This is a genomic window from Streptomyces sp. NPDC018964, from assembly GCF_044390325.1.
GTDB lineage: Bacteria > Actinomycetota > Actinomycetes > Streptomycetales > Streptomycetaceae > Streptomyces.
In genome coordinates, this window is sequence record NZ_JBIRYZ010000001.1 from 510492 (window position 1) to 564749 (window position 54258).

Genomic DNA, 54258 nt, shown 5'->3' on the forward strand with positions numbered 1-54258 from the left:
CGGGTTCGAGGTGGAGGGCGCCGGTGAGGTGACGCTGCCCGAGCACCGCGCGGGCGGCGGCTGCGGCTCCCACGAGGGCGGCGGAGGGTGCGGTCCGGCGGTCTCGCAGTCCCGCGGGGGCGCGGACGGGGAGCCACGTCCCGATCTGGTCGCCGTCCGCCGCCGGGGAGCCGGAACGGACCTCGCGCCCAATGCCTGAGCGGTCCGTCGCCGAACTGCTGGAGCTGGACCGGCGGCACGTCTGGCACCCGTACGGGCCCATGCCGGGCCGTCAGGAACCGCTCGTCGTGGAGTCGGCGAGCGGGGTGCGGCTGAGACTCGCCGACGGCTCGGGCGAACTGGTCGACGGGATGTCGTCCTGGTGGTCGGCGATCCACGGCTACAACCACCCGGTGCTCAACGAGGCCGCGCGCGGGCAGCTGGAGCGGATGAGCCACGTGATGTTCGGCGGGCTCACCCACGAGCCCGCCGTGCGGCTGGCGAAGCTCCTTGTCGACATGTCTCCGGAGGGTCTGGAGCACGTGTTCCTCGCCGACTCCGGATCGGTGTCGGTCGAGGTCGCGGTCAAGATGTGCCTGCAGTACTGGCGCTCGCTGGGCCGGCCGGAGAAGCGGCGGCTGCTGACCTGGCGGGGCGGCTACCACGGCGACACCTGGCAGCCGATGTCGGTGTGCGACCCCGAGGGCGGGATGCACGAGCTGTGGTCCGGGGTACTGCCGCGCCAGGTGTTCGCCGAGGCCCCGCCCGCGGAGTACGAGGAGCCCTACGCCCGCCATCTGCGGGAGACGGTCGAGCGGCACGCCGGCGAGCTGGCCGCGGTGATCGTGGAACCGGTGGTGCAGGGCGCGGGCGGGATGCGGTTCCACTCCCCCGCGTACCTGCGGGTGCTGCGCGAGGCGTGCGACGCGCACGGCGTGCTGCTGGTGTTCGACGAGATCGCGACCGGGTTCGGACGTACGGGCGCCCTGTTCGCGGCGGAGCACGCGGCGGTGACGCCGGATGTGATGTGTGTGGGCAAGGCGCTGACCGGCGGTTACCTGACCATGGCGGCGACGCTGTGCACCGCGCGGGTGGCCGAGGGCATCTCGCGCGGCGAGGTGCCGGTGCTGGCGCACGGTCCGACGTTCATGGGCAATCCGCTGGCGTCGGCCGTGGCCTGCGCCTCCGTCGAGCTGCTGCTCGGCCAGGACTGGCGCGCGGAGGTCGGGCGGATCGAGACGGGCCTGCGGGAGGGGCTGGCACCGGCGGCCGGACTGTCCGGGGTGCGGGACGTGCGGGTGCTCGGTGCCATCGGGGTCGTCCAGCTCGATCACGCCGTCGACCTGCGGGCGGCCACGGAGGCCGCCGTGCGCGAGGGCGTGTGGCTGCGGCCGTTCCGCGATCTGATCTACACCATGCCGCCGTACGTCACGGGTGACGCGGACGTGGCGCGCATCGCCCGCGCGGTGTGCGCGGCGGCGAAGGAGGGATGACATGCCGGTGTGGGTGATCACGGGCACGGGCACCGAGGTCGGCAAGACGGTGGTGACGGCCGCCCTCGCCGCGACGGCGCTGGCGGCCGGCCGGTCGGTGGCCGTGCTGAAGGCGGCGCAGACGGGGGTGCGGCCGGACGAGGCCGGGGACGCCGAGGAGGTGGCGCGGCTCGCCGGTGCGGTGACGACGGCCGAACTGGCCCGGTACCCGGATCCGCTGGCGCCGGCCACGGCGGCCCGCCGGGCCGGCCGGGCGCCGGTGCATCCGCACGAGGTCGCGGAGCGGGCCGCCAAGCTGGCCACGGAGCACGATCTGGTGCTGGTGGAGGGCGCGGGCGGGCTGCTCGTACGGTTCGACGCGGCCGGCGGGACGCTGGCGGACGCGGCGGCGCTGCTGTCCGCGCCGGTGCTGGTGGTGGCGTCGGCCGGGCTCGGCACCCTGAACGTCACGGAGCTGACGGCCCGTGAGCTGCGCGGCCGGGGGCTGGACCTGGCGGGTGTGGTGATCGGCAGCTGGCCCGCCGAGCCCGACCTGGCCTCGCGGTGCAACCTGCTGGACCTGCCGGACGTGACCGGTGTCCCGCTGCTGGGCGCCGTACCGGCCGGGGCGGGCGCGCTGGACCCCGCCGGGTTCCGGGCCTCGGCACCGCACTGGCTGGCGCCCCGCCTCGAGGGGACCTGGGACGCGGAGGCGTTCCGGGTGCGCGAGGCGCCCTGACGGCGGGCGGGGGTACGGGGCGCCCGTTCGGGGGAGAATCGGCGTAGGCCCGTCCTGGGGGAGGCCCTCATGCAGCTGCCGTCCGGCCGGTCCACGAAGGTGGAGCGGGACGCCGTGCACCATCCGGTGTTCGCGCGGTGCTACGCCCGGCTCAGCGTCGCCGCCGAGACCCGCGCGGGAATGGCCGAGGTACGGCGCGCACTGCTCGGCGGGCTGTCCGGCCGGGTGATCGAGATCGGCGCGGGCAACGGTCTGAACTTCGCGCACTACCCGGGCACCGTCTCGGAGATCGTCGCCGTCGAACCGGAGCGCGGGCTGCGGGCACTGGCCGTGGAGGCCGCTCTGCGCGCCCAGGTGCCGGTGGACGTGGCACCGGGCGCGGCGGAGGCGCTGCCGGTCAAGAGCGAGGCGTTCGACGCGGCGGTGCTCTCCCTGGTGCTGTGCAGCGTCCGGGACGTGCCGCGGGCGCTCGCGGAGCTGCGGCGGGTGCTGCGGCCGGGCGGCGAGGTGCGGTTCTTCGAGCACGGCCGGGGCGGCGGCCCGGTCATGCGCCTCACCCAGCGGGCGCTGGACCGGACGGTGTGGCCGGCGCTGGCCGGCGGCTGCCATGTGGCACGGGACCCGGTCGGCGCGCTGCGCGAGGCGGGGTTCGAGCTCGGCCCCTACCGGCGGGTGCTGATGCCGGACAGGGGGCCGGCGTTGCCCACCTCGTACTGCGTCATGGGCACCGCGTGGCGGCCGGCGGGCGACGCGGCGGCCGGCGGGAGCTGATCACTCGCACCAGCGGCGCAGCTCGGCCGCGATGTCGTCCACGGTCGCCTCGCCGGTCTTGACGAGCCGGGCCAGATCGCGCACCTGCTCGGGTGAGGTGACGACCTTCAGACCGCTGGCGACGAGATAGGCGTACGCGACGGCGGAGGCGAACAGGGCGTTGGACCGCTCCAGCGCGGGGATGTGGATCAGCAGCTGGAGCAGTGAGGCGGCGCGGGCGTGCGGGCCGTCGTAGACGGGGACGTCGAAGATCTCGGCCTCGTGGCGTGCGACGGCGGCGACGAGGGCGCCCCAGTCGGTGACCTGCGGGTCTCCCGGGGTCTGCCGCTCGGCGAGCATGAGCAGCCACGCGAGGTCGATGCGCAGGTCGTTCAACGGCTCAGTGGCGGCCTTCGCGCGCCCTCGCGGTCCTTGCCGAACTCCTCGGCGAAGACGCTCTCGTACTGCTTCATGAAGTCGGCGGCGGCGTCGACGAAGGCGCGGCCCGCCTCGCCGGTGTCCTGCCGGACCAGTTCCTCGATGTAGCGGTTCACGCTCATCCCGCGCGCCAGGGCGCGTTCCCTTGCCGCGCGGGCGGTGCCCTCGTCCACGCGCACGTTCAGCTGGGTCTTCGCCATGCCTCGAAGCTAGCGCCGGGACGCTAGCGGCGGCAAGTGCCGCGGCACGGCCGGAGAACGTGGAGACGCTCAAAGAGCGTGGAGAGCGGGTCCTCGCACCGGCGTCAGGAGCCGGATCCGGGGTGGAGACGGGCCCGCGGCGCCAAAACGATCGAAGCACTTCGACCCGCTCCGCGGGCGTCGCATACAGACGGGGCGGGGCGGGACGACCGGCGCGGCCGGGGTCCGGATCGTGGAATGCCCTGTCGTGCACGGTCCCGCGTGCTGTGATCACCTCATGACCGAGCTGCGCGTACGGGCCGCGACGCCCGAGGATCTCGACACCGTGCTGGCCTTCTGGAAGGTGGCCGCCGAGGGCACGAGCATCAGTGACGACCGGGACGGCGTGGAGCGGCTGGTCGCCCGCGACCCCGAGGCGCTGATCCTCGCGGAGAGCGGCGGTGAACTGGCCGGCACGGTGATCGCGGGCTTCGACGGCTGGCGGTGCCACCTCTACCGGCTGGCGGTGCGTCCGGACCGTCGCCGCCGGGGCGTCGCCTCCGCGCTGCTGACCGCCGCGGAGGAGCGGTTCGTACGGCTCGGCGGGCGCCGCGCGGACGCGATGGTGCTCGAGAGCAACGGGACCGCCCATCATGCCTGGGGCTCCGCGGGGTACGCGCGGGAGGAACGCTGGCGGCGCTGGGTGAAGCCCCTCACCGGGTGATCCACGGCCCGACAGCACACCTTTGCCGATCCTTTACCCTTGTGGGGCCACTCGGTCCTCCATGAAAGGTTGTGTGCGTCCGCCCATGGGCGAGCCCTCCGGTCCGCGACATCGCGCATCCGTTCCCGTCCTGTCCGACCATGGGACAGAGGTGACCCGATGACCGAAGTGCTCCTCCTTCTGGCGGCGATCCTGCTGTCTCTCGCCTGCGGCGCCTTCGTCGCGGCCGAGTTCTCCCTCACCACGGTCGAACGGGCCGAACTGGAACGGGCCGTCGAGCGCGGCGAGCGAGGGGCCGCGGGCGCCCTCAAGGCCGTACGGAACCTCACCTTCCAGCTTTCCGGCGCGCAGCTCGGCATCACGGTCACCAACCTGGTGGTCGGCATGCTGGCCGAGCCGTCGATCGCCGCGCTGATCGCGGGCCCGCTGGAGGACGTCGGCGTCTCCGCCTCGGTGGCGAGCTCCCTCGCCCTGGTGATCGGCACCGCCCTGTCGACGGTGTTCCTGATGGTGGTCGGCGAGCTGGTGCCCAAGAACTGGGCGATCTCCTCGCCGCTGGCCGTCGCCAGACGGGTGGGCAACGCGCAGCGCTGGTTCAGCGCCGCCTTCCGTCCGTTCATCACCCATCTGAACAACACGGCCAACCGCATCGTGCGCCGCATCGGCGTGGAGCCCGCCGAGGAGCTGGAGTCGGCGCGCGGGCCCCAGGAGCTCGCGGCGCTCGCCCGGCACTCCGCCCGGGAGGGCGCCCTGGAGCCGGACACCGCCGAGCTCTTCGTCCGCACCCTGAACCTCGCCGACCTCACCGCCGAGAACGTGATGACACCGCGCGTCCAGGTCGTCGCGCTGGAGGTGCACGCCACCTGTGAGGACGTGGCCAACGTGACCCGGGCGACCGGGCTGTCCCGGTTCCCCGTCTACCGCGACACCCTCGACGCGGTCGTCGGCACCGCGCACGTCAAGGACGTACTGGCGCTGCCCGCGGAGCGCCGGGCCCAGGTGCCCGTGTCGGAGCTGATGCGCGAACCGCTGCTGGTCCCCGGATCGCTCACCGTCGACCGTCTCCTCGACCGGCTCTCCGGGCGGCGCACCATGGCCGTGGTGATCGACGAGTACGGCGGCACGGCCGGCGTGGCCACGCTGGAGGACATCGTCGAGGAGGTCGTCGGCGAGGTCCGCGACGAGCACGACCCGCACGAGACCCCCGACCTGGCCCGGGCCGGCACCGACGAGAGCGGGCGCTCCCTGTTCTCGGCCGACGGCTTCGCGCGGGTGGACCAGCTCGCCCGGGTCGGTCTGCGCGCGCCGGAGGGGCCGTACGAGACCCTGGCCGGGCTCGTGGCGGCCGAGCTGGGCCGGATACCGGCCGTCGGCGACACCGTCGAGGTCGCCGGCTGGCGTCTGGACGTGGTGGACGCCACCGGCCACCGCGCGGCGCGCGTCCTGCTGCACGCGCCCCTCGACGATCGGGACGCGGACGAACGGCACGCGACGGAACGGCGGACGGCCGGGACCACGGAGGACAGGGGGGCACGGCGATGACCGTCGTACAGCTGCTGATCGGTCTGGCGACGCTGGTCGTCAACGCCTTCTTCGTCGGCGCCGAGTTCGCGCTGATCTCGGTCCGCCGCAGCCAGATCGAGCCGTACGCCGACCAGGGCGACCGGCGCGCGAAGAGCGTGCTGTGGGGTCTGGAGCACGTGTCCGCGCTGATGGCGGCCGCGCAGCTCGGCATCACCCTGTGCACGCTGGTCCTCGGCGTCGTCGCCGAGCCGGCCATCGCGCATCTGCTGGAGCCGGTGTTCCACGCGGTGGGTGTCCCGGAGGGTGCGGGACACGCGGTGTCGTTCGTGATCGCGCTGACGCTCGCGACGTATCTGCACATGCTGCTCGGCGAGATGGTGCCGAAGAACATCGCGCTCGCCGAGCCGGTGCGCAGCGCCCTGATGCTGGGTCCGCCGCTGGTGGCGCTGTCCCGCGCGCTGCGCCCGGTGATCTTCACGGTCAACGCGTTCGCCAACGCGCTGCTGAAGCTGATGCGGGTCGAGACCCGGGACGAGGTCACCGCGTCCTTCTCGGACTCCGAGCTGGCGCAGATCGTGAAGGACTCCGGCGAGGCGGGCCTCATCGACGACCGCGCGCGCGAGCGGCTGCACGACGCGCTGGAGCTGGGCCGGCGGCCGGTGCGGGACGTGGTGATGCCACTGGAGCGCGTCGTCTACGCGAGCGTGGGGGTCACCCCGGAGGGGCTGGAGCGGCTGTCGGCGGAGTTCGGTTTCTCCCGCTTCCCGGTGGTGGACGAGCAGCGGCGGATCGTCGGCTACCTGCACGTGAAGGACGCCCTCGACGCCTCACCGCGGGACCTTCCGTTCCGGCTGGGCGACATGCGGCCCATCGCGCGGGTGCGGGAGAGCACGCCGATGGACGACGTCCTCACCGCCATGCGGGGCAGCCGCACGCATCTGGCGGCCGTCCTCGGGGCCGACGGGCGGCTGGCCGGACTGGTGACCATGGAGGACGTGCTGCAGGAGCTGTTCGGACAGCGGGCCTGAGCCGGGGGAGGGCGACCGACCGGCGGGTATGTGCCGCGGGATACCATCTGTGTCGCCATGCAGACTGATCCCACTCCTCCCTACAGCAGCCTCGTCGCCCTCGGCGACTCCTTCACCGAGGGCATGTCGGACCTCCTCCCCGACGGCACCTACCGGGGCTGGGCCGACCTCCTCGCCGCGCGGATGGCGGCCGTCACGCCCGGTTTCCGGTACGCCAACCTCGCGGTGCGCGGCAAGCTGATCCAGCAGATCGTCGACGAGCAGGTCGAGGCCGCCGCCGCCATGCGGGCCGACGTCGTCACCCTGGTCGGCGGGCTCAACGACACCCTGCGGCCCAAGTGCGACATGGGGAGGGTGCGGGACCTGCTGACGGAGGCCGTGGAGCGGCTGGCGCCGCACTGCGGGCAGCTGGTGCTGATGCGCAGCCCCGGCCGTCAGGGACCGGTCCTGGAGCGCTTCCGCCCGCGCATGGAGGCGCTGTTCGAATGCGTCGACGAGCTCGCCGAAAAGCACGGCGCGCTGGTCGTCGACCTGTACGGGGCGCCGTCGCTCGCCGACCCCCGGCTGTGGGACGTGGACCGGCTGCACCTGACCGCGGACGGGCACCGCAGGGTCGCGGAGGCGGTCTGGCAGACGCTGGGCCACGCACCGGAGGACCCCGAGTGGCACCTGCCCCCGGAGGCGACGCTGCCGCCGCGCTGGATGGCCCGGCGGGTCGCGGACGCCCGGTTCGCCCGGCAGCACCTGCTGCCGTGGATCGGCCGCCGCCTCACCGGCCGCTCCTCCGGCGACGGCCTGCCGCCGAAGCGGCCCGAGCTGCTGCCGTACGAGGGCCGGTAACGCCTCCTTGTACTTTCCTCCAGGCCACCCGGTGGCGCCGACCTGCAGGAATCGCCAGTACACTCCGGACACGTGACTGCTGCGCCCGCCAAGCCCCGTATCCCGAACGTCCTCGCCGGACGCTACGCCTCCGCCGAGCTCGCCACGCTCTGGTCCCCTGAGCAGAAGGTGAGGCTGGAGCGGCAGCTCTGGCTCGCCGTGCTGCGGGCCCAGAAGGACCTCGGGATCGAGGTGCCCGACGCGGCGATCGCCGACTACGAGCGTGTCCTCGACACCGTCGACCTGGCCTCGATCGCCGAGCGCGAGAAGGTCACCCGGCACGACGTGAAGGCGCGGATCGAGGAGTTCAACGACCTCGCCGGGCACGAGCACGTGCACAAGGGGATGACCTCCCGCGACCTCACCGAGAACGTCGAGCAGCTGCAGATCCGGCTCTCGCTGGAGCTGATGCGCGACCGTACGGTGGCCGTGCTGGCACGCCTGGGCAAGCTGGCCGGCGAGTACGGCGAGCTGGTCATGGCCGGCCGCTCGCACAACGTGGCCGCGCAGGCCACCACCCTCGGCAAGCGGTTCGCCACCGCCGCCGACGAGCTGCTCGTCGCGTACGGCCGGGTGGAGGAGCTGCTGGGCCGCTACCCGCTGCGCGGCGTCAAGGGCCCGGTCGGCACCGCGCAGGACATGCTGGACCTGCTCGGCGGCGACGCGGACAGGCTCGCGGAGCTGGAGCGGCGGGTCGCCGGGCACCTGGGCTTCTCGCAGGCGTTCACCAGCGTCGGCCAGGTCTACCCCCGCTCGCTGGACTACGAGGTCGTCACCGCGCTGGTGCAGCTCGCCGCCGCGCCGTCGTCGCTGGCGAAGACGATCCGGCTGATGGCCGGGCACGAGCTGGTGACCGAGGGCTTCAAGCCGGGCCAGGTCGGCTCGTCCGCGATGCCGCACAAGATGAACACCCGCTCCTGCGAGCGCGTCAACGGCCTGATGGTGATCCTGCGCGGCTACGCCTCGATGACCGGCGAGCTGGCCGGCGACCAGTGGAACGAGGGCGACGTGTCCTGCTCGGTGGTGCGCCGGGTCGCGCTGCCGGACGCGTTCTTCGCGCTCGACGGTCTGCTGGAGACGTTCCTGACGGTGCTCGACGAGTTCGGCGCCTTCCCGGCGGTCGTCGCCCGCGAGCTGGACCGCTACCTGCCGTTCCTCGCCACCACCAAGGTGCTGATGGGCGCCGTGCGCGCGGGAGTCGGCCGTGAGGTCGCGCACGAGGCGATCAAGGAGAACGCCGTCTCCACCGCGCTCGCCATGCGGGAGCAGGGGGCCGAGCGCAACGACCTGCTCGACAAGCTCGCCGCCGACGAGCGGCTGCCGCTCGGCCGCGCGGAGCTGGAGGCGCTGATGGCGGACAAGCTGTCCTTCACCGGCGCCGCGGGCGACCAGGTCGCCACCGTGGTCGGCCGCGTCGACGAGCTCGTCAAGCAGCGCCCGGAGGCCGCCGGGTACACCCCCGGGGCGATCCTCTGACGCGCTTCACCCGGGAGGAGCTGGAGGCCGCCCGCGACCGTCTCGTACCGGACGTGGTCGCGGACGGCCTGCGCGTGCTGTTCTGCGGCATCAACCCCGGTCTAATGACGGCCGCGACCGGCCACCACTTCGCCCGCCCCGGCAACCGCTTCTGGCCGGCGCTGCACCGCTCCGGTTTCACGCCCCGGCTGCTGCGGCCGTCCGAGCAGCGGGAGCTGCTGTCGTACGGGCTCGGCATCACCAATGTGGTGGCGCGGGCGACCGCGCGGGCCGACGAGCTGAGCGCCGAGGAGTACCGGGAGGGCGGGCGGCTGCTCGCCCTGAAGGTGGCCCGGCTGCGGCCGCGGTGGCTGGCCGTGGTCGGGGTCACCGCGTACCGCGCGGCGTTCGACGACCGGAAGGCGCGGGTCGGGCCGCAGGAACGGACCATCGGCGACACCCGCGTGTGGGTGCTGCCCAATCCCAGCGGGCTGAACGCGCACTGGACACCGGCGACGCTGGCGGAGGAGTTCGCCCGACTGCGGGAGGCCGCGGCCGGGCGGTGACGGCCGGTGATCGGGGCGGGGGTGTTCGCGCGACCACCGCCGACAGTCGGATCGCCTCGTCCGGGTGCCGGTCGGCGACCGCGACCCGACAGCCGGTGCCCTGCCCCTCCCGCACCCGGACCACGCCGGCGCGGGCAGCGAGCCGGGCCCACGTCCCGGGTGTCTCCTCCCGCCCGGTGCGCGGGTTCCAGGAGCCGGTTTCTCCCCAGCGGGAGGCTGGCACCTCGTACACGGCGTCGTGGTCCTTCTCGAACCGATCCACCGGGACCGCCCGCCGCGCGGGGTCCCCGTCCGGGCCGTCGTCGGTCCCCAGGACGGCGACGTGGTGGCCCGGTCCCCCGAGGCCGACGTCCGACGGGCCGTGCTCCGCGGGGAAGAGGCGGAAGCCCAGCTCGTCGACGAGGGCGGCGTGCAGGGCGATGTCCACCGGTCCGGTGGACCCGTCGGCACGGGCGGGCGGCGGGGCGTCGGCCGGCTTCCGGTCAGGCGTCGCGGCGGCGCAGGCTCCACGCCCCGGCCGCCAGTGCGGCGGCCGTCCACAGCGCGGTGACCGCCAGCCCCGGCCAGGGGCCCAGTGTTCCGTCGTGGGTCTCGTGGAGGACCACCTGTCCGGCCCGGTCGGGCAGGAAGTCGGTGACGGTGCCGGCCGCGTCGCCGATCACGAAGGACACGACGAGGATGAAGGGGATCAGCACGGACAGCGTGGCCACCCCGCTGCGCAGCAGGGTCGTGAGGCCCGCGGCGAACAGGGCCATCAGCGTGAGGTAGACGGCGCAGCCCACGACGCCCCGGATCTGCTCGGCCGGGGTGAGGCCGCTCGCCGCCTCGCCGAGCCCCGCCCGTGCCACGAGGAGAGCGGCCGGCGCGGTCAGCAGGCTCACCACCAGCGTGGGGACGGCGATCGCCATGACCTTCGCGGCGAACCAGCGCCCGCGCCGCGGAACCGCGGCCAGAGAGAGCCGCAGGGCGCCGTCGTGGTACTCCGCCGATACCGCCATGGCGCCGAAGGAGATGGCGGCGATCTGTCCCAGCGTGACACCGGACAGGGCCGTGAACAGCGGGTCGGACTCCGGGCCCGACGCGCCGTCCACCCCGGCGATCGCGGAGAACGCCGTGGTCGCGGCGAACAGCGCGAACAGGGCTCCGGGGAGCGAGCGTACGGTGCGGATCTTCAGCCACTCCGCGTGGAGAACAGGTGCGAACTGCATGGGTCAGGCCTCCTGGGGCTGTGCGGCGAACTCGGTCTCGGCGGCGGTCAGGTCCAGATAGGCCTGTTCCAGCGTGCCTTCGTCCGCCGTGAGTTCGAGGATCGGCACCCCGGCGGCGGAGGCGAGGCCTCCGATGTCCTCCACGCGCGCGTCCGGCACGCTCCAGTGGCCGTCGGGGTGTTCCACGGCGTCGTGACCGTGCCCGGCGAGGACGCTCCTGAGGGCGGTGGGGTCGGAGGTGCGGATGCGGACGGCGGGGCGCACGCGCGCGTCGATGAACTCCCGCATCGGGGTGTCCGCGAGGAGACGGCCCCGCCCGAGGACGACGAGGTGGTCGGCGAAGGAGGCGGTCTCGTTCATCAGGTGGCTGGAGACCAGGACGGTCCGCCCCTCGTCCGCGAGCCGGCGCACCAGGGTGCGGATCCACACGATGCCTTCCGGGTCGAGGCCGTTGGACGGCTCGTCGAGCATGACGGTCTCCGGGTCGCCGAGCAGCGCGGCGGCGATGCCCAGCCGCTGGCGCATGCCCAGGGAGTAGGTCCGCACCCGACGGCGCCCCGCCGGACCCAGGCCGGTCTCCTCCAGCACCTCGTCGACCCGGCGGTCCGGGATCCGGTGGGTCGCCGCCAGGACGCGCAGATGGTCGCGGCCGGTGCGGGAGCCGTGCGCGGCCTGCGCGTCGAGCAGGGTCCCGACGTGGCGCAGGGGGTGCTGGAGGGTGGCGTACGCACGGCCGCCGAGGGTGGCGGAGCCGGACGTGGGGCGGTCGAGGCCGAGCACCAGGCGCATGGTGGTGGACTTGCCGGCGCCGTTGGGGCCGAGGAATCCGGTGACCCGGCCGGGCAGGACGCGGAAGGTGAGGTGGTCGACGGCTCGCCGGGTGCCGTACTCCTTGGTGAGGTCCTGGACGTCGATGCTGGTCATGGCAGCAGCGTGACGCCCCGTACGGGGGTGGGGCCTCCCCCGCCGGTGGAGATCGTCTCCCCCGTGCGGGGGAGGTCCGCTGTCAGTGGCGGCTGGCACGATGACGGAATGGTCCGCTTGCTGCGCCCGTTCGGTCGGGCGGTGACGTACACACGGTTGCTGCACCTGTTCATCGCGATCGTGTGGCCGTCGCTGTGGCTGTTCGTCCAGGAGGCGTGGTGGACCTGGGTCGCGGCGGCCCTGGTGCTCGTGCCCGTCGGGCTGGTGCCCGCGATGCGCACCGTGGAGGGGCTGCAGGCCAGACTGCTGCTGGCCGGTCAGCGGCACGACAGCGAGAGCGCCGGCGTCGTCGTCGCGCCGTCCGCCTCCTGGAGCGACCGGGGCAGGCTCGTCGTGTGGCTCCAGGCGCGGCTGCTGATCGGCTGCGTGACCTCCCTGTTCACCGTGCAACTGCTCATGGCCGCGGTGGACCTGGCGGCGGCGGCGTTCGGCATGGACACGGCCTCCGGCGAGTTGCTCCTGCTCGAGGGCCACGACTGGTGGCACGTCCTCCTGCTGCCCCCGGCCCTGGCGGCCCTGGCGGCGACCATGGTCGGCTCGGGCCGCCTGATCACGGCACTGGCCCACCGCCTGCTCGGCCCCTCCCCCGTCGAGCGGCTGGCCGCCCTGGAGGAACGCACCGAGCAGCTCCTGGAGCGCACCCGTATCGCCCGGGAGCTCCACGACTCCATCGGCCATGCCCTGACCGTGGCCGTCGTGCAGGCGGGCGCCGCCCGCGCGGCCGGTGATCCCGCCTTCACCGACCGGGCCCTGGAGGCCATCGAGGAGACCGGCCGGGCCGCGCTGGAGGACCTGGAGCGGGTCCTCGGCGTCCTGCGCGAATCCGGGCCGCCGGTCGGCGGGCGGCCGGCCCTCACGGACGCCGGCCGGCTGCTGGAGTCCGCGCGGGCTTCCGGCGCGGAGGTCGACGCCGACATGACCGGGCCCCTGGAGACCGTGCCCGGGCCGGTTTCCCGCGAGGGGTACCGCATCCTCCAGGAGGCGCTGACCAATGTGCTGCGGCACGCGGGTGCCGTCCCCGTGCGGGTCCGTGTCGCGGTCGACGACGGTTCGCTCGGCCTGGAGGTCCGCAATCCCTTCACCGGGACGGCGTCCGGGTCCGGCCGGGGCAGCGGCCTGCGCGGCATACGCGAGCGCGCGGCCCTGTTGGGAGGGCAGGCGCACACCGGTCCCGACCGGGGTGACTGGCGGGTGCGGGTGGAACTGCCGTTGCGCTGATCTACGCTGGCCGGATGCCGGTCACCGTTCTGCTCGTCGACGACGAACCCCTCGTACGCGCCGGCCTGCGCGCCGTGCTGGAGGCGCAGCCGGACATCGAGGTGGTCGGGGAGGCGGCCGACGGTGCGGCGGTGATCCCGCTGGTGCGTCGACTGCGGCCGGACGTGGTCGCCATGGACGTGCGCATGCCGCTGCTGGACGGGATCGAGGCCACGCGCGCGCTGCTGCGGTCGGTCGACGCGCCGCCGAAGATCCTCGTCGTGACGACGTTCGAGAACGACGAGTACGTGTACGGGGCGCTGCGCGCGGGCGCCGACGGGTTCCTGCTGAAGCGGGCGCGGCCCGCGGAGATCGTGCACGCGGTCCGGCTGGTCGCCGAGGGCGAGTCGCTGCTGTTCCCCGCCTCGGTGCGGCGGCTCGCGGCCGAGTACGCCGACGGGGACGGCAACCGCGCGGCCCGTGACGTGCTGGAGCGGGCGCGGCTGACCGGGCGCGAGGAGGAGGTGCTGCGGCTGATGGCGCGGGGCCTGACGAACGCGGAGATAGCGGCGCGGCTGGTGGTGGGGACGGAGACGGTGAAGTCCCATGTGAGCGCCGTGCTGGCGAAACTGGGGGCGCGGGACCGGACCCAGGCGGTGATCGCGGCCTACGAGTCGGGCTTCGTGGCGCCGGGCTGAACCTCGTCCCGGGCCGCTCCCGCCCGGAGGTCGCCGGGGTCCGCCGCGCCGAGTACGATCCGCCCAACACGCGCACCAGCAGGGAGGACGGACGGTGGGTCGGCTGACCGGCGGGGACCCCTCGCTGCTGCGGAGGATCAACTCCGCGGTGGTGCTGCACGCGTTTCGGGCGACGGACTGCGCGACGCTGACCGAGGTGAGCCGGGTGACGGGACTGTCCCGGCCGACCGTCGAGGGCGTCGTGGAGGGGCTCATCGAGGCGGGCCTCGTCGTGGAGACGGCGGCCGAGGAGGGCGCCGCGCGGCGGCAGGGGCGGCCGGCGCGGCGGTTCCGGTTCCGGGCGGAGGCCGGGCATCTGCTCGGTCTGGAGATCGGGGCGCACCGGGTGGCGGCGCTGCTGGCCGATCTGGACGGCAAGGTGATCGGCGCACAGGCGCGGGACGTCGACGAGACCGTCGACGCCGACGAGCGGCTGGAGCGGACCGGCACAGCCGTCGCGGAGCTGCTGCGGCGGGCCGGTGTTCCGCGCGGCTCGCTGCGGGCCGTGGGCGTGGGCACACCGGGGATCGTGGAGGCGGACGGCACGGTGCGGCTGGGCACGGCGTTGCCGGGCTGGACGGGCCTCGGCCTCGGCGAGCGGCTGAGCCGGTCCTTCAAGTGTCCGGTGCTGGTGGAGAACGACGCCAACGCGGCTGTCGTCGCCGAGCACTGGAAGGGCGCCGCCAGGAGGACCGACGACGTGGTGTTCGTGCTGGCCGGGCTGAGCCCGGGCGCCGGCTCGCTGATCGGCGGGCGGCTGCACCGGGGGTACGGCGGGGCGGCCGGCGAGATCGGGGCACTGCATCTGCTGGGCCGGGAGGCGACCCCCGAGACCCTGCTGTCCACCACGGACGAGCCGCTGCACCCGCTCGACGAGCAGGCGGTCGCCGAGGTCTTCGCCCAGGCCCGTGGGGGCGACACGCGGGCGCTGGCGGCCATGGACCGGTTCATCCGCCGGCTCGTCCACGACGTGGCGGCGCTGGTGCTGGCCCTCGATCCGGAGCTGGTGGTGATCGGCGGCTGGGCGGCCGGTCTGGACGGCGTCCTGGAGCCGCTGCGGCGCGAACTGGCCCGCTACTGTCTGCGTCCGCCGAAGGTCACGCTGTCCCACCTCGGCGAGGCGGCGGTCGCCACGGGTGCGGTGCGTCTGGCCCTCGACCACGTGGAGGAACAGCTCTTCGCGGTGGAGGGCACAGTGACGGCCCGCCGGTAGCGGGCACGACGGCACCCCGCTGACGCCGGGCTCCGGGACACCCCCCGGCTCAGCTGACCCCGGTGCCTGCTGGGCGGGGGTGGGTTTCGCTGACCGGCGCCTGCCGGGTGCCGCTGCGCCCACCCGTGCCGCCCCAGCGGCACGACTGCCCGCAGCTACGGCGGTGTGGCTGTCCTCAGCCACGGGATGGTTACGGGGAGGTCAGGACGCGTGGCGTTCCGGGCCGTGGTGGATCTCGACGCCACCGGAGTCACCGAAGGTGAGGCGGCAGGTGTCCGCGCGGTACGTGGCCACGGAGAGCGCGGCGGTGCGGCCGCGGGCGATGAAGCGGGTGGTGACGACGAGGACCGGCGCGCCCGGAAGGCGGTCCAGCTCCTTCGCGTCGTCCGCGCGGGCCGAGCCGAGCTCCACCGCGTTCTCCTGCCGCTCCAGCTCCAGGCGCTGCAGTTCCCGCAGCACGGCACGCGCGCGTGCCGTGCCGGACGGCGCGTCGATGCCGGACAGGTCCGGGACCGAGTCCGCCGGGATGTAGAGGAGTTCGGCGGCGACGGGCTGGCCGTGGGAGACGCGGGAGCGCCGCACGACGTGCACGGGCTCGTCGCGGCCGGTCACCAGCGTCTCGGCGACGGCGGCGGGCGGCACCTCGAGCGCGCAGTCCAGGGTCTGCCAGGCGTCGAGCGGCCCGCCCGGCCAGGTCTGCTGGGCCGCGCCGACGGACACGCCCATGCGCGGCGGGGCGACCGTGGTGCCCACACCGCGGCGGCGCTGCAGCCTGCCTTCGAGTTCGAGTTGTTCCAGGGCCTGCCGGAGCGTGGCGCGGGCGACGCCGAAGCGGGCGGCGAGGTCGCGCTCGTTGGGCAGGACCTCGCCCACGGAGAACTCCGAGTCCAGCGCCTCACTGAGCACGGTCCTGAGGTGCCAGTACTTCGGTTCCGGCACCGTTTCCAGCTGCGTGGTCCCCACCCTGTCCTCCACGATCGCCGTGTCCGGCCGCGTTTTAGCGCCCTTGTTTATTAAAGGTTGTTTCACTTATCTGCGACCATAAGGCGCCTCTCACCCTTGGTCAATACCAATCGGGCGCGATGGCGGGCCCCCGTCGTGACGGGGGCTCCGGCGCGGGGGCTCCTACCGGACCGCGGCGAGCGAACGCAGCTTGTCGGGATTGCGGATGACGTACACCGTCCGGACGCGCCCGCCGGCGACGTCGAGCTGGACGACGGAGTCGGGCTCGTCACCGGACAGGACGAGCGCCGCGGGGCCGCCGTTGAGCTCCAGGAAGCGGAAGGAGAGGTCCGGCACGCCCCTGCGGGCGACGCCGAGGAGGAAGCGCCCCACGTGGTCGGCGCTCTCCAGGACCCGCAGCGGGGCGCGCGACTTGCCTCCGCTGTCGCCGACCAGGCGCGCGTCGGGGGCGAGGAGTTCCAGCAGGCCCTCCAGGTCGCCGTCGGCCGCCGCGGCCAGGAAGCGTTCGGTGAGGTCGCGGCGCTCGGCGGGGTCGACCTCGTAGCGCGGGCGGCGCTCCTCGACGTGCTTGCGGGCGCGGCCGGCGAGTTGGCGTACGGCCGGTTCGCCGCGGTCGAGCACGGCCGCGATGTCGGCGTACGGGTAGCCGAACGCCTCCCGCAGCACGAACACCGCGCGCTCCAGGGGTGACAGGGACTCCATGACGACGAGGACGGCGAGGGAGACGGAGTCGGCGAGGACGGCCCGTTCGGCGGCGTCCGGGACGGTGTCGCCGAAGTCGGTGACGTAGGGCTCGGGAAGCCACGGGCCGACGTACGTCTCGCCGCGCGCCTTGATCTGGCGCAGCCGGTCGATGGCGAGGCGGGTGGTGACGCGCACCAGGTAGCCGCGCGGTTCGCGCACCTCGGCCCGGTCGCCGCCCGACCAGCGCAGCCACGCGTCCTGCACCACGTCCTCCGCGTCGGCCACCCGGCCCAGCATGCGGTAGGCGACCCCCAGGAGGACGGGGCGGTGTTCCTCGAAGGCGTCGGTCGCGGTGTCGGTGGTCACGGCACCATCCCAGCCGACCCGCGCGGTCGTGTCCAGGCGGCACCGGCCGGTGGCCCACGGGACACGCCGACCATGGGGCTACCCGTCGGTAGCAATTGCTGACAAGCTGTCTACATAGACGCCGGGCGGCGTCCGTTCCCACGAGTCCCAGACGAGGAGCACCCCCATGTCCGCGACCGTCTCCTTCGAGGTCCCCTCTCCCCTCGGCCCGCAGCCCGTGACCCTGTCCTACGCGCGCGTGGGCCGCGGCGAACCGCTGCTCCTGCTGCACGGCATCGGCCATCACCGCCAGGCCTGGGACCCGGTGGTGGACATCCTGGCGACCGAGCGCGAGGTGATCGCCGTGGACCTGCCCGGCTTCGGCGCCTCCCCGTCGCTGCCCGAGGGCCTCACCCACGACCTGCCGACCATGAACGCCGCCCTGGGCGCCCTGTGCGAGGAGCTGGAGCTCGGCCGGCCGCACGTCGCGGGCAACTCGCTCGGCGGCCTGCTGGCCCTGGAGCTCGGCCGGGAACGGCTCGTACGGTCCGTCACCGCCCTGTCCCCGGCGGGCTTCTGGACGCAGGCCGAGCGGCGGTACGCCTTCGGCGTGCTGACCGCCATGCGGCGGATCGCGGAGCGGATGCCGCTTCCGCTGGTCGAGCGCCTCGCCCGCTCCGCGGCCGGCCGGGCGGCGCTGACCAGCACCATCTACGCCCGCCCCGGGCGCCGTTCCCCGGAGGCCGTGGTCGCCGAGACGCTCGCGCTCGCCGGGGCCACCGGTTTCACCGAGACCCTCCGCGCGGGCACCGCCGTACGGTTCACCGACGACGTGCCCGGCATACCGGTGACCGTCGCCTGGGGTTCCCGGGACCGGCTGCTGATCCCCCGTCAGGGCGTCCGCGCCAAGCGGATCATCCCCCGGGCCCGGCTGGTCCGGCTGCCCGGCTGCGGCCACGTCCCGATGAACGACGACCCGGCGCTGGTCGCGCGGGTCATCCTCGACGGCAGCCGCTGAGGGCGGACCGCGCGGCGCCGCCCCGTTACCGGAGCGCCCGGTGCGGCCCTGTCATGGCGACACCGCGGACCGGCCCCGAAGGGCCCGCCGCCTCGCGCGGCGCCGCGCGAGGCTGTGCGGCTCGCCCCTGGGACCCGGCTGCCGTCGAGCCGTGCCCCGGCCGGCCGCCGCCCGGCAGGGGGCCGCTCCCCCGCCCGCGCGAGTTGTTCACCCGGTGTTCGCGTGCGGGCCGCGCCGTCCGCGTAGGTGTGGTCGCGCACACTGGCCGGATCCCGTCCCTGGAGGCGCATCCCATGTCACACCGTCCGCTCCCCGGCCGCCGCGCCGTTCTGCGCGGCTCGCTCGCGGCCTCGGCGGCCCTGACCCTGCCCACCGCGCTCGGCACGGCGCCCGCCTTCGCCCTCTCCGGGCGCCCGCGGGCCGAATGGGGCGTGCAGACCGGCGACGTCACCCGCGACTCAGGGCTGGTGTGGGTGCGCTCCGACCGTCCGGCACGGATGATCGTCGAGACGTCGGCGACCGAATCGTTCCGCCGCCCGCGCAGATGGCACGGTCCGCTGCTCGGCGCGGGCACCGACTTCACCGGTACGACCCGGCTGCACGGGCTGCCGTCCGGCGAGCAGATCCACTACCGGGTGCTGCTCGCCGACCCCGACGACCCGCGCCGCACCGGTGAACCGGTCACCGGCACGTTCCGCACGGTCGCCGCCCGGCGCCGGGACGGTGTGCGGTTCCTGTGGTCGGGCGACCTGGCGGGGCAGGGCTGGGGCATCAATCCCGACATCGGCGGCTACCGCATCTTCGACGCGATGGCCCGGCTCGACCCCGACTTCTTCCTGTTCAGCGGCGACACCGTCTACGCCGACGGACCCGTCTCCGCGACCGCCGCCCTGCCGGACGGCGGCGTCTGGCGGAACGTCACCACCGAGGAGAAGGCCAAGGTCGCCGAGACCCTGGCCGAGTTCCGGGGCAACTTCCGCTACAACCTGCTCGACGAGAACCTGCGCCGGTTCAACGCCCAGGTGCCGTCCATCGTGCAGTGGGACGACCACGAGGTGCGCAACAACTGGTACCCGGGCCAGCGGATCGCCGACACGGACGCCCGGTATACGGAGAAGAGCGTCGACGTGCTGGCCGCCCGGGCGCGGCGCGCGTTCAGTGAGTACTTCCCGATGTCCACGCTGCGGCCGGGCGCCCGGGAGGGCCGGGTGTACCGGGTGCTGCGGCAGGGGCCGCTGCTCGACGTGTTCGTGCTGGACATGCGGACGTACCGCAACGCCAACTCCTCCGGTGACCAGACCGTGGACCCGCAGGGCATCCTCGGGCGGGAGCAGCTGGAGTGGCTCAAGCGGGAGCTGTCGCGGTCGCGGGCGGTGTGGAAGGTGATCGCCGCCGACATGCCGATCGGCCTCGTCGTGCCCGACACGACCGAGGGCAGGCAGAACGTCGAGGCGGTGGCCCAGGGCGACCCGGGAGCTCCGCTGGGACGGGAGCTGCAGATCGCGGAGCTGCTGCGGTTCGTCAAGCACCGGCGGATCACCGGCACGGTGTGGCTGACGGCCGACGTGCACCACACCTCGGCGCAGCACTACCAGCCCTCGCGGGCCGCGTTCGACGACTTCGAGCCGTTCTGGGAGTTCGTCTCCGGTCCGCTGAACGCGGGCGCCTTCCCGGCCAGCGCGCTCGACGGCACCTTCGGCCCGGAGCGGGTGTGGGTGAAGGCGCCGAGCGCCTCGAACGTCTCGCCCGCCGGCGGCTACCAGTTCTTCGGCGAGGTCGACATCGACGGCGACAGCGGTGAGTTGACGGTGCGGATGCGGGAGCAGGACGGCACCGTACTGTTCACGAAGACGCTGCGGCCGGGCCTGGTCGGTCAGTGACTTCGGTCGGCGACTCCGGCCAGCAACTCAACAAAACGGACAGAAACGCGCTTTACCCATCAGTCACAGTACGTTCGTGATCACGAAACACGATTCCTTCACAGTGGCTGCATGAGTCGAGACATGTCTGAAGTGACGCACACCCGGCACGGCGGTCCCGTGCACCCCTGGTGGAACCCCGTCGGACTCACCGCGCGGTGCACGGCCGCCTTCCACGCGTGGTGGGCACGGCGCCACGGCCACGCACCGCCGGCGCACGATACCGGCGGTGTCCGGCCGTCCGCCGCCGTGGCCGGGGACAGCGTGCTGTGGCGGATGCGGACGACGGTGAAGGACGAACCCGGCGCGCTGGCCACGCTCTGCACGGCGCTGGCCGAGCGGCGGGTCGACATCCTGAGCCTGCAGACGCACCCGCTGGGCGAGGAGACCGTCGACGAGTTCCTGCTGCGGGCGCCGGAGGGAACGGACCTCGTCGCCGCCGTGTCGCTCGCCGGGGGCGCGGACACCTGGACCGAACGGGCCGACGCCCACGATCTGGTGGACGCCCCGACCCGGGTCCTCGGGCTGGCCGCCCGCACCGCGCAGGACGCGGCCGAACTGCCGCTCGCGCTGCGCCAGCTGCTGGGCCGGTGCACGATCCGCTCTCTGCCGGGCGGCGGTCACCGGGCGACCACGACCGTGCCCGAGGAGGGCTCCCTGGAGGACACCGTGATCCGGCTGCGCGCCCCGGAGGGCGGGGAGATCACCGTGGAACGGCCGTATCTGCCGTTCACGCCCACCGAGTTCGCCCGCGCCCGCGCGCTGGTGGAGCTGGACGCCCGGCTCGGGCCGCGGATCCCGCGCGGCCGTGACGTCCTCACCCTGCCGGAAGGCAGCGCCGTCTCCGTGCGCCGCGCGGACACCGGCGATCTGGCGGCCGCGCGGGCGATGCACGAGCGGTGCTCCACCGAGACCCTGCGCATGCGGTACCACGGGCCGGTCGGTGACGCGGACCGCTATCTGAACCACCTGCTCAGCCCGCGCTTCGGCCGCACGCTCGCCGCGCAGACCGCCTCGGGCCGCATCGTCGGCCTCGGCCATCTGCTGTGGGACGGCGACGAGACCGAGGTCGCGCTGGTCGTGGAGGACGCCTGGCAGCGCCGGGGCATCGGCTCCGAGCTGCTCACCCGGCTGGTGGCGATGGCGGCCGAGGACGGCTGCGCCCAGGTGTACGCCGTGACGCAGGCGTCCAACACCGGCATGGTCGCCGCGATGCGCGGCCTGGGGCTGCCGCTCGACTACCAGATCGAGGAGGGCACCCTGGTCGTCACGGTCCGCCTGGACGCCGTGGCGGACCGCCGCGTCCCCGGGGAGCGGGAGCACGGCGAGCGGATCGGCCGGTCGTAGCCCGTCACGCGCGGGCGCGCGGCACCGGCACCGGCACCGCGCGCGAACACGAGGGCATGGCCACCGCGCGGGCGCGGGACGGCGGGGGCGAGGGGCACGGCGCACCGGCCGGCACACGGCGAGCACGCGGACACGGGGCTCCGGCCTCCGCGCGGCCGCGGGACGACGACCTCACCATGCCGACCGGCGCACGACGAGCGCGCTGACACGGGATCCCGGCCGACGCGCGGGCGTCCGGAAAGCGGCCCGGCGGTGCGACGCGCCGGGCCGTCCCCCGGGTACCCGGCCTCAGACCCGGGCCGGCGCCTCCGCCGGTGCGGGCGTCCCGGCCCGCACCCCCAGGGCCGCGTCCAGATCGGCCCACAGGTCCTCGACGTCCTCCAGGCCGACCGAGAGCCTCAGCAGCCGGTCGCTCACCCCGGCCTCCCTGCGGTCGTCGGCGTCGACGATGCGGTGGCTGATGGAGGCAGGGTGCTGGATGAGGGAGTCCACGCTGCCCAGACTGACGGCCGGGGTGATCAGGCGTACGCCGGTGATCACCTCGTGCGGATCCCCGTGCACCTCGAAGGAGACCATCGCCCCGCCGATGCGCGGGTAGTGCACCCGGGCCACGCGCGGATCGGCGGCGAGCCGGGAGGCGAGTTCGGCGGCGTTCGCGGACGCGGCCCGCACCCGTACCGGCAGGGTCGCCAGGCCGCGCAGCAGCAGATAGCCGGCCAGCGGGTGCAGCACACCGCCCGTGGCGAACCGCACCTGGCGCAGCCGCCCGGCGAACTCCTCGTCGCAGGCCACCACGCCCGCCAGCACGTCTCCGTGCCCGCCGAGGTACTTGGTGGCGCTGTGCAGCACCAGCCGCGCCCCGTGCCCGGCCGGGCGCTGGAGGACCGGCGTGGCGAAGGTGTTGTCGACGAGCAGCGGCACGGAGCCGCAGGCGTGGGCGACGGCCCGCAGGTCGATCTCGGCGAGCGTGGGGTTGGCCGGGGTCTCCACGAGCACCAGGCCGGTGTCGGGGCGCAGCGCGTCGGCGACCCCCGCCGGGTCGGTCCAGGTCACCTCGGAGCCGAGCAGTCCGGCGGTCAGCAGATGGTCGCTGCACCCGTACAGGGGGCGTACGGCGACGACGTGCCGCAGTCCCGTCGAGCCGCGGACCAGCAGGACGGCGCTGAGCGCGGCCATGCCGCTGGCGAACGCGACCGCCGACTCCGTGCCCTCCAGGCGGGCGAGGGCGGTCTCGAAGCGGGCGACGGTCGGGTTGCCGAGCCGCCCGTAGACGGGCGGGCCCTCCGGCTCGGCGCCGGTGGTGGCGAAGGCGTCGATGCGGGCCGCCTCGGCACGGCTGTCGTACGAGGGGTAGGTGGTCGACAGGTCGATCGGCGGGGCGTGCAGTCCCAGTCCGGCGAGGTCGTCGCGGCCTGCGTGCACGGCCTCGGTGGCGAGTGCGCGGGTGGTGCGCCGCGTGTCCATGCCCAAGTCCATGGGCGGAAGGGTGAACACCGAACGGGTCGGGAGAGCGGAAGCCCGTGCTACGTTCGGCCGATGGCCGAATCCGTCGTACTCGATCCGGTGGATCTCCATCTGCTGCGGCTGCTGCAGAACGACGCCCGGACGACGTACCGGGACCTCGCCGCGCGGGTCGGGGTCGCGCCGTCGACCTGTCTGGACCGGGTGACCCGGCTGCGCCGCTGTGGCGTGATCCTCGGGCACCGGCTGGAGCTGGACCCCGCCAAGCTGGGGCGCGGGCTCCAGGCGCTGTTGTCGGTGCAGGTCAGACCGCACCGCCGGGAGCTGGTGGGGCCGTTCGTGGAACGGATCCGGGCGCTGCCGGAGTCGCTGACCGTGTTCCACCTGACCGGCCCCGACGACTATCTGGTGCATGTCGCGGTCGCGGACATGGCGGACCTGCAACGGCTGGTGCTCGACGAGTTCACCGCCCGGCGGGAGGTGGCCCGCGTGGAGACCCGGCTGATCTTCCAGCAGTGGGACTGCGGACCGCTGCTGCCGCCTTCGCCCACAGCTCAAACGGGATGACGTACCGCGGGCCCGGTACGAGGATGGTCCGCATGTCTCAGACCAACAGCGCGCTTCCCCGTCAGGTCGCCGACACCTACGTCGACGAGCTCATCGCCCTCGACCCGGTCACCGGAACGTTCCTCGGAGTGAAGGAGAGTTCCTCCCGTCTGCCCGACCTCTCGCCCGCCGGGCAGGAGGCGCTCGCCGAGCTCCAGCGGGCCACCCTCGCACGGCTCGACGAGGCCGAGCGGCGGCCCGGCGCGGACAGCGGCATCGAGCGCCGCTGCGCCCGGCTGCTGCGCGAGCGGCTCACCGCCGAACTCGCCGTGCACGAGGCCGACGAGGGCCTGCGCGCGGTCGGCAACCTGGGCACGGTCGCGCACTCGGTGCGCGAGGTGTTCACCGTGACGCCGGCGGAGACCGAGGAGGACTGGGCGGCCATCGCCGAGCGGCTGCGCGCGGTGCCGGCCGCGCTGGCGGGCTACCGGGAGTCCCTCGCGCTGGGCCTGGAGCGCAAGCTGTACGCGGCTCCGCGCCCGACAAGGACCTTCGTCGGGCAGCTCACCGAGTGGGCGGACACGGGTGAGGGCCGCGGCTGGTTCGAGGACTTCGCCGCCGCGGGACCGGACGCGCTGCGCGCGGAGCTGGACGAGGGCGCCCGCGCGGCGACCGCGGCCGTCGTGGAGCTGCGGGACTGGATGCGCGACGTGTACGCGCCGGCGATCGAGGGCGCGCCGAACACGGTGGGCCGGGAGCGCTACGCCCGCTGGGCCCGCTACTACAACGGGACCGATCTCGACCTGGACGAGGCGTACGCGTACGGCTGGTCGGAGTACCACCGGCTGCTCGGCGAGATGAGGAAGGAGGCCGAGAAGATCCTGCCGGGGGCCGCCACGCCGTGGGTGGCGCTGGCGCACCTGGACGAGCACGGCCGGCACATCGAGGGCGTCGACGAGGTCCGCGCGTGGCTGCAGGGCGTGATGGACCGGGCGATCGACTCCCTGGACGGCACGCACTTCGACCTCGCGGAGCGGGTGCGGAGGGTGGAGTCGCGGATCGCCCCGGCGGGGAGCGCGGCGGCGCCGTACTACACGCCGCCGTCGGAGGACTTCTCCCGGCCCGGCTGCACCTGGCTGCCCACGATGGGCCTGACCCGCTTCCCGGTCTACGACCTGGTCTCCACCTGGTACCACGAGGGCGTCCCCGGCCATCACCTGCAGCTCGCGCAGTGGGTGCACGTGTCCGAGAACCTCTCCCGCTACCAGGCCTCCGTGGGCATGGTCAGCGCCAACGCCGAGGGCTGGGCGCTGTACGCGGAGCGGCTGATGGACGAGCTCGGTTTCCTCGCGGACGCGGAGGAGCGGCTGGGCTACCTGGACGCGCAGATGATGCGGGCGGCCCGGGTCATCGTCGACATCGGCATGCACCTGGAGCTCGAGATCCCGGCGGACTCGCCGTTCCACCCGGGTGAGCGCTGGACGCCGGAGCTGGCCGAGGAGTTCTTCGGGGCGCACAGCAGCCGCCCGGCGGACTTCGTGGAGAGCGAGCTGACCCGCTATCTGACGATCCCGGGCCAGGCGATCGGCTACAAGCTGGGTGAGCGGGCGTGGCTGCTGGGCCGGGAGAAGGCCCGCGAGCGGCACGGCGACGCCTTCGACCTCAAGGCGTGGCACATGGCCGCGCTGTCCCAGGGCTCGCTGGGCCTGGACGACCTGGTGGACGAGCTGTCGGCGCTGTGAGCCGGTCCGGCGCCGTCAGCGCCGGAAGCCGCCCTCGGAGTCGATGACCTGACCGGTGATCCAGTCCGCCTCGTCCGTGGCCAGCCACGCGATGAGGCGGGCGGGGTCGTCGGGCATGCCCCAGCGGCCGGCGGGGAAGAGGGCGGCGACGGCGTCGTAGGCGTCGCCGGTCAGGTAGTCCGTGTCCACGGGGCCGGGGTTGACGGTGTTCACGGTGACCGCGTGCCCGGCCAGGGTGGTGGCCAGGGAGCGGGTGATGGAGGCGAGGGCGCCCTTCTGGAGGGCGTAGGCGATCTCGCCGGGCATGCCGCCCGCGATGTCCTGCCCGGAGGTCATCATCACCACGCGCCCGCCCGGGGTGCGCGGGGGCAGGGCCGCTCGGTGCCGGGCGTGGGCCTGGACGAGCAGCAGCACCGAGCGGGTGTCGACGGCCCAGTGCGCGTCGAGCATGGCGGCGTCGATCGTGTCGAGGTCGCCGTCGGAGCCGCTGAGGGCGTGGTTGGCGACGAGGACGTCGAGCCGTCCGCCGAGCGCCTCGGTCGCGCGGGCGTGCAGTTCGGCGGGGGCCGCGGGGTCGGTGAGGTCGCCGGGACCGGCGAGCACGGTCGCACCGGGGTCGCCGAGGGCCTCGCGCACGGAGGCGGTCACGTCCTCGGGCCGGTCGGCGCCCCAGGGCATGGCGGCGTCGTGCGGCACGTGGTGGTGCAGGTAGACGCTCGCCCCGTAGGCGGCGAGACGCCGGGCCACGGCATGGCCGATGCCGCCGCGCCGGCTGGCCCCGGTGACCAGCGCGGTCCGGCCCCGCAGGGGCAGGGGGTCGCGGCGGAGTGCTTCGGGCGCGGGGTGCGGGAGCTTGGGCATGATCACCCATGATGCGGGGCCGGACGGGCCGGCGCACGCGAATATCGGCCGGACGATCCGCCCGCTCGGCGATACGACCACCGCACTCCCGGCCGAACCGTACGCCATGACCGCCCCCACGAGCACGCACGGACCGGGGACGGCAGGGCCGTCTCCGGCACCGCGACGAGCGGCCCACCGCCCGACTCCACCCACTCGGCCGTGCCCGGCTCCGCGTGTCGTACCACGCGCGGAACCTACCGGGCCGGCTCCCTTGCCGGGAGCGGGGGTTCAGCATCCGCAGTCGTCGGCGCCCACAGGCGCCGTCAGCGGGTCGGGAGCGCGGCGCTCCCGGCCCCGCCGGGTCTCGAACTCGAAGCCCTCACGCACCCAGTACTCGAATCCGCCGAGCATCTCCTTGACGCGGTAGCCGAGTTCGGCGAGGGCGAGCGCGGCGCGGGCGGCGCCGTCGCAGCCGGGGCCCCAGCAGTACGTCACGACCGGGACCGACGGGTCGAGGAGCTCCGCGGCCCGCTCGGGGACGAGCGCGGTGGGCAGGTGCACCGCGCCGGGGACATGGCCCTGGTCCCAGGCCTCGGTGGAGCGGGAGTCCACCAGGACGAACCCGGGGTCCCCGCCGGCCGCGAACGCGGCGGCCACGTCGGAGACGTCGGTGTGGAAGGCGAGGCTCGCGCGGAAGTGGGCGGCGGCCTCCGCCGGGGAGGCAGGGGCGACGCGCAGGACGGAGTTCACGGTGGTGGTGGTCATGGGAGAGAAACTACGGCCGCGGAAGCCGGTCCTGAAGCGGAGAACCCCGGCCTTCACCTTGATCCGCCGGGGATTTCCCTGCTACTTCTCCTCCATGACCGCGTATTCCCCGGACGCCACCGACTGGCGCATCCTCGACGTCCTCCAGCGGGAGGGACGGGCCAGTTTCGCCGAACTGGCCCGTGCCGTCTCGATGTCCGCGAGCGCGGTCACCGAGCGGGTGCGCCGCATGGAGGAGGCCGGAATCATCCAGGGCTACGCGGCGGTGGTGGACCCGGAGCGGATCGGGCTGCCGATCCTGGCCTTCGTACGGCTGCGGTACCCGACCGGGAACTACAAGCCGTTCCACGACCTCGTCGCCGTGACGCCCGAGGTCCTGGAGGCGCACCACGTGACGGGCGAGGACTGCTTCGTCATCAAGGTCGCCGCCCGTTCGATGCGGCACCTGGAGGAGGTGGCGGGCCGGATCGGCACGCTCGGCTCGGTGACCACCAGCGTCGTCTACTCCTCGCCGCTGCCGCGCCGCCCGCTGGGGCGCTGAGCCGCGGCCCTCAGCGGGTGCCGTGCCGGCGCAGCTCCGAGCCCGAGCGTCCCTTCATGACCTCCAGCCGGGCGTGTATCCGGCGCCGCAGATCGCCGACATGGCTGACGATGCCCACGCTGCGGTCGCGTTCGCGCAGGGAGTCCAGGACGTCCAGGACCTCGTCGAGAGTCTGGTCGTCGAGGCTGCCGAAGCCCTCGTCGATGAAGAGGGTGTCCAGCCGGACTCCGCCCGCCTCGTCGGTGACGACGTCCGCGAGGCCGAGCGCGAGGGCGAGGGAGGCGAAGAAGGTCTCGCCGCCCGAGAGGGTCGCGGTGTCGCGCTCCCGTCCGGTCCAGGCGTCGACGACGTGCAATCCGAGTCCGCTGCGGCCGCGGCCGGTGCGGTCGTCGGAGTGGACGAGGGTGTACCGGCCGGACGACATGCGGTGCAGCCGTACGGTCGCGGCGGCGGCGACCTGTTCCAGGCGGGCGGCGAGGACGTACGACTCCAGGCGCATCTTCCGTTCGTTGTCCGCCGAGGTGCCCGCGGTGAGTCCGGCCATGCGGGCCACCCGCTCGTACTCCTCGCGCAGGGGGCCCAGCCGGCGCACCGAGTCGGCGGCCCGCGCGGAGATCCGGTCGAGTTCGGCGCAGCGTCGTTCGGCGGCGTCCCGCGCGGAGGCCGCCTCGCGCACCCTGCGGCCTGCGTCCTCGGCGGCCCGCTGCGCGGAGCCGAGGTCGGCGGGCGGCTGCTGTGCGGCGGCCGCGGTCTCCGGTTCGGCCAGGACGGCCCGTACGGCGGCCTCCTCGTGCTGCCAGGCGTCCAGGCTCTGCTGGAGTTCGCGGTGTGCGGTGTCGTCGAGGAGGGCTTCGGCGGCGGCCCGCGGGGTGTCGAAGCCCGCGCGGAAGGCGGCGTCGGCGAGCCGGGCGTCGGCCTCCTTGAGCCGCTGGGCCGCGTCCTCGGCGGCGCGGGCGGCGTCGGCGGCGTCCGTGAGCAGTGCGACGCTCCGCTCCAGCTGCGCGGCGCGCGCGGCCACGCTGGTGGCGTCCCCCCGCGCCTGCGCCAACTCCTCGGTCAGCGCCGCGTGTTCCCGGTCCAGCCGCTCGCGGTGGCCCACCCGGGAGGCGGCCCGGACGGCCGCCTCGCGCTGGGCGGTGATCCGCAGCTCGTGCTCCCGCTCGGCGCGGCGCAGCCGCTCCTGCTCGGCGTGCAGTACGGAGGCGGCGTCCCGCGCCCGCGCGTACTGCCGTTCCAGCTCGTCCACCGCGCGGGAGAGCTGTTCGGTGGCGCCGTCCCCGGCTTCGGCGCTCGCGGCGGCCAGCGCCTCCCGCAGGTCGCCGAGCCGCTGCTCGGCCTGCGTGCGCCGGTCCTCGGCGCGCTGGTGGTCGGTGAGGGCGTGTTCCTCCGTCGCGCGGTCGACGTGCCCGGCGACCTTGCGGGCGGGGGCGGGGTGTTCGGTGGCGCCGCAGACCGCGCAGGGTTCGCCGGCGGTGAGGCCGTCGGCCAGTTCGGCGGCGATGCCGTTCAGGCGCTGTTCCTTGAGGTCGAGCCAGTGCTGCTTCGCCGCGAGCGCCCGCTCCCGGGCGGCACGGGCCTGCTCCTCGGCCGCTTCCGTCTCCCCGGCCAGCCGGTCGCGCAGCCGCGCGGCGTTCAGCCGCTGCCGCGCGGGGTCGCGCCGCACGTCGAGTTCACGGGCCGTGGTCGCGGCCTGCCGAGCGGACTCGATACCGGCCTGCAGACCCGCGCGGGTCTCCTCCCAGTCCGCGAGCCAGGCCTCCGCGTCCTCCCGTGCCTCGTCGTCGGCGCGTTCCTGGCGGTCCAGGTCGGCGCGCTCGCCGAGGAGTTCCGTCAGTCGCCGCTCGGCGCGGCGGGCCGACTCCAGCCCGCCCAGTTCCTCGGCGGCCCGGCGGGCGGCGGCCGCGAGCCCGGCCGCCCCCGCGTCCGCGAGGGGCGCCGGGAGCAGGGCACGGGCGCGCAGTTCGGCCCCGGCCGCCCGTCCGTGTTCGGCCTCCGCGGAGTCCCGCAGGTCCAGGGCCGGGGCGACGGTCTCGGCCTTGCGGGCCCGCTCCAGGCGGGCCCGCGCCTCGTGGTGGGCGCCGGACCGCTCCTGGAGCCGGGCCGCCCGCTCCCGTGCCTCGGCGAAGCGCCGTTGCAGCCGGTCCCGTTCGCGTACGGCGTCCAGGACGCGGTCGGCGTCGGCGAGGGCGGACTCGGCGGTGGCGAGGCGGCAGCGGGCGGCGGTGAGCTGTTCCCGCGCGGTGCTGCGGGCGACGGCGGCGGCGGACAGCACGGCCTCGGCCAGTCCCGGTTCACCGGGCGTGAGCTCGGGCAGTTCCATGGAGCCGCCCGCGGCCTGCTGCATCCGGTGCGCGTCGGCGAGCAGCTCGGCGTCGCCCTCGCGCACCCGGGACTCGGCGGCCCGCCGGCGTTCGGCGAGGCGCTTCTCCACGTCGGCGAAGCGGCGGGTGTCGAAGAGGCGGCCCAGCAGCCTGCCGCGGGCCTCGGCGTCGGCGCGCAGGAAGCGCGCGAAGTCGCCTTGGGGCAGCAGCACGACCTGGCAGAACTGCTCCCGGCTCATGCCGAGGAGCTGGGTGATCTCCTCGCCGATCTCCTGGTGCGAGCGGCTGAGGTCCTTCCAGGTGCCCGAGGCGGCGTCGCGTTCGCGCAGCCAGGTCTGGGCCTTGTCCACCGTGGTGCCCGCGCGGCGGCCCTTCTTGGGACGCTCCCAGGGCGGCTGCCGGGTGATCTCCAGCCGGCGTCCCGCGACGGTGAGTTCGAGGGTGACCTCGGTGCGGACGCCCGGGGCGGCGTGGTCGCTGCGCAGGGTCATGCCCTGGCCGCTCTGCCGGGCGCCGGGGACGGAGCCGTACAGCGCGTAGCAGACGGCGTCCAGGACGGAGGTCTTGCCGGCGCCGGTGGGGCCGTGCAGCAGGAAGAGCCCCGCGGCGGACAGCTCCCCGAAGTCGACGCTCTGGGTGCTCCCGAAGGGCCCGAAGGCGGTGATGTCCAGCCGGTGCAGCCTCATCGCGCCACCTCCCGCACCGCGTCGTCCGCGCGGACCGCGTCGAAGGCTTCCCGCAGGACGGCCCGTTCGTGCGCGTCGGGTCCCGCGCCGCGCACGTGGGCGACGAAGTCCTCGGCGATCTGCTGGTCGTCGCGGCCGGCGAGGCGGCGGGCGTAGGAGACCGCGGGGTCGTCCGCCGCCCGGTCCGGGTCGAAGACCAGGCTGAGGGTGTGCGGGAAGCGCTCGGTGAGCCGGGCCATGGGGTCGGCCGGGCGGACCGGGTCGGTGAGGGTCGCCTCGACCCACGCCTCCGTGTGCGGTGCCAGCGCGGGGTCGGCGAGCAGTTCCCCGAGGGTGCCGCGGATCCGGGCCAGCGGGCGCGGCACCGGGCAGTCCACGCGCTCGGCGGTGACCGCCCCGTCGGCGGCCAGGTCGACGAGCCACATGCTCTTGCGGTGGCCGGCCTCGGAGAAGGAGTACGGCAGCGGGGAGCCGGAGTAGCGCACCCGGTCGGTGAGGGTCTGGCAGCCGTGCAGGTGCCCCAGCGCCACGTAGTCGACGCCGTCGAACACCCCGGCGGGCACGGCGGCCACCCCGCCGACGGTGATGTCCCGTTCACTGTCACTGGGTTGGCCGCCGGTGACGAAGGCGTGCGCGAGGACGACCGAGCGGGTGCCGGCCGGGCGGGCGGCGAGGTCCGCGCGGACGCGGTCCATGGCGGCGGCGAGCACCGCCTCGTGGCCGGCCTTCTCCACCGCGAACTCGTCCTTCACCAGGGCGGGTTCGAGGTACGGCAGCCCGTAGAAGGCGACGTCCCCGTGCCCGTCGGACAGCACCACGGGCGTGCCGCACGCGGACGGTTCGGTCCGCAGGTGGATGCCGGCGCGCCCCATGAGCCCGGCGCCGACGCCGAGGCGGCGGGCCGAGTCGTGGTTGCCGGAGATCATCACCGTCGGCACGCCGAGGTCGGCGAGACGGTGCAGGGCGTCGTCGAACAGCTCGACCGCGGCGAGCGGCGGCACCGCACGGTCGTACACGTCTCCCGACACGACCACCGCGTCCACCTCGCGCTCACGCACGGTGGCGACGAGGTGGCCGATGAACTCTGCCTGGGCCCCGAGCATGCCGACCCGGTGGAAGGACCGGCCGAGGTGCCAGTCGGAAGTGTGCAGCAGTCTCATGATCCCCGCAGCGTAGCGGCCGGGTCCGACAGTGCGGGCGGTTACTCCCGTATCGCCCGTCATGAGAGATCTCACGAACGCCCTTCGTGCCGGACCCGTCGCCGGTTGCCGCCCTGCCGGAGGCCTTCCTTCCAGGGCGGGGCGGGCCATGTGAGCGGGGACACACGACGGGGACCGGATCGGCTTCCGCAACGGGACGTTCCGGGGTGAGGCGCTCGGGAAGAAGGCGGAGCGCCGTCACCACCACGGCCCCGTGCCGCACATGGAGGACGCACTTCCGCCGGTCGCCGCCGAGTTCACCGGCCTCGTCCCCGCCGCGCCGACGGTCGTACGGCGCGGCGGGGCCCGGAGCACGCCTGTCGGTACGTCAGGGCGGAGCCGGGCGGCGGGCCGGTCCGCCGGTCGATCCGCCTCCCCCCGGTCGCCCGGGACGGGGCAGGCGGTGCCGCTCGGCCCGGACCTCGTGGGCTTCCCCTGCGCGCGCCACGGCCGGTTCAGCGTCGGCGACGTGCGGGAGCCGGGGCCAGCCGGCTGTCCGGCCCGTGCCGGGGAGGCCCCGTGGGTCTCCGAAGCCCTGGCGGGGCCGGCGCCCGTCACGCCGTATGCGACCCGTTCGCCCGCGGCCGTGGCGGGCGGGCCGCCGGCAAGTCCTTCGGGACGGGCCGGCCGGAGGCGACCGGGACCCTTCGTTCCGGGCGCCGCTGCCCCGTTCCGCCTCCCGCCGTACGGGGGTCCGCCCGGTGAGTCCCCTCAGGCGTCCCCGTACGCCTCCCCGCCCAGCTCGAACCCCGCCGACCCGGCGGTGACGTCGGCGAGCCAGGCGCGGAAGGTGTCCACGTCGGCGTCCGGGAGGCCGATCTCGATGGTGACCTGCTCGGCGTAGCGCACGTCGCGGACCTCGCGGCCGGTGGAGCGCAGGTCGTTCTGGACCTTGCCGGCACGCTGGTGGTCGACGGTGACCGTAGCCAGGCGGAAGCGGCGGCGGGTGAGCGTGCCGAGGTCGTCGATGGCCTCTCCGACCGATCCGCCGTACGCGCGGATCAGGCCGCCGGCGCCGAGCTTGACGCCGCCGTAGTAGCGGGTGACGACGGCGACGACGTACCGCATGTCGCGGCGGAGCAGCATCTGGAGCATGGGGACGCCGGCGGTGCCGCCGGGCTCCCCGTCGTCGCTGGCCTTCTGGATGGAGGCGTCGGCGCCGATGACGTACGCCCAGCAGTTGTGGGTGGCGTCGGCGTGCTCCTTGCGGACGGCCGCGATGAAGTCCTGCGCCTCCTGCTCGGTGGCCGCCGGGGCGAGGGCGCACAGGAAGCGGGAGCGGTTGATCTCGGTCTCGTGCACGCCCGCGCGGGCGACGGTGCGGTACTCGTCCTGCATCCGGCCAGCCTATGCGTCCCGCGCGGGCTACCGGCGCCCGCCCCGGGGCACCGTCACCGACGTCAGCAGGGCGGCACCGGGGGCGAGGTCCCGCCAGGCGGCGCCGCGCCAGGACAGGACGGCGATCGCGGAGGTGGGGAACTTGGCGCGGACGCGGTCCAGGGTGTCGTCCAGGCCGTCGCCGGCCAGGGTCAGGACGAGGTCCTCGAGGCCCGGGTTGTGTCCGACCAGCAGCAGCGTCTCCACCTCGGCCGGTGTCTCGCGCACCACGTCCAGCAGCTCGGGCACGCCGGCGTGGTACAGGCGGGGGTCGTGGCGGACCGGTGGGGGTGTGCCCCACTGCGCGGCGGCCAGCTCCCAGGTGCGGCGGGCCCGCACGGCGGTGGAGCACAGCGCGAGGCCCGGCAGGCAGTCGGCCTCGGCGAGCGCGCGTCCGGCGGCGGGGGCGTCCCGGAGGCCGCGCGGGGCGAGGGGGCGCTCGTGGTCGGTGACGCCCTGCGGCCGGGCGGACTTGGCGTGACGCAGGACGGCCAGGCGGCGCAGCGGTCCCGGCGCGGCGCGCTCGATCACGCCGGGGATCCCAGGTCGCGGGTGAGGTCGAGGCCGAGCAGCCGGTCGGCGTAGGCGTACGTCTCGAAGCGGGCGCCGTCCGCCAGGTCGGGGTCCGTCTCCACCGCGCGGAGGACGCCCAGCACTCCGGCCGTGTCGAGATCGTCCTCCCACGCGGTGCGCAGACCGGCGCGCACCGCGTCGGGGACCGGCTTCGAAGGCCGGCGCGCCCAGTCGGCGACCGCGCGGCGCCAGCGGTCGAGGGTTCCGGCGGCGGCGCCCAGGGCGGCCGGGCCGACCGTCACGGGCTCGCTCCTGGGGCGGGCGAGCAGGGCCAGCCGCAGGGCGGCGGGGTCGGCGCCGTCCGCCGGGCCGGGTGCCTCCCCGTGCACGGGGGCCACGGCGACGCGCACTCCGTCGGGTGTCGCGCCGCCCTCGCTCACCACGTGCAGCACCTGGGCCTCGCCCAGGCCGGTGCCGGCGTCCCCGCCGTCCTCGAAGGGCCGGACCCCGAGGGCCGCGCCCGCCGCGCGCAGTTCCGCCTGCCACCGGTCGCCGGAGAGCAGCGCCCAGACCGGCGTGCCGCCGAGTTCCAGGGCCCGTACGAGCAGGTCGGCGACGAGCAGCACACGCAGGTCCGTCGGGCCGGCCCCCTGTGTGTGGGCCTCGACCCGGGTCAGGCCCCGCCGGGCGGGGGCGGCGTCCACGGGTTCGCCCGTTCGGGCGTCGGTGATGCGCAGCACGAGGCGAGCGTAGGCGCGTGAGCGGGCGTACGCAGGTATCCGGGCCGCTTTTCGGGTCGCCGTGTGCGGTTCCCGGCACCGGACGGCCCGGTGACCGGTACAGTCCACCGGCCCCGGGGAGAACGAGTGGTGCCGGGAATCACCGTGCGCCCCGGTTCGTTGTGCGCGACGACAGCTCTTCCACGACTCCCTGGAGGCCGACGGTGCACGGCGACGAGGCGACGGTCCGCAAGATCCTCACCGGACTCGGTGACACCTGGGCCGTGGTGGGCCTGTCGTCCAACCCGCGGCGCGCGGCGTTCGGCGTGGCCCGGGTGCTCCAGCGGTTCGGCAAGCGCGTGGTGCCGGTGCACCCGAAGGCCGAGACGGTGCACGGCGAGCAGGGCTACGCCTCCCTCGCCGACATCCCCTTCGAGGTGGACGTCGTGGACGTGTTCGTCAACAGTGACCTGGCCGGGGCCGTCGCGGACGAGGCGGTGGCCAAGGGCGCGGGGGCGGTGTGGTTCCAGCTCGGCGTCATCGACGAGGCGGCCTACGAGCGGACCCGCGCGGCGGGCCTGGAGATGGTGATGGACCGCTGCCCGGCGATCGAGATACCCCGGCTCGGCTAGGGCCCGTCACGGCGGGGGCCGCCATAATGGCGCGATGAGCCAGAGCTCCTCCCGCCTCAGCTCTCCTTCTCCGCCGCGTCTTCCGGTCGTCGTCGTGGGCGCCGGGCCCGCCGGGCTCACCGTGGGCAACATCCTGCGGGCGGCCGGTGTGGCGTGCCTGGTCCTGGAGACCGGCACCCGGGAGTTCATCGAGCGGCGGCCGCGGGCCGGGGTGATCGAGGAGTGGGCGGTACACGGTCTGGAGCGGCGGGGTCTCGCGCGGAACCTGCTGGAGCGGGCCGGGCTGCACACCGCGTGCGAGTTCCGCTTCGGCGGGGAGCGGTACCGCTTCTCGTACCAGGAGTTGACGGGCGGTCACCACTGGGTGTATCCGCAGCCGTTGCTGGTGACCGACCTGGTGCGGGAGTACGCGGACGCGCGGGGCGGGGACATCCGGTTCGGTGTGCGCGACGTGCGGCTGCACGACCTGGACGGCGACCGTCCGTCGGTGTCGTACGTCCGCCCGGAGACCGGCCTGCGGGAGGTCGTCGCCTGCGACTTCGTCGCGGGCTGCGACGGGGCCCGCGGGGTGACCAGGGCCTTTCTCGCTCCGGGGCGGGCCCGGGTGGCGCGGCACGATTACGGCATCGGCTGGCTGGCCCTGCTCGCCGAGGCGCCGCCGTCCGCCGACTGCGTCCTGTTCGGCTGCCATCCGGACGGCTTCGCCGGTCAGATGCCCCGCAGCCCCGAGGTGACCCGCTACTACCTGCAGTGCCCGCCCGGCGACGACCCGGACAACTGGCCTCACGAGCGTGTCTGGACCCAGCTGCGGCGCCGGCTCGGGGCGACCGGAGCGGCCCCGCCGGCCGAGGGACGGCTCATCGAGAAGCGCGTGCTGGACGTGCACGACTACGTCACCGAGCCGATGGCGTCCGGCCGGCTCTTCCTGGCCGGGGACGCGGCACACCTGGTCGCGCCGATCGCCGCCAAGGGCCTGAACCTCGCCCTGCACGACGCGTTCCTGCTGGGCGACGCGCTGGTCGCCCGTCTCACCGAGGGCGACGACAGCGGGCTGGCCGGCTACTCCGCGGCCTGTCTGCGGCGCGTGTGGGACTACCAGGAGTTCTCGCAGTGGCTGTCCGAGCTGTACCACGGTGCCGCGGCGGGGGATCCGTTCCGCGCGGGCACCACGCTCGCGCGGCTGCGCCGCCTGTTCTCCTCCCCCGCCGCCGCTGCCGCCTTCGCGGAGCAGTACCTCGGCACGGCGGCCCGGTACTGAGGCCGCGGCCCCGTCAGTCGTGCGGCGGCCGGCCGTCGATCCGGTCGGTGGTCGGCCACGTTCAGCGCCTCGTCCACCAGCCGCCGCAGATGGCCGTCGCGCAGGGAGTGGATCACCCGGCGGCCCTTCTCGCGGGTGTCCACAAGGCCCGCGAGCCGCAGGCGTGCCAGGTGCCGGTTGACCGCGGGCCGGGCCGCGCCGCAGGCCTCGGTGAGCGTGGTGACATCGGCCTCGCCTCCGGTCAGGGCGTGCAGCAGGGCCGGCCGGGTGCGGTCGCCGAGCAGGGCGAGCAGCTCCGCCGCGAGCGCGTGGTGCTCCTCTCCGGGTGCGCGCGGATGACAGGTGCATGCGTGCGCTCACACGCACACAATGGCGGGGTGGGCGCCGCCGCGTCCGCCCCGCGCACCGGAAGGGGACGACCGTGAGCGACCGCCACCACGGCCACGAGCACCGTCTCGCCCGTCTCCTCACCCCGCACTCCCATGGAACGGCCGACAAGCTCGACTCCGCGCTGGAGTCCTCGGTCCGGGGCATGCGCGCGCTGTGGGTCTCGCTGGCGGTGCTGGGCGTGACGGCGCTGGCGCAGGCGGTCGTGGTGGCCGCGTCGGGCTCGGTGGCGCTGCTCGGCGACACGGTGCACAACGCCGCGGACGCGCTGACCGCCGTGCCGCTGGGCATCGCCTTCGTCCTGGGTCGGCGCGCCGCCACCCGCCGCTTCACCTACGGCTACGGGCGCGCGGAGGACCTGGCGGGCATCGCGATCGTGCTGACGATCGCCGCGTCCGCGGCCTTCGCCGGCTGGACGGCGCTCGGCCGGCTGCTGGACCCGCGGCCGGTCGAGCACGTCCCGGCGGTCGCCGTCGCGGCGCTGGCCGGTTTCGCGGGCAACGAGTGGGTGGCCCGGTACCGCGTCCGGGTCGGGAGGTCCATCGGCTCGGCCGCGCTGGTCGCCGACGGACTGCACGCCCGTACGGACGGGTTCACCTCGCTGGCGGTGCTGCTGGGCGCCGGTGGCGCGGCCCTGGGGTGGCGGTACGCGGACCCGGTGGTGGGGCTGGTGATCACGGCGGCGATCGTCCTGGTGCTGCGGGACGCCGCGCGGGAGGTGTTCCGGCGGGTGCTGGACGCCGTCGATCCGGCGCTGGTGGACCGGGCCGAGCGGGCCCTGACCCGTGTGCCGGGTGTGCGCGGGGTGGGTGAGCTGCGGATGCGCTGGATCGGTCACCGGCTGCGCGCCGAGGTGGCGGTCGTGGTGGACGGCGGGGCGACGGTGCGCGAGGCCCATCGTGTCGCCGTCGAGGCCGAGCACGCGCTGCTGCACGCCGTCCCCCGGCTGGCCTCGGCCCTGATCCACGCCGATCCGGAGCCGGTGCCGGGCGAGGCGGACCCGCATCTCGCGCTGGCCCATCACGCGGCGCGCCGGACGCCCTGATCCCGGCGCCGGCGGGAGGCTCCGGCCGCCCTCGCCCCGGCGGCGACCACCGCCCCCGCGCCGGTCCCCCGGGGCGTGACGGCCCGGGGACCGGCCGGGGGCGTGACGGTCCCGCGGCGCCGCCGGGCCGGACCGGGGCCTCAGGCGGCCTGGAGCACCTCGTGCTTCCAGAAGCCCGAGAAGGTGATCCTCTCCTTCGGCAGGCCGGCCCGGTGCAGGTGCCTGCGTCCCTCGGTGGCCAGCGTCGACTCACCGACGACGAAGGCGTATCCAGCCGGGTCGGCGGGGCGGTGGCGCAGGAGTTCACCGAGCGCGGCACTGCCCGGCACGGACGTGTCCCCCTCGCGGAGCACCCAGGTCACGGTCATTCCGGGCGGGGCGTCGAGCTCGCGCCGGTCGCCCGCGGTGGGCACCTCCTGGATGAGCCGGCCCTTCGTCCCGCGCGGCAGGGACCGCATGATGCCCGCGGTGGCGGGCAGTCCCGTCTCGTCGGCCACGACCAGGACCTCCGAGGCGTCCGGCGGACAGTCGAACAGGACCCCCTGGTCGAGGACGGCGAGCGCGTCACCGGGCCGGGCGCCGCAGGCCCAGATCGCCGCCCGGCCCTCGAGTTCGCCCGTCGGCCCGCGGTGCACGACGAAGTCGATGTCCATCTCCGCCGCCTCGGGGCGGAAGTCGGCCACGGTGTAGTTCGCGCAGTGCGGGCGCTCGTCCTCCGGTATGGCCAGGTACGGCTGCCACCAGCGGGATCCGGTGAAGTCCGGCAGCCGCAGGCGTCGTTGATGGGGCAGCTGGAGGAACAGACGGAACCAGTGGTCGTAACCCTGCCATGGGAACTCGGCGAGGTCCGGCCCCGTGACGCACACGCGGTGCAGGGAAGGGGAGACGCGCTCGGTGCGCACGACCTCGGCGCGGAACATCCTGGGGTTCGTCGGCATCAGCCGGGGGATCTTCGACACGAAAGAAGGCTAGCCTAAGCTAACTTCTCTCGAACAGGGGCGGTCCCGTCCCGGCGCCGGTCAGGCCGTTCCCAGCCCTTCCAGTACGACCGCTCCGGGCAGCTCCGCGAACGCCTTGCCCGGCACCAGCAGCTTGCCGCGCCGTCGGCCGCTGCCGACGAGCACGTACGGCAGGTCCACGACGGCCGCGTCCACCAGCACCGGCCAGTCCCCGGGCAGGCCGACCGGCGTGATGCCGCCGTACTCCATGCCGGTCTCCCCCGTGGCCGTGTCCATCGGGGCGAAGGACGCCTTGCGTGCGCCGAGGTGACGCCGTACGACGCCGTTGACGTCGAGCCGGGTGGTGGACAGCACGACGCACGCGGCGAGCGTGGTCCCCCCGCCGCGCTTGCCCGCCACCACCACGCAGTTCGCCGACCGCTCCAGCAGCTCCCGGCCGTAGTGCTCGACGAAGACGGCGGTGTCCGCCCGGCGCGGGTCGGTGTCGACGTAGAGGATCTGGTCCGCGGGGACGCTGCCGCTCCAGGCGCGGACGGCGGCGGCGACCGGCGCGGTCAGCTCGTCGAGGCAGTCGGGGGCGGGGGTGGCGTGGTCGAAGTCTCCGATGGGTGCGCGCATGGCCGCACCGTAACAGGGGCGTCTCAGCGCACGGGAGGCACCGAGACCGTCATGACCATCTCCATCGGGGCATCGCCCTGATTGCCGTACGTGTGCGGCGTGTCGGCCTCGAAGGAGGCGCTGGCACCGGCCGGCACCCGGTGCTCCGTCCCGTCGACGGTGAGGGTCAGTTCCCCGGACGTGACGTGGACGAGTTCGACCGTGCCGGCGGGGTGCGCGTCGGAGTCGCTGCTCTCGCCCGGCATGAGCCGCCAGTCCCACATCTCCAGCGGGCCGGGCGCCTCGGTGCCGGCGAGCAGCCGGCTGTAGCTGCCGCCCTCGGTGTGCCAGAGCCGCACCGCCTGGTCGGCGGGGACGATCCGGACCCTCGGGCCCCGCTCGTAGTCGAGCAGGGTGGGGACGCTGACGCCGAGCGCGTCGCCGATCTTGACGACCGTGCCGATGCTCGGGTTGGTGCGGGCCTGTTCGATCTGGATGAGCATGCCGCGGCTGACGCCGGCCCGCGCGGCGAGCGCGTCCAGCGTGAAACCGCGCTCGGTGCGCCAGCGTCTGACGTTGCGCGCCAGGGACTGGGTCAGCAGGTCGAGGTCCGACACGTTCCGTCCGTTCCGTCCAGCATGTGGGGCGACCGGGGCTCCGTGTCCGGCTGCCACGGGGCGGACCCGGTCGTCCGTCGCACTGTACTGCGACCAGAATCGGCGTCGCCCACGACCGGGTGAGGACGGATCAGCCCTCGGGTTCCAGCCCGGCGAGCCGGACCGCGTCCTCCTCGGCCGGTTCCGCGAGCCGCGCGACGTCCTCCTCGTCCAGCTCCGCCAGCGCCCGCAACTGCTCCGGGGTGACGCCCTCCGGGATCGGCACGGGCGCCGGGGTGCGCAGCGGCGGCTGCCAGCCGTCGGCGGGGGTCCAGCGGCGTACGACACGGGCCGGGGCGCCCGCGACCACGGCGTGGTCGGGCACCGTGCCCCGGACCACCGCGCCCGCGGCCACCACCACGTTCCGCCCGATGCGCGCCCCCGGCAGGATCACCGCGCCGGTGCCGATCCAGCAGCCGGGACCGATCTCCACCGGCTCCATCCGCGGCCACTGCTTGCCGATGGGCTCGTGCGGATCGTCGTAGGAGTGGTTGGTGGAGGTGACGTAGACGTACGGCCCGAAGTAGCAGTCGCTGCCGATGGTGACCGTCGTGTCGGCGATGACATGGCTGCCGCGGCCCAGCACGACCCCGTCGCCGACGCACAGGATCGGCTCGGGACCGAGGTCGAGACCGGGCATCAGACCGGCGGTGAGGGTGACCTGCTCGCCGACGATGCAGTGCGCGCCGATCCGGATCCAGGGTTCGCCGAAGACCGTGCCGAGCGGGAAGGCGAGCCTGGTACCTGTTCCCATCGCCCCGAAGCGGAAGCGGCCGGGGTGCTCGGCGGTCACCGAGCCCGTGCGCTGCGCCCAGGCCCAGCCCGCGTGGACCGCGCGCTGAGCGAGGCGGCGCGGCCAGGACGAGAACGTGTTCTTGCGCTTCGGCACCCGCTCACCGTAGTGGGCGGCCGGCTCGCCGACGGGCCGGTGCCCCTGTGATCTTCACCCCACCGGGGCGGCGTACGGTGCGTGTGTCCACGACGTCGGTGAAGGGAGAGGACGATGACGCACCGCGCGCTGATCACGGGTGTCGGAGGCAGGGAGCCGAAGGTGGACGGGGACGCCTTCGTGGCGCCCACGGCCTCGGTGATCGGGGACGTGACGCTGCACGCGGGCGCGAGCGTCTGGTACGGGGCGGTGCTCCGCGGTGACGTGGAGCGGATCTCCGTCGGGGCGGCCAGCAACGTGCAGGACAACTGCACGCTCCACGCCGACCCCGGGTTCCCGGTCCGCGTGGGCGAGCGGGTGTCGATCGGGCACAACGCCGTGGTGCACGGGGCCACCGTCGAGGACGACTGCCTGATCGGCATGGGGGCGACCGTGCTCAACGGCGCCGTGATCGGCGCGGGATCGCTGGTCGCCGCTCAGGCGCTGGTGCCGCAGGGGATGCGGGTACCGCCCGGGTCGCTGGTCGCGGGGGTGCCGGCGAAGGTCCGGCGGGAGCTGACCCCTGAGGAGCGCGAGGGGCTCACGCTCAACGGCACGATGTACGCGGAGCTGGCGAGGACTCACCGGGAAGAGCACGGGGCCTGAGGGTTCGCCGGCGTACCGCGGGCCGTCCGGGGCCGACCGCGCGGTGCGCCGCTCCCCGGTCGGGGCGTTCAGTCACCGGCGGGAACGGGCTCCGGGGCTCGGGACGCCGCCTGCTTCGCCTTGCGCTTCAGCACCAGCGCCGATGTCACGCCGATCAGCACCGCCAGCACCAGGCCCAGCCACGAGAAGCGCTTCAGCCAGGACTCGGCGACGACGCCGACGTAGTAGATGACGGCGGTGGTGCCGCCCGCCCAGACGATGCCGCCGAGGACGTTGGCGATCAGGAACTTCCAGTACGGCATCCGCAGCACACCCGCGAGCGGGCCGGCGAAGATGCGCAGCAGGGCCACGAAGCGGCCGAAGAAGACGGCCCACATGCCCCACTTCGTGAAGGAGCGCTCGGCGGTCGCGATGTGCCCCTCGCTGAAGTGGCGGGGGAACCTGGCGCCCAGCCAGGCCAGCAGCGGCCGTCCGCCCTTGCGGCCGATGGCGTAGCCGATCGAGTCGCCGACGATGGCGCCGGCGGTGGCGCAGGCGCCGAGGACCACCGGGTCGATGTCGCCGTGCTGGGAGGCGAGCAGCGCGGAGGAGACCAGGATGATCTCGCCCGGCAGCGGGATGCCCAGGCTCTCCAGCCCGATGACCAGCCCCACCAGGGCGTACACGGCGACCGCGGGCACGGTCTCGAGCCATTCCTGCACGTGCAACGCCCTGTCCTCCCGGTCCACCGTTCGTGCGCCGCCGCCGGCGCACGAACGGGAAGCCTACCGGCCCCGCCGGTGTGCCGGTGGTCAGCCGTTGGGGCGCAGGGTCCACACGACGGTCATCTCGCCGGTGACGGCGCCGTCCTCGCGGCGGATGGTGACCGGGACCGGGAACTCGGGGCGCACGCCCCCGTCGAGTTCGGCGACGACCTCGACGGCCGGGCGGCCGAGGGTCGCGGTGGCGGTGACCGGGCCCATCGCCAGCTTCTTGTAGGCGATCTCGGCACGGACGGCCAGCGGTACGGCCCGTGCGAGCTGGTCCCCGAACGCGGCGAGCACGATCGCGCCGCTCGCCGACTCACCGAGGGTGAACATCGCGCCGGCGTGCGGCCCGCCCACGTGGTTGTGGTAGTCGGCCTGGTCCGGCAGGGCCACCACGGCCCGCTCGGGCGTGGTCTCCAGGAACTGGAGGTTGAGGGTCCGGGCCATGGGCACCGTGGCGGCGAGCATCTCGCCGATGGACATCTGGTCTGCGCTCATGCCCGCAGGTTACCCGTGAGTAGGTTCAACCCGCCACGCCTTGGGGCGTCCAGGTTGCTACGTCCCTGTCAAAGGGCGGTAACCCCATCGTGTCCCTGGCGCGGCTAGGGTGGCTGCCCATGTGGCCAGGACAGCAGCCGCCCGGGGGCGAGCAGAACCCGCAGTCGGACAACCCGTACCAGCAGCCGGGGTACCAGCAGCCGAATCCGTACCAGCAGCCCGGCTACCAGCAGCCGAACCCGTACCAGCAGCAGCCCGCATGGGGCGCGCCGACGGTGGCGACCGGGCCGCAGCCGCCGCAGGGCGGGGGCGGGAACCGGACGAAGCTGGTGGCGATCATCGCCGCGACCGCCGTCGTCGTGGCCGCGGGCGTCACGGGGTTCCTGGTGCTCGGCGGCGACAAGGACGACACGGCCGACGGCAAGAAGGCCGCCGAGCCGACCGCCACCGCGTCCAAGGACACCTCCGCCGAACCGAGCGCCTCCGCCTCGGACGACAACCCGCGCGGCGGCGAGGCGGAGAAGGCGACCGTTCCGGGCTGGCAGGTGGTCGTCAACACGCGCTTCGGCACCAAGTTCGACGTCCCCGCCGACTGGGAGATCGAGACGCCCGGCACCAGTGTGGGCTTCGAGTGGGAGGAGAAGGACGGCGAGCTGGGCCGCACCTCCGTCACCGCTCCCGCGTACCTGAAGTCCAAGTGGTGCACGAGCGACGAGAACAAGGACGGCCGCGAGGAGGACACCGCCCTCGCCACCGCCGGAACCCGCGGTGAGAACGGCGCCAAGACCACCGAGGAGGCGGCCGAGACCCGCGTCCCGTGGTGGATCTACGGCGGGTACACGCAGCCCGACAAGAAGAGCCTCACGTACGAGAAGCCGAAGCCGTACACCACGGCGTCGGGCATCGAGGGTCACGTCGCCACGGCGCGCTCGGAGAACACGCCGCAGAACGGCAAGTGCGACAGCGACGGCAAGGCGATCACGTTCGCCTTCAAGAACGGCGCCGGGGACTTCGTCACCTGGAACCTGTACGGTGCCAAGGGCGTCAAGGACGAGATCCCGGAGGCGACCGTGCAGAAGATCCTCAGCACGGTGCGCCTCACCGAGGAAGCGCCGACGGAGTCCTAGCAGGTCCGGGGGCCGGCCTTCCATTTGGCATGTCGGCCCCGGCCCGGCGATAGTCACGGGGTGCCGACCACCGCATCCCGCCGCCGTCCCGCCTGGACCGGCCGCAACCACGCCCTGCTGACCGCCGCCGCCGTGGTGACCAACCTGGGCAGTCACGGCGCGCTGATCGCCGCCGCCTTCGCCGTGCTGGAGGCGGGCGGCGACGGCGGCGACGTGGGTCTGGTGGCCGCCGCCCGCACCCTGCCGCTGGTGCTGTTCCTGCTGATCGGCGGTGCCGTCGCGGACCGGCTGCCGCGCCACCGGGTGATGGTCGCGGCCAACGCCCTGAACTGTGTCTCGCAGGCCGCGTTCGCGGCGCTCGTCCTGGCGGGCGAGGCGCGGCTGTGGCAGATGATGCTGCTCAGCGCGCTCGGCGGTACCGGTCACGCGTTCTTCAGCCCGGCCGCCGAGGGCATGCTGCTGTCCTCGGTCGAGGGCGAGCAGGCCGGCCGGGCGTTCGCGGTGTTCCGGATGGCGATGCACGGAGCGACGCTCGGCGGCGCCGCGCTGGGCGGGGCCATGGTCGCCGCGATCGGGCCGGGCTGGGTGCTGGCGGCGGACGCGGCGGCCTTCGCGGTCGCGGCGGCGCTGCGGGCGTTCCTCGACGTGAGGCACATACCGCCGCGCGCCCCCGGCGGTGGCATGCTCGCCGATCTGAAGGAGGGCTGGCGAGAGTTCACCGGCCGGCCCTGGCTGTGGGGCGTCGTCGTCCAGTTCTCCGTCGCCAACGCGGTCGTCGGCGCGGCCGACGCGGTCTACGGGCCGCTCGTCGCCCGGGACCATCTGGGCGGCGCCGGTCCGTGGGGCGTGGCGCTGGCGTTCTTCGGCGGGGGCACGGTGGCGGGCGCGCTGCTGATGACCCGCTGGCAGCCGCGCCGTCTGCTGTTCGCCGGCACGCTGTGCGTGTTCCCGCTGGCCCTGCCGTCCGCCGCGCTCGCCGTGCCGGCGCCGCTCGCCGTGCTGTGCGCGGTGATGTTCGTGACCGGTGTGTCGCTGGAGGTGTTCGGCGTCTCCTGGATGACCGCGCTGCACCAGGAGATACCGGAGGAGAAGCTGTCCCGGGTCTCGGCATACGACTGGTTCGGCTCGGTCGCGCTGGTGCCCGCGGCGATGGCCCTGGCGGGCCCGGCGGAGACGGCGTTCGGCCGCCCGGAGGCGTTGTGGGGGTGCGCGGCGCTGGTCGTGCTCGTCACGGCGGCGGTGCTGTGCGTTCCGGACGTCCGCGGTCTCCGCCGCCGGACCCATCCGGTCACCGGCGCGTCCGCCGCACCGGCCGGTGCCGAACGCCCCCTCGGGGAACCCGGGAAAACGCTGCAGGACTGAATCGCGGTCCGCACCGCCGGACCCGCCACGCCGGCGGCACCGGCCCGGACGGTGCGTCAGCCGATGCCGAACGCCCCCGCGGGGGGCTCGGGCGACGGTACGGCGTCCTCGTCCCGCACCGGGAGCGCGCCGCGGACGAAGTCCCGCAGCGCGGCCCCGTGTTCCACCCGGGCCGGGAAGGCGTCTGCGGCAGTGGCGCGGGACAGGGCGGCGACGTCCAGGGGCCGGTGGGCGGCGGCCAGGACCGCGTTGCCGAAGCGGCGGCCGCGCAGCACTCCCGGCTCGGCGATGAGCGCCAGTTCCTCGAACCGCGTGCCCAGGGTGGCGATCTGGGAGCGGAGGAAGTCGAACGGGGCGGCGTCCGCGAGGTTGGCGAGGTAGACCCCGTCGGGCCGCAGGACGCGCGCGGCCTCCCGCGCGTAGGCGACGGAGGTCAGGTGCGCCGGAACCCGTGAGCCGCCGAAGACGTCGGCGACCAGGACGTCCGCGCTGTCGTCGGGGGCCGTCTCCAGCCAGGCGCGGGCGTCCGCCGCGTGCAGCGTGACATCGGCGCCGACGGGAAGGGGCAGGTGCTCGGCGACCAGTTCCAGCAGTCCCCGGTCGAACTCCACGACGTGCTGCCGGGAGCCGGGGCGGGTGGCGGCCAGGTAGCGGGGCAGGGTGAGCGCCCCGCCGCCGAGGTGCAGCGCGTCCAGCGGGCGCCCCGGTTCCGCCGCGGTGTCCAGGACGTGCCCGAGCCGCCGGGTGTACTCGAACTCCAGATGCGCCGGCTCGTCCAGGTCGACGTACGACTGCGGCGCGCCGTCGACGGTGAGCAGCCAGGCCCGCTCCCGGTCCACGTCGGGCATCAGCTTGGCGGTGCCGTGATCGACGACACGGGTCACGGGGATGGGCTCGCTCACCGTCCCATTGTGCCGTCGCCCGTACGGACGGCCGCCCGCCCCCCTGTACGGGGGCGGGCGGCCGTTCCGCCGATCAGCCGACCGCCGTCACCGTGCCGGCGCCGACCGTGCGGCCGCCCTCACGGACGGCGAAGCCGAGCCCGGGCTCCAGGGGCACGTCCCGTCCCAGCTCCACGGTCATGGTGACCGTGTCCCCGGGCCGCGCCACCGCCGCCTCGCCGAGGTCGACGTCGCCCACGACGTCCGCCGTGCGGATGTAGAACTGTGGCCGGTACCCGGTCGACACCGGTGTCGTGCGGCCGCCCTCGCGGGCGGACAGCACGTACACCCGCGCGGTGAAGCGCCGGCTCGGCACCACGCTGCCCGGCGCGGCCACCACGTGCCCGCGCCGCACCGCGTCGCGCGGCACCCCGCGCAGCAGCAGCGCCACGTTGTCGCCGGCCTGCGCCTCCTCCATGGGCTTGCCGAAGGTCTCCAGGCCGGTCACCACGGTCTCCACCCCGACGCCGAGCACCTCGACCCGGTCGCCGACGCGGACCGTGCCGCGCTCCACCGCGCCGGTCACGACGGTGCCCCGGCCGGTGATGGTGAGCACGTTCTCCACCGGCAGCAGGAACGGCGCGTCCAGGTACCGCTCGGGCACGGGCACATAGGTGTCCACCGCGTCGAGCAGCGCCTCGACCGACGCCGTCCAGCGCGGGTCGCCCTCCAGCGCCTTCAGCCCGGAGACCCGTACGACGGGCGCGGACTCGCCGCCGTAGCCGTGCGCGGAGAGCAGGTCGCGGACCTCCAGTTCGACCAGGTCGGTCAGCTCCTCGTCGCCCGCGTCGGCCTTGTTGATCGCCACGACGATGTGGTCCACGCCCACCTGGCGCGCGAGCAGCACGTGTTCGGCGGTCTGCGGCATGATCCCGTCGAGCGCGGAGACGACGAGGATCGCCCCGTCGAGCTGCGCGGCGCCGGTGACCATGTTCTTGACGTAGTCGGCGTGGCCGGGCATGTCGACGTGGGCGTAGTGCCGGGTGTCGGTCTCGTACTCGACGTGCGCGAGGTTGATGGTGATGCCGCGCGCGGCCTCCTCCGGTGCCCGGTCGATGCGGTCGAACGGGACGAAACGGCCGGAGCCGCGCGCGGCGAGGACCTTGGTGATGGCGGCGGTCAGGGTGGTCTTGCCGTGGTCGACATGGCCCATCGTGCCGATGTTCAGATGCGGTTTGGTGCGGACGTACGCCGTCTTGGACATGGCGGTACCTCGAAGCCTCTCGGTGATGACGCGTGGTGACGCATGACGGCCCCGGGCGCGGCGGATCGGCGCGCGGCCGGGACGGGGACCCCGGGAACCTGGCCGACCCTCCCCCTGGGGGGTCCGCCGGGCGATCCGGGGAGGGTCAGCTTCGGGCGCCGTCGACTGCGGCGAGGAAGGTGGGAACGGCAGCCTTCGGGGCATCCGCGACCGCGGACGCTGCGAGGTGGAAGGCGTACCGGAACATGCTGTCGATCCTCGCCGACGACCCGCCCCGCGTCGAATGGTTTTCCGCGCCGCCCCTACGCGCCGATGCTCTTCAGCGCCTCCCGTACCGACAGCGGCGCGAACCGTCCCTGCTCGCGCGCCAGGAAGGCCCGTACGGCGTCCGGGTCGGTCTTGGCGTACTCGCGCAGGCACCAGCCGATGGCCTTGCGGACGAAGAAGTCCGGATGGCCCGACCGGCGCAGGCAGTAATCAAAGAGGCGCGCGGCATCGGTGCGCTCCTTGTACCGCAGTTGGTGGAGCAGGGCGGTGCGGGCGAGCCACAGGTCGTCGTCGCCGATCCACTCGTCCATCTCGGCGGCCAGGCTCCGGTCGGCGGCGACCAGCGCCCCGACGACGTGCGCGGCGAGCAGGTCGACGGTGTCCCACCAGGGGACCGTGGTGACGAGGTGCCGGGCGACGGGCAGGAAGCCGGAGGAGCAGTGCCGTACGTGGCGGCGCAGGTAGTCCACGGCGAAGTACTGGTACTCGCGCTCGGGCAGCTCCCAGCAGCGCAGGGCGACGGCCGCGCAGTCGGCCTCGCCGGGGCGGGGCAGCCCCTCTACGACGGTGCGGGACAGGGCGCGGCGGACCGGGGTGGTCAGGCCGAGGAAGGGGGCGACGTCCTTCATGTAGGCGCGCATCGCCACGGCCCGTTCCGGGTCGGCCGCCGGCCCGTACGTGGCGGTGAGCCGCTCCAGCACCGTGTCGGCGAGCGGACTGTCCGACACCCGTGGTGCCGCCGTACCGTCCTCTGTGACGCGCATGAGACGAACACTACGGCGATCACACATATTTGTCGGTTAGTGTCACCGGATGCTCGATGCCACCACCCGCTCTGGGGGCACCGCCGCCACGGCCTCTCCCCGGGCCACCGCCACGGACCTCTCCGTACCGCTCCCGCCGGCCCGCGCCACGGGATTCGCCGCCCGCTGCGCCGGAATCCTGCTGTCGCCGTGGTCACGGCTGTCCCTGCTGGTCGCCCTGCTCCTCACCGCCGCGTCGCTGGTGCTCGCGTTCGAGCCGCAGCGGCTGCTGACCGACGGCTGGCCCGCACAGCTCGGCGGGGCCGCCGCGGTCGTGGCGTACGCGGTGGTCTACGGGGTGTGCACGGTGGCGTTCGTGCCGCGCCCGCTGCTGAACCTCGCCGCGGGCGCGCTGTTCGGCTCCCAGCTCGGCCTGGGCGCGGCGCTGGGCGGCACGGTGCTGGGCGCCGGGCTGGCCTTCTGCCTGGGGCGGGCGCTCGGCCAGGAGGCGCTCCGTCCGCTGCTGCGCGGACGCTGGCTGAAGGCCGCGGACGACCAGCTCAGCCGGCACGGCTTCCGCTCGATGCTGGCGGCCCGGCTGTTCCCGGGCATCCCGTTCGCCGCCTCGAACTACTGCGCCGCGGTCTCCCGCATGGGCCTGCTGCCGTTCCTGCTGGCGACGGCGCTCGGGTCGGTCCCGAACACCGCCGCCTACGTGGTGGCCGGCGCCCGCGCGTCGACGCCGACGTCCCCGGCCTTCCTGATCGCGCTGGCCTGCATCGCCGTACCGGGTCTCGCGGGCGCGGTGGTGGCGTGGCGCAAGCGGCACCGGCTGCGCGGGCGGTGAGCCGGCCGGCGGTGCGTCAGACCCGCTCCAGGATCATCGCGTTGGCGAGTCCGCCGGCCTCGCACATGGTCTGCAGGGCGTAGCGGGCGCCGCGTTCGCGCATCGCGTGGACCAGGGTCGTGGTCAGCCGGGTGCCGCTGGCGCCGAGCGGGTGGCCGAGGGCGAGGGCGCCGCCGTGCACGTTGACCCGGGACAGGTCGGCGCCGGTCTCCTGCTGCCAGGCCAGGACCACACCGGCGAACGCCTCGTTGACCTCGAACAGGTCGATGTCGTCGAGCGACAGGGAGGCGCGGCGCAGCACCTTCTCGGTGGCCGGGACGACGCCGGTGAGCATCAGCAGCGGGTCGGATCCGGTGACGGCGAAGCTGTGCAGCCGGGCGAGGGGGCGCAGGCCGAGGCGGGCGGCGGTCCCGCTCGACGTGATGAGCACGGCGGAGGCGCCGTCGTTGACGGGGCTGGCGTTGCCCGCGGTGACGTTCCACTCGATCTGCGGGAAGCGCTCGGCGAAGACCGGGTCGTGGTAGGCGGGCCGCAGGCCGGCCAGGGTCTCGGTGGTGCTGTCCGGCCGTACGCACTCGTCGCGGGTGACGCCGTCGAGCGGTGCGACCTCGGCGTCGAACAGTCCGGCGTCCCAGGCCGCGGCGGCCTTGCGGTGCGAGGAGACGGCGAAGGCGTCCATCCGCTCGCGGCCGATCGACCACTTGGCGGCGATGAGTTCGGCGCTGATGCCCTGCGGGACGAGCCCCTCCGGGTAGCGCGCGGCGACTCCGGGGCCGAAGGGGTCCTTGCCGGCGGGCACGTTGGACCACATCGGCACCCGGCTCATGGACTCCACGCCGCAGGCGACGACGAGGTCGTACGCACCGGACATGACCCCTTGCGCCGCGAAGTGCACGGCCTGCTGGGAGGAGCCGCACTGGCGGTCCACGGTGGTGGCCGGGACGGATTCGGGCAGGCCGGCGGAGAGGACGGCGTAGCGGGTGGTGTTCATGGCCTGTTCGCCGACCTGGTCGACGGTGCCGCCGATGACGTCGTCGATCAGCGCGGGGTCCACGCCGGAGCGTTCGACGAGGGTGCGCAGGGTGTGGGCGAGGAGTTCGACGGGGTGGACGTGGGCGAGGGCGCCCTGCGGCTTGCCCTTGCCGATGGGGGTGCGTACGGCTTCGACGACGACTGCGTCACGCATGGGGCGGGCCTCCTCGGCCGGGACCTGTTCAGGGCGACGTACCAGTGAGTAGGAAATCCGAACTCACCATAGCTCTGTGAGTTGGAAAAACAAACCCTCCTCTAGACTCGGCCGTATGGCCGCCTCCAAAGACCCGCGCCCCTGCTCGATCGCCGACACGCTCGCGCTGGTCGGCGAGAAGTACTCCCTGCTCGTCCTGCGCGAGGTGTGTCTCGGCAACGGCCGCTTCGACCAGCTGGTGCGCAACATCGGCGCTCCGCGCGACGTCCTGGCCACCCGGCTGCGGCGGCTGGTCGACGCCGGGATCCTCGCCAAGCACCCCTACAGCGAGCGCCCGCGGCGCTTCGAGTACCGGCCCACCCCGGCGGGACTGGAACTGGAGCCCGTCCTGCTGACCCTCAAGGAGTGGGGCGACCGCCATCTGCACCAGGACGGCGACCTGCCCATGGTGCTCGAGCACGTCTGCGGCAACGAGTTCGTCCCGGTCGTCACCTGCCGGGCCTGCGGCGACGAGGCGCGCCACGAGGACCTGACCTCGCATCCGCAGGCACCTGGCTGGACGGTGGGCGGTCCGACGACGGCCTGAGCCACCACGTCCCGCCGAGGGCGCCCGTGCCGTGAAGCCCCTGTGTCGGGGCTGTCATCTTGGGGCGCTACGCTTCCCCCTCGGCGCACCTGATCATCGATCACCGCCCACGGCGGCGCGGTGCGCTCCGTCGCCCGTCCCACGATCGGCACTTGGACTCCGCTACCTCATGTCTTGGTTCGAATCACTCATCCTCGGACTCGTCCAGGGGCTGACCGAGTTCCTGCCCGTCTCCTCCAGCGCGCACCTGCGGCTGACCGCGGCCTTCTCCGGCTGGGAGGACCCGGGCGCGGCCTTCACCGCGATCACCCAGATCGGCACGGAGACCGCGGTCCTGATCTACTTCCGCAAGGACATCGGGCGGATCCTGTCGGCCTGGGCCCGCTCCCTGACGAACAAGGAGATGCGCCGCGACCAGGACGCGCGCATGGGCTGGCTCGTCATCGTGGGCTCCATCCCGATCGGTGTGCTCGGGGTGACGCTCAAGGAGCAGATCGAGGGCCCGTTCCGTGACCTGCGGCTCACCGCGGCGATGCTGATCGGCATGGGCATCGTGCTCGGCGTCGCCGACCGCCTCGCGGCACGGAGCGAGAGCGGCGGCCGGCACCGCGTGGCCAAGGAACGCAAGGAACTCAAGGACCTGAACGTCAAGGACGGCCTGATCTACGGCGTCTGCCAGGCCATGGCGCTCATCCCGGGCGTCTCCCGCTCCGGCGCCACCATCAGCGGCGGTCTGTTCATGGGCTACCGGCGCGAGGCCGCGGCTCGCTACTCCTTCCTGCTCGCCGTCCCCGCGGTGCTGGCCTCCGGCGCGTTCGAGCTGAAGGACGCCGCGGAGGGCGGGCACGTCTCCTGGGGGCCGACGCTCTTCGCGACGGTGATCGCCTTCGCCGTCGGGTACGCGGTGATCGCCTGGTTCATGAAGTTCATCTCGACCAAGAGCTTCATGCCGTTCGTCTGGTACCGCATCGCGCTCGGCGTCGTCATCATCGCGCTGGTCGCCATGGGCCACCTCAGCCCGCACGCGGCGGAGTCGGCGGGCTGACCCCGGCACAGACGCGGCCCCGGGGCGGGAGCGCGGCCCCGGGGAACGAACGTGACCCGAGCACGTGACCGAAGACATACGGTGCGCGTAGCCGTCCGGTAGCGCGCTGTCAGTCCATGGCCCTAGGCTTGTCCGCATGTCCCCCGATTTAGTGACCCCTGGTTCCGCGCGGTCCGCCGCCGAGGTCAACGAGCAGATCCGCGCGCTGTGGCTACGCGCGGGCGGGTACCTGTCCGCCCAGGAGCGCGAGCAGTACGAACTGCTGGTGGTCGAGTGGGCGGCGGCAATCCGCGGCCGCGTCGTCAAGGCGGCCTGACACTCCCCCGCCCTCGCGGTGCGGCTCAGCGCCCGCCCGCCACTCTCAGCACCGTCCCCGTGGTGTACGAGGCGTCCGGCGACATCAGCCACGCCACGGCCGCCGCGATCTCCTCGGCCCGCCCCGCCCGCCGCAGCGGGATGCTCCCGGCCATCTCCCGGGCGCGGTCCGGAGCCCCCATCGCGGCGTGCATCTCCGTGTCGATCAGTCCCGGAGCGACCGCGTTGACGCGGACGCCGTCCGGACCCAGCTCCTTGGCCAGACCGAGGGTGAGGGTGTCGACGGCGGCCTTGGTCGCCGCGTAGTGGACGTACTCGCCGGGGCTGCCCAGGGTGGCGGCCCCCGAGGAGACGTTCACGATCACGCCTTCGCCCCGGGGCGTCATGAGCTGCGCCGCCCGCCGCGCGCACAGCAGCGTCCCCATGAGGTTGACGTCGACGACCCGTCGCAGGATGTCCGTCCCGACCTCGGTGAACCGCCCCAGCGGCCCGGTGACCGCCGCGTTGTTCACCAGCCCCGTCACCGGTCCGAGCTCCCGCTCCGCCACCTCGAAGAGCCGCTCGACGTCCGCCTCGACGGCCGTGTCCGCGCGCACGGTCACGGCCCGCGCCCCGGCCGCCCGCACCCTCTCCGCCACGTCCTCGGCGGCCGCGGAGTCCCGGACGTAGTTCACCGCCACGTCGTGCCCCTCCGCCGCGAGCCGCAGACAGGTCGCGGCACCGATCCCCCGGCCGCCGCCGGTGACCACCGTGACGAGACGCTTCATGAGTACCTCCAGGCGAAGAGCGCGAAGAGCGCGGGACGGGGATCCTCAGGCTCGCAGATGCGCGAGCACCTCGTCGTCGAGGGGGTAAGGACGCTCCTCGGGCAGCAGCCCGGCCGCACGGTCGAGCTCCCCCTCCCGCACCAGGGCATGGATCTCCGTGGCGAGCGGTGTCACGTCCTCGATGCCCACGATCCACTCGTCCGCGTACCGCGCGGCCGCCTCCCCGGCGAGCCCCAGCTGGAGCGAGCGATACGGCAACGGGTCGAGACGCAGATCCCGTTCCGGATCCCACTGCACCCGCGCGGGTGCCTTCCGCAGCTCCCGCTTCCAGGTGCCGCCGTCGCCGTGCAGGGCGGGCACGTAGTGCGACAGACACGCGTTCCGCAGCGCCCACACGAACCCCTCCCGGCTGATCTCCACGGCCAGCACGGTCTCCTGGTCCTTCTTCGTGCCCCATCCGCAGCGGTACATCATCCACAGGAACGACGGCTTGATCCACGTCATGCGCTCCCTGCTCCACGACGCCGGGAAGCGGCCGTGGCGTGCCGCCGCGTGGCCTATCTTCGGGCGGTAAGCCTGGTAGACGGTGAGGGTGGACCCGGTGTGGCGGGCGCGCACCTCGAATCTCGGGTGCTGTTCGGTCGGCTGATCGTTCACGGTGTACAGCCTCGGCCGCGCGACAGGGCGAAGGCCAGTGAATATCCGCGCACGCCCCTTGGCCACGCACGTCCCATGGCCGACACCGAGCCGATGACGCAGCGGGCGGAGCTCACGACCGTGGGGAACCGGCCGGCCGTGGACGGGCTCGTCACCGAGTACGCGGTGGCCGTGGCCGGCGGGCCGCGCCGGGCAGGACGGCGCCTTCGCGATGCCGCGCGCGGACGACGGCTGACGGCTGAGCGAGGTGGTCGTACGGGAGAAGTGGCGCCGCCCGACCGGCGGGCGGCTCCTGTGACCGGCCGAGCCCCGAGCGCGCTGTACCGGATCACCGGGGGGACGCACACTGGAGGCACCACGGGGTAGGGAGCCGCCTATGAAGACGCTCGGCCACTGGCCCACCTCCCCCTGGCGGCGCTCGACCGTCGCCGCGGTCGTGGGCGCCCTGCCCGTCCTGGCCTTTCCCGCCCCGTCCCTGTGGTGGTTCGCCTACGTCGCCCTGGTCCCGTGGGTGCTGCTGGCCCGTACCGCTCCCACGGGGAGACGGGCGGCCCTCGACGGCTGGTGGGGCGGATTCGGCTTCATGCTGGCCATGCACCACTGGCTGCTGCCCAATCTGCACGTGTTCACGTTCGTCATCGCCGCCCTGCTGGGCGCGCTGTGGGCGCCGTGGGGGTGGCTGGTGCGGCGGCTGCTCGGCGGGGTGCCGTCGCGCGGGCGGGTCGCGGCCGCGCTCGTCGTGCTGCCGTCGGGGTGGCTGGCGGTCGAACTCGTCCGCTCCTGGCAGGGGCTCGGTGGCCCCTGGGGCGTGCTCGGCGCGAGCCAGTGGCAGGTGGGG

56 protein-coding genes and 1 pseudogene (2 of these 57 running past the window's edge) are annotated in these 54258 nt (G+C 74.3%); 30 read left to right on the forward strand and 27 right to left on the reverse strand.

Annotation, left to right across the window (positions count from 1 at the left end; translation table 11 throughout):
- The 4 genes from bioB to ACH5AO_RS02270 form a co-directional block, all read left to right on the forward strand.
- Positions 1 to 199, forward strand: the final stretch of a protein-coding gene (bioB, locus tag ACH5AO_RS02255) for a biotin synthase BioB (protein ID WP_398920871.1). The gene continues 953 nt to the left of window position 1, outside the view; 199 of the gene's 1152 nt are visible here — the last part of the coding sequence; its start codon lies beyond the left edge, outside the window; the stop codon is at positions 197 to 199.
- Positions 192 to 1472, forward strand: a complete 1281-nt coding sequence (locus tag ACH5AO_RS02260) for an adenosylmethionine--8-amino-7-oxononanoate transaminase (RefSeq protein WP_398920873.1) — start codon at positions 192 to 194, stop codon at positions 1470 to 1472. Before bioB ends, ACH5AO_RS02260 begins: the two co-directional genes overlap by 8 nt.
- A gap of 1 nt (position 1473) precedes the next feature.
- The gene (gene bioD, locus ACH5AO_RS02265) at positions 1474 to 2190 is read left to right on the forward strand and encodes a dethiobiotin synthase (RefSeq protein WP_398920875.1); all 717 of its coding nucleotides are present in this window, start codon (positions 1474 to 1476) and stop codon (positions 2188 to 2190) included.
- A gap of 69 nt (positions 2191 to 2259) precedes the next feature.
- Positions 2260 to 2961: a class I SAM-dependent methyltransferase gene (locus ACH5AO_RS02270; protein ID WP_398920877.1), complete on the forward strand. Its 702-nt coding sequence runs from the start codon at positions 2260 to 2262 to the stop codon at positions 2959 to 2961.
- Here the strand turns inward: ACH5AO_RS02270 and ACH5AO_RS02275 are convergent, their stop codons facing one another.
- Together ACH5AO_RS02275 and ACH5AO_RS02280 are read right to left on the reverse strand one after the other, a co-directional pair.
- Positions 2962 to 3336, reverse strand: coding sequence for a fic family toxin-antitoxin system, toxin component (locus tag ACH5AO_RS02275; RefSeq protein WP_217135429.1), 375 nt, complete (start codon positions 3334 to 3336; stop codon positions 2962 to 2964).
- The gene (locus tag ACH5AO_RS02280; RefSeq protein WP_398920879.1) at positions 3333 to 3578 is read right to left on the reverse strand and encodes a toxin-antitoxin system HicB family antitoxin; all 246 of its coding nucleotides are present in this window, start codon (positions 3576 to 3578) and stop codon (positions 3333 to 3335) included. The genes ACH5AO_RS02275 and ACH5AO_RS02280 overlap by 4 nt, the downstream gene beginning before the upstream one ends.
- A 277-nt stretch (positions 3579 to 3855) precedes the next feature.
- Between ACH5AO_RS02280 and ACH5AO_RS02285 the strand changes: the two genes are divergently transcribed.
- The 6 genes from ACH5AO_RS02285 (at position 3856) to mug (ending at position 9733) form a co-directional block, all read left to right on the forward strand.
- Positions 3856 to 4281: a GNAT family N-acetyltransferase gene (locus ACH5AO_RS02285; protein WP_398920881.1), complete on the forward strand. Its 426-nt coding sequence runs from the start codon at positions 3856 to 3858 to the stop codon at positions 4279 to 4281.
- Between the two features lie 159 nt (positions 4282 to 4440).
- Positions 4441 to 5823 carry a hemolysin family protein gene (locus ACH5AO_RS02290; RefSeq protein ID WP_398920883.1) on the forward strand — a complete coding sequence of 461 codons (1383 nt, stop codon included), beginning with the start codon at positions 4441 to 4443 and terminating at the stop codon, positions 5821 to 5823.
- Positions 5820 to 6833: a hemolysin family protein gene (locus tag ACH5AO_RS02295; protein WP_398920885.1), complete on the forward strand. Its 1014-nt coding sequence runs from the start codon at positions 5820 to 5822 to the stop codon at positions 6831 to 6833. Before ACH5AO_RS02290 ends, ACH5AO_RS02295 begins: the two co-directional genes overlap by 4 nt.
- 57 nt (positions 6834 to 6890) lie before the next feature.
- Positions 6891 to 7673 (forward strand): SGNH/GDSL hydrolase family protein, encoded by a 783-nt coding sequence (locus tag ACH5AO_RS02300; protein WP_398920887.1) that lies wholly within the window; start codon positions 6891 to 6893, stop codon positions 7671 to 7673.
- Between the two features lie 72 nt (positions 7674 to 7745).
- Positions 7746 to 9188: an adenylosuccinate lyase gene (gene purB, locus ACH5AO_RS02305; protein ID WP_398920889.1), complete on the forward strand. Its 1443-nt coding sequence runs from the start codon at positions 7746 to 7748 to the stop codon at positions 9186 to 9188.
- Entirely contained in the window at positions 9185 to 9733 is a 549-nt protein-coding gene (gene mug / locus ACH5AO_RS02310) for a G/U mismatch-specific DNA glycosylase (RefSeq protein ID WP_398921085.1), read from the forward strand. Before purB ends, mug begins: the two co-directional genes overlap by 4 nt.
- Before the next feature lie 482 nt (positions 9734 to 10215).
- Here mug and ACH5AO_RS02315 read toward each other — a convergent pair whose 3' ends face one another.
- Positions 10216 to 10941 (reverse strand): ABC transporter permease, encoded by a 726-nt coding sequence (locus tag ACH5AO_RS02315; protein ID WP_398920891.1) that lies wholly within the window; start codon positions 10939 to 10941, stop codon positions 10216 to 10218.
- Positions 10942 to 10944: 3 nt separating this feature from the next.
- Positions 10945 to 11865: an ABC transporter ATP-binding protein gene (locus ACH5AO_RS02320; RefSeq protein ID WP_398920893.1), complete on the reverse strand. Its 921-nt coding sequence runs from the start codon at positions 11863 to 11865 to the stop codon at positions 10945 to 10947.
- A 108-nt stretch (positions 11866 to 11973) separates the two neighbouring features.
- Here ACH5AO_RS02320 and ACH5AO_RS02325 point away from each other — a divergent pair, with 108 nt between their 5' ends.
- From ACH5AO_RS02325 to ACH5AO_RS02335, 3 genes are all read left to right on the forward strand, one after another.
- Positions 11974 to 13143 carry a sensor histidine kinase gene (locus tag ACH5AO_RS02325; RefSeq protein ID WP_398920895.1) on the forward strand — a complete coding sequence of 390 codons (1170 nt, stop codon included), beginning with the start codon at positions 11974 to 11976 and terminating at the stop codon, positions 13141 to 13143.
- A 14-nt stretch (positions 13144 to 13157) separates the two neighbouring features.
- Positions 13158 to 13820, forward strand: a complete 663-nt coding sequence (locus tag ACH5AO_RS02330) for a response regulator transcription factor (RefSeq protein WP_217135450.1) — start codon at positions 13158 to 13160, stop codon at positions 13818 to 13820.
- 94 nt (positions 13821 to 13914) lie between these two features.
- On the forward strand, positions 13915 to 15072 hold the full coding sequence (locus ACH5AO_RS02335) for an ROK family protein (RefSeq protein ID WP_398920897.1): 1158 nt from the start codon (positions 13915 to 13917) through the stop codon (positions 15070 to 15072).
- Positions 15073 to 15273: 201 nt separating this feature from the next.
- On the opposite strand, the gene ACH5AO_RS02340 is transcribed toward ACH5AO_RS02335, so the two are convergent.
- Complete coding sequence (locus ACH5AO_RS02340) at positions 15274 to 16035, reverse strand: GntR family transcriptional regulator (RefSeq protein ID WP_398920899.1); 762 nt, start codon at positions 16033 to 16035, stop codon at positions 15274 to 15276.
- A gap of 162 nt (positions 16036 to 16197) precedes the next feature.
- A complete protein-coding gene (locus tag ACH5AO_RS02345) occupies positions 16198 to 17085 on the reverse strand; it encodes an RNA polymerase sigma-70 factor (protein ID WP_398920901.1) in 888 nt (295 codons plus the stop codon).
- 166 nt (positions 17086 to 17251) lie between these two features.
- Here ACH5AO_RS02345 and ACH5AO_RS02350 point away from each other — a divergent pair, with 166 nt between their 5' ends.
- The 3 genes from ACH5AO_RS02350 to ACH5AO_RS02360 all read left to right on the forward strand — a co-directional run bounded on the left by ACH5AO_RS02350 (position 17252) and on the right by ACH5AO_RS02360 (position 21348).
- A complete protein-coding gene (locus tag ACH5AO_RS02350; protein WP_398920903.1) occupies positions 17252 to 18082 on the forward strand; it encodes an alpha/beta fold hydrolase in 831 nt (276 codons plus the stop codon).
- 293 nt (positions 18083 to 18375) lie between these two features.
- A complete protein-coding gene (locus ACH5AO_RS02355; protein WP_398920905.1) occupies positions 18376 to 19962 on the forward strand; it encodes an alkaline phosphatase D family protein in 1587 nt (528 codons plus the stop codon).
- Between the two features lie 123 nt (positions 19963 to 20085).
- Positions 20086 to 21348: a GNAT family N-acetyltransferase gene (locus ACH5AO_RS02360; protein ID WP_398920907.1), complete on the forward strand. Its 1263-nt coding sequence runs from the start codon at positions 20086 to 20088 to the stop codon at positions 21346 to 21348.
- 288 nt (positions 21349 to 21636) lie between these two features.
- Here the strand turns inward: ACH5AO_RS02360 and ACH5AO_RS02365 are convergent, their stop codons facing one another.
- The gene (locus ACH5AO_RS02365; RefSeq protein ID WP_398920909.1) at positions 21637 to 22824 is read right to left on the reverse strand and encodes a trans-sulfuration enzyme family protein; all 1188 of its coding nucleotides are present in this window, start codon (positions 22822 to 22824) and stop codon (positions 21637 to 21639) included.
- A 60-nt stretch (positions 22825 to 22884) separates the two neighbouring features.
- On the opposite strand from ACH5AO_RS02365, the gene ACH5AO_RS02370 reads away from it, so the two are divergent.
- Together ACH5AO_RS02370 and ACH5AO_RS02375 are read left to right on the forward strand one after the other, a co-directional pair.
- A complete protein-coding gene (locus ACH5AO_RS02370) occupies positions 22885 to 23376 on the forward strand; it encodes an Lrp/AsnC family transcriptional regulator (protein ID WP_398920911.1) in 492 nt (163 codons plus the stop codon).
- 32 nt (positions 23377 to 23408) lie between these two features.
- Complete coding sequence (locus ACH5AO_RS02375) at positions 23409 to 25097, forward strand: DUF885 domain-containing protein (protein ID WP_398920913.1); 1689 nt, start codon at positions 23409 to 23411, stop codon at positions 25095 to 25097.
- A 15-nt stretch (positions 25098 to 25112) separates the two neighbouring features.
- On the opposite strand, the gene ACH5AO_RS02380 is transcribed toward ACH5AO_RS02375, so the two are convergent.
- Entirely contained in the window at positions 25113 to 25958 is an 846-nt protein-coding gene (locus ACH5AO_RS02380; RefSeq protein ID WP_398920915.1) for an SDR family oxidoreductase, read from the reverse strand.
- Between the two features lie 270 nt (positions 25959 to 26228).
- Positions 26229 to 26705 carry a rhodanese-like domain-containing protein gene (locus tag ACH5AO_RS02385; RefSeq protein WP_398920917.1) on the reverse strand — a complete coding sequence of 159 codons (477 nt, stop codon included), beginning with the start codon at positions 26703 to 26705 and terminating at the stop codon, positions 26229 to 26231.
- Between the two features lie 94 nt (positions 26706 to 26799).
- Between ACH5AO_RS02385 and ACH5AO_RS02390 the strand changes: the two genes are divergently transcribed.
- Positions 26800 to 27246 (forward strand): Lrp/AsnC family transcriptional regulator, encoded by a 447-nt coding sequence (locus ACH5AO_RS02390; RefSeq protein WP_391792065.1) that lies wholly within the window; start codon positions 26800 to 26802, stop codon positions 27244 to 27246.
- Between the two features lie 10 nt (positions 27247 to 27256).
- Here the strand turns inward: ACH5AO_RS02390 and ACH5AO_RS02395 are convergent, their stop codons facing one another.
- The 5 genes from ACH5AO_RS02395 to ACH5AO_RS02415 all read right to left on the reverse strand — a co-directional run bounded on the left by ACH5AO_RS02395 (position 27257) and on the right by ACH5AO_RS02415 (position 34082).
- Complete coding sequence (locus tag ACH5AO_RS02395) at positions 27257 to 30253, reverse strand: AAA family ATPase (protein WP_398920919.1); 2997 nt, start codon at positions 30251 to 30253, stop codon at positions 27257 to 27259.
- On the reverse strand, positions 30250 to 31413 hold the full coding sequence (locus ACH5AO_RS02400) for an exonuclease SbcCD subunit D (RefSeq protein WP_398920921.1): 1164 nt from the start codon (positions 31411 to 31413) through the stop codon (positions 30250 to 30252). Before ACH5AO_RS02400 ends, ACH5AO_RS02395 begins: the two co-directional genes overlap by 4 nt.
- A gap of 750 nt (positions 31414 to 32163) precedes the next feature.
- The gene (locus ACH5AO_RS02405) at positions 32164 to 32790 is read right to left on the reverse strand and encodes a YigZ family protein (RefSeq protein WP_398920923.1); all 627 of its coding nucleotides are present in this window, start codon (positions 32788 to 32790) and stop codon (positions 32164 to 32166) included.
- A 27-nt stretch (positions 32791 to 32817) separates the two neighbouring features.
- A complete protein-coding gene (locus ACH5AO_RS02410) occupies positions 32818 to 33360 on the reverse strand; it encodes a SixA phosphatase family protein (protein ID WP_398920925.1) in 543 nt (180 codons plus the stop codon).
- Complete coding sequence (locus tag ACH5AO_RS02415) at positions 33357 to 34082, reverse strand: hypothetical protein (protein WP_398920927.1); 726 nt, start codon at positions 34080 to 34082, stop codon at positions 33357 to 33359. Before ACH5AO_RS02415 ends, ACH5AO_RS02410 begins: the two co-directional genes overlap by 4 nt.
- Positions 34083 to 34285: 203 nt before the next feature.
- Between ACH5AO_RS02415 and ACH5AO_RS02420 the strand changes: the two genes are divergently transcribed.
- On the forward strand, positions 34286 to 34693 hold the full coding sequence (locus ACH5AO_RS02420; protein WP_398920928.1) for a CoA-binding protein: 408 nt from the start codon (positions 34286 to 34288) through the stop codon (positions 34691 to 34693).
- A 34-nt stretch (positions 34694 to 34727) separates the two neighbouring features.
- A complete protein-coding gene (locus ACH5AO_RS02425) occupies positions 34728 to 35951 on the forward strand; it encodes a 4-hydroxybenzoate 3-monooxygenase (protein ID WP_398920930.1) in 1224 nt (407 codons plus the stop codon).
- 29 nt (positions 35952 to 35980) lie between these two features.
- Here ACH5AO_RS02425 and ACH5AO_RS02430 read toward each other — a convergent pair.
- A pseudogene (locus ACH5AO_RS02430) lies at positions 35981 to 36289 on the reverse strand (ArsR/SmtB family transcription factor); the annotation flags it as partial.
- A gap of 83 nt (positions 36290 to 36372) precedes the next feature.
- Between ACH5AO_RS02430 and ACH5AO_RS02435 the strand changes: the two are divergent.
- Complete coding sequence (locus ACH5AO_RS02435; protein WP_398920932.1) at positions 36373 to 37383, forward strand: cation diffusion facilitator family transporter; 1011 nt, start codon at positions 36373 to 36375, stop codon at positions 37381 to 37383.
- 140 nt (positions 37384 to 37523) lie between these two features.
- Here ACH5AO_RS02435 and ACH5AO_RS02440 read toward each other — a convergent pair whose 3' ends face one another.
- The 4 genes from ACH5AO_RS02440 to ACH5AO_RS02455 form a co-directional block, all read right to left on the reverse strand.
- Positions 37524 to 38342: a siderophore-interacting protein gene (locus ACH5AO_RS02440; RefSeq protein ID WP_398920933.1), complete on the reverse strand. Its 819-nt coding sequence runs from the start codon at positions 38340 to 38342 to the stop codon at positions 37524 to 37526.
- Between the two features lie 60 nt (positions 38343 to 38402).
- Positions 38403 to 38960 carry a YbaK/EbsC family protein gene (locus ACH5AO_RS02445; RefSeq protein WP_398920935.1) on the reverse strand — a complete coding sequence of 186 codons (558 nt, stop codon included), beginning with the start codon at positions 38958 to 38960 and terminating at the stop codon, positions 38403 to 38405.
- 23 nt (positions 38961 to 38983) lie between these two features.
- Complete coding sequence (locus ACH5AO_RS02450) at positions 38984 to 39556, reverse strand: helix-turn-helix domain-containing protein (RefSeq protein ID WP_398920937.1); 573 nt, start codon at positions 39554 to 39556, stop codon at positions 38984 to 38986.
- A 130-nt stretch (positions 39557 to 39686) separates the two neighbouring features.
- Positions 39687 to 40484 (reverse strand): acyltransferase, encoded by a 798-nt coding sequence (locus ACH5AO_RS02455; RefSeq protein WP_398920939.1) that lies wholly within the window; start codon positions 40482 to 40484, stop codon positions 39687 to 39689.
- A 114-nt stretch (positions 40485 to 40598) separates the two neighbouring features.
- Here ACH5AO_RS02455 and ACH5AO_RS02460 point away from each other — a divergent pair, with 114 nt between their 5' ends.
- Positions 40599 to 41129 (forward strand): gamma carbonic anhydrase family protein, encoded by a 531-nt coding sequence (locus ACH5AO_RS02460; RefSeq protein ID WP_398920940.1) that lies wholly within the window; start codon positions 40599 to 40601, stop codon positions 41127 to 41129.
- A 68-nt stretch (positions 41130 to 41197) separates the two neighbouring features.
- Here ACH5AO_RS02460 and ACH5AO_RS02465 read toward each other — a convergent pair whose 3' ends face one another.
- Together ACH5AO_RS02465 and ACH5AO_RS02470 are read right to left on the reverse strand one after the other, a co-directional pair.
- On the reverse strand, positions 41198 to 41836 hold the full coding sequence (locus ACH5AO_RS02465; protein WP_398920943.1) for a DedA family protein: 639 nt from the start codon (positions 41834 to 41836) through the stop codon (positions 41198 to 41200).
- Positions 41837 to 41920: 84 nt separating this feature from the next.
- Positions 41921 to 42358, reverse strand: coding sequence for a DUF4442 domain-containing protein (locus ACH5AO_RS02470; protein WP_398921088.1), 438 nt, complete (start codon positions 42356 to 42358; stop codon positions 41921 to 41923).
- A 134-nt stretch (positions 42359 to 42492) separates the two neighbouring features.
- Between ACH5AO_RS02470 and ACH5AO_RS02475 the strand changes: the two genes are divergently transcribed.
- Positions 42493 to 43500 carry a hypothetical protein gene (locus ACH5AO_RS02475; protein WP_398920945.1) on the forward strand — a complete coding sequence of 336 codons (1008 nt, stop codon included), beginning with the start codon at positions 42493 to 42495 and terminating at the stop codon, positions 43498 to 43500.
- A 60-nt stretch (positions 43501 to 43560) separates the two neighbouring features.
- Positions 43561 to 44862 carry an MFS transporter gene (locus ACH5AO_RS02480; RefSeq protein WP_398920947.1) on the forward strand — a complete coding sequence of 434 codons (1302 nt, stop codon included), beginning with the start codon at positions 43561 to 43563 and terminating at the stop codon, positions 44860 to 44862.
- Positions 44863 to 44918: 56 nt separating this feature from the next.
- Here the strand turns inward: ACH5AO_RS02480 and ACH5AO_RS02485 are convergent, their stop codons facing one another.
- From ACH5AO_RS02485 to ACH5AO_RS02495, 3 genes are all read right to left on the reverse strand, one after another.
- A complete protein-coding gene (locus tag ACH5AO_RS02485) occupies positions 44919 to 45764 on the reverse strand; it encodes a spermidine synthase (protein WP_398920949.1) in 846 nt (281 codons plus the stop codon).
- A gap of 73 nt (positions 45765 to 45837) precedes the next feature.
- A complete protein-coding gene (gene tuf / locus ACH5AO_RS02490) occupies positions 45838 to 47007 on the reverse strand; it encodes an elongation factor Tu (RefSeq protein WP_398920950.1) in 1170 nt (389 codons plus the stop codon).
- A gap of 302 nt (positions 47008 to 47309) precedes the next feature.
- Entirely contained in the window at positions 47310 to 48038 is a 729-nt protein-coding gene (locus tag ACH5AO_RS02495; protein ID WP_398920952.1) for a DNA alkylation repair protein, read from the reverse strand.
- A gap of 49 nt (positions 48039 to 48087) precedes the next feature.
- Here ACH5AO_RS02495 and ACH5AO_RS02500 point away from each other — a divergent pair, with 49 nt between their 5' ends.
- Entirely contained in the window at positions 48088 to 48864 is a 777-nt protein-coding gene (locus ACH5AO_RS02500; RefSeq protein ID WP_398920954.1) for a TVP38/TMEM64 family protein, read from the forward strand.
- 16 nt (positions 48865 to 48880) lie between these two features.
- Here the strand turns inward: ACH5AO_RS02500 and ACH5AO_RS02505 are convergent, their stop codons facing one another.
- Entirely contained in the window at positions 48881 to 50050 is a 1170-nt protein-coding gene (locus ACH5AO_RS02505) for a thiolase family protein (protein WP_398920955.1), read from the reverse strand.
- Positions 50051 to 50165: 115 nt separating this feature from the next.
- Between ACH5AO_RS02505 and ACH5AO_RS02510 the strand changes: the two genes are divergently transcribed.
- From ACH5AO_RS02510 to ACH5AO_RS02520, 3 genes are all read left to right on the forward strand, one after another.
- Complete coding sequence (locus ACH5AO_RS02510; protein WP_398920957.1) at positions 50166 to 50636, forward strand: winged helix-turn-helix transcriptional regulator; 471 nt, start codon at positions 50166 to 50168, stop codon at positions 50634 to 50636.
- Positions 50637 to 50805: 169 nt separating this feature from the next.
- Entirely contained in the window at positions 50806 to 51681 is an 876-nt protein-coding gene (locus ACH5AO_RS02515) for an undecaprenyl-diphosphate phosphatase (protein WP_398920959.1), read from the forward strand.
- Between the two features lie 136 nt (positions 51682 to 51817).
- The gene (locus ACH5AO_RS02520; protein WP_398920961.1) at positions 51818 to 51997 is read left to right on the forward strand and encodes a hypothetical protein; all 180 of its coding nucleotides are present in this window, start codon (positions 51818 to 51820) and stop codon (positions 51995 to 51997) included.
- A gap of 25 nt (positions 51998 to 52022) precedes the next feature.
- Here ACH5AO_RS02520 and ACH5AO_RS02525 read toward each other — a convergent pair whose 3' ends face one another.
- Positions 52023 to 52763 (reverse strand): SDR family NAD(P)-dependent oxidoreductase, encoded by a 741-nt coding sequence (locus ACH5AO_RS02525; protein ID WP_398920963.1) that lies wholly within the window; start codon positions 52761 to 52763, stop codon positions 52023 to 52025.
- A gap of 45 nt (positions 52764 to 52808) precedes the next feature.
- Positions 52809 to 53420 (reverse strand): DUF4291 domain-containing protein, encoded by a 612-nt coding sequence (locus ACH5AO_RS02530; RefSeq protein WP_398920965.1) that lies wholly within the window; start codon positions 53418 to 53420, stop codon positions 52809 to 52811.
- Positions 53421 to 53796: 376 nt separating this feature from the next.
- Between ACH5AO_RS02530 and lnt the strand changes: the two genes are divergently transcribed.
- Positions 53797 to 54258 carry the start of an apolipoprotein N-acyltransferase gene (lnt, locus tag ACH5AO_RS02535; RefSeq protein ID WP_398920967.1) on the forward strand. The gene runs 1104 nt beyond the window's last position, so 462 of the gene's 1566 nt are visible here — the first part of the coding sequence; its start codon is at positions 53797 to 53799; its stop codon lies beyond the right edge, outside the window.

What these genes read in the sequence shown, in the direction of transcription:
- ACH5AO_RS02460 (WP_398920940.1), top strand. Translation starts at nt 40,599, where the DNA reads ATGACGCACCGCGCGCTGATCACGGGTGTCGGAGGCAGGGAGCCGAAG.
- tuf (WP_398920950.1), bottom strand. Translation starts at nt 47,007, where the DNA reads ATGTCCAAGACGGCGTACGTCCGCACCAAACCGCATCTGAACATCGGC.
- ACH5AO_RS02510 (WP_398920957.1), top strand. Translation starts at nt 50,166, where the DNA reads ATGGCCGCCTCCAAAGACCCGCGCCCCTGCTCGATCGCCGACACGCTC.
- ACH5AO_RS02370 (WP_398920911.1), top strand. Translation starts at nt 22,885, where the DNA reads ATGGCCGAATCCGTCGTACTCGATCCGGTGGATCTCCATCTGCTGCGG.
- ACH5AO_RS02425 (WP_398920930.1), top strand. Translation starts at nt 34,728, where the DNA reads ATGAGCCAGAGCTCCTCCCGCCTCAGCTCTCCTTCTCCGCCGCGTCTT.
- ACH5AO_RS02300 (WP_398920887.1), top strand. Translation starts at nt 6,891, where the DNA reads ATGCAGACTGATCCCACTCCTCCCTACAGCAGCCTCGTCGCCCTCGGC.
- bioD (WP_398920875.1), top strand. Translation starts at nt 1,474, where the DNA reads ATGCCGGTGTGGGTGATCACGGGCACGGGCACCGAGGTCGGCAAGACG.
- ACH5AO_RS02400 (WP_398920921.1), bottom strand. Translation starts at nt 31,413, where the DNA reads ATGAGACTGCTGCACACTTCCGACTGGCACCTCGGCCGGTCCTTCCAC.
- ACH5AO_RS02525 (WP_398920963.1), bottom strand. Translation starts at nt 52,763, where the DNA reads ATGAAGCGTCTCGTCACGGTGGTCACCGGCGGCGGCCGGGGGATCGGT.
- ACH5AO_RS02445 (WP_398920935.1), bottom strand. Translation starts at nt 38,960, where the DNA reads ATGCGCGCACCCATCGGAGACTTCGACCACGCCACCCCCGCCCCCGAC.
- ACH5AO_RS02295 (WP_398920885.1), top strand. Translation starts at nt 5,820, where the DNA reads ATGACCGTCGTACAGCTGCTGATCGGTCTGGCGACGCTGGTCGTCAAC.
- ACH5AO_RS02285 (WP_398920881.1), top strand. Translation starts at nt 3,856, where the DNA reads ATGACCGAGCTGCGCGTACGGGCCGCGACGCCCGAGGATCTCGACACC.
- ACH5AO_RS02515 (WP_398920959.1), top strand. Translation starts at nt 50,806, where the DNA reads ATGTCTTGGTTCGAATCACTCATCCTCGGACTCGTCCAGGGGCTGACC.
- ACH5AO_RS02470 (WP_398921088.1), bottom strand. Translation starts at nt 42,358, where the DNA reads ATGTCCATCGGCGAGATGCTCGCCGCCACGGTGCCCATGGCCCGGACC.
- ACH5AO_RS02505 (WP_398920955.1), bottom strand. Translation starts at nt 50,050, where the DNA reads ATGCGTGACGCAGTCGTCGTCGAAGCCGTACGCACCCCCATCGGCAAG.
- ACH5AO_RS02260 (WP_398920873.1), top strand. Translation starts at nt 192, where the DNA reads ATGCCTGAGCGGTCCGTCGCCGAACTGCTGGAGCTGGACCGGCGGCAC.
- ACH5AO_RS02495 (WP_398920952.1), bottom strand. Translation starts at nt 48,038, where the DNA reads ATGCGCGTCACAGAGGACGGTACGGCGGCACCACGGGTGTCGGACAGT.
- ACH5AO_RS02520 (WP_398920961.1), top strand. Translation starts at nt 51,818, where the DNA reads ATGTCCCCCGATTTAGTGACCCCTGGTTCCGCGCGGTCCGCCGCCGAG.
- ACH5AO_RS02365 (WP_398920909.1), bottom strand. Translation starts at nt 22,824, where the DNA reads ATGGACTTGGGCATGGACACGCGGCGCACCACCCGCGCACTCGCCACC.
- ACH5AO_RS02405 (WP_398920923.1), bottom strand. Translation starts at nt 32,790, where the DNA reads ATGCAGGACGAGTACCGCACCGTCGCCCGCGCGGGCGTGCACGAGACC.
- ACH5AO_RS02475 (WP_398920945.1), top strand. Translation starts at nt 42,493, where the DNA reads ATGTGGCCAGGACAGCAGCCGCCCGGGGGCGAGCAGAACCCGCAGTCG.
- ACH5AO_RS02325 (WP_398920895.1), top strand. Translation starts at nt 11,974, where the DNA reads ATGGTCCGCTTGCTGCGCCCGTTCGGTCGGGCGGTGACGTACACACGG.
- ACH5AO_RS02360 (WP_398920907.1), top strand. Translation starts at nt 20,086, where the DNA reads ATGTCTGAAGTGACGCACACCCGGCACGGCGGTCCCGTGCACCCCTGG.
- ACH5AO_RS02385 (WP_398920917.1), bottom strand. Translation starts at nt 26,705, where the DNA reads ATGACCACCACCACCGTGAACTCCGTCCTGCGCGTCGCCCCTGCCTCC.
- ACH5AO_RS02500 (WP_398920954.1), top strand. Translation starts at nt 48,088, where the DNA reads ATGCTCGATGCCACCACCCGCTCTGGGGGCACCGCCGCCACGGCCTCT.
- ACH5AO_RS02270 (WP_398920877.1), top strand. Translation starts at nt 2,260, where the DNA reads ATGCAGCTGCCGTCCGGCCGGTCCACGAAGGTGGAGCGGGACGCCGTG.
- ACH5AO_RS02350 (WP_398920903.1), top strand. Translation starts at nt 17,252, where the DNA reads ATGTCCGCGACCGTCTCCTTCGAGGTCCCCTCTCCCCTCGGCCCGCAG.
- ACH5AO_RS02380 (WP_398920915.1), bottom strand. Translation starts at nt 25,958, where the DNA reads ATGCCCAAGCTCCCGCACCCCGCGCCCGAAGCACTCCGCCGCGACCCC.
- ACH5AO_RS02320 (WP_398920893.1), bottom strand. Translation starts at nt 11,865, where the DNA reads ATGACCAGCATCGACGTCCAGGACCTCACCAAGGAGTACGGCACCCGG.
- ACH5AO_RS02390 (WP_391792065.1), top strand. Translation starts at nt 26,800, where the DNA reads ATGACCGCGTATTCCCCGGACGCCACCGACTGGCGCATCCTCGACGTC.
- ACH5AO_RS02315 (WP_398920891.1), bottom strand. Translation starts at nt 10,941, where the DNA reads ATGCAGTTCGCACCTGTTCTCCACGCGGAGTGGCTGAAGATCCGCACC.
- ACH5AO_RS02395 (WP_398920919.1), bottom strand. Translation starts at nt 30,253, where the DNA reads ATGAGGCTGCACCGGCTGGACATCACCGCCTTCGGGCCCTTCGGGAGC.
- ACH5AO_RS02280 (WP_398920879.1), bottom strand. Translation starts at nt 3,578, where the DNA reads ATGGCGAAGACCCAGCTGAACGTGCGCGTGGACGAGGGCACCGCCCGC.
- ACH5AO_RS02330 (WP_217135450.1), top strand. Translation starts at nt 13,158, where the DNA reads ATGCCGGTCACCGTTCTGCTCGTCGACGACGAACCCCTCGTACGCGCC.
- ACH5AO_RS02355 (WP_398920905.1), top strand. Translation starts at nt 18,376, where the DNA reads ATGTCACACCGTCCGCTCCCCGGCCGCCGCGCCGTTCTGCGCGGCTCG.
- ACH5AO_RS02290 (WP_398920883.1), top strand. Translation starts at nt 4,441, where the DNA reads ATGACCGAAGTGCTCCTCCTTCTGGCGGCGATCCTGCTGTCTCTCGCC.
- ACH5AO_RS02375 (WP_398920913.1), top strand. Translation starts at nt 23,409, where the DNA reads ATGTCTCAGACCAACAGCGCGCTTCCCCGTCAGGTCGCCGACACCTAC.